This window comes from Streptomyces sp. NPDC058198 (assembly GCF_042882605.1).
GTDB lineage: Bacteria > Actinomycetota > Actinomycetes > Streptomycetales > Streptomycetaceae > Streptomyces.
Genome location: NZ_JBHVVP010000002.1, coordinates 1 through 57,671, shown reverse-complemented (window position 1 = coordinate 57,671; position 57,671 = coordinate 1). Strand labels below are relative to the sequence as shown.

Sequence of the window (57,671 nt, the reverse complement as noted above, 5' to 3'; positions counted from 1 at the left end):
GGCCTGTCGGCTCCCCACCGGACACCTGCATTCTGTCCGACCTCCGGTGCCGGAGGGACGGGAACGCCCGGTTCTCCCGCCGGAGGCCGGACGGTGACGGCGGGAACCGGTTCCAGTCGACGACGACCAGGCGGTGGGGCTGCACGAGGCGCTTGAGAAGCACCTGCCGGGCGTCGCCAAATGAGTCGGCGGTGATCCGCCGGTGTCTGGAGTCGGTGCTGCCGCTGATCGACTGCTGGGTCATCAGTGACACGGGGTCCATCGACGGCACGCAGGAGATCATCAAGGAGGTGCCGGTGGGAATCCCCGGGCAGTTGCACCAGCACCGGATGCCCTGCTGGGCAGCGAAGGAGGGCACGACCGGTCGATCCGCACCTTCTACCTCCTCGGCAATCCCACCACCGACTTCTCCGCGGATCTGACCTGGCTGGCCGGAGAGATCGCCGCGAGCCGCCTCGATCCGGGCATCAGCTGGCGCGACCCGTGGACTCGCCACTCCGAGGCAGTACAGCTTCTGCTCGGCCACCGCCTCCATGGCAAAGCCGTCCTCGATCTTGAGTAACCGGACGGGTCTGACACCGTCTCAACCTCCGTCGGCGCCCTGCGACGTTGACGGAGGGTTAGTTACTAGAAGACAAACTCAGTGCTCCTGGACTCTTGCCCCGTCAACATTGCCGGAGGGCCCGTCCGCTTACAGAGTTGAGAAGCACGCAGAGCGGGGACGCACCGCCGAGCCCTCCGATGGCAGCTTCGGCACCTTTCGGCATCGTGGCGCGCGTCCTAACTTCTAGCTCATGCCGTGGATGACGCTGGCCAGTGCCGTAGTCGGTGCCTTGATCGCGACCGCTTCCGCCGCCATTCTCAACCGCAGCCGCTTCCGCCGCGAGCAGGACGACCGCCTCATCGGCCTACGCCAGATCCTGTACGGCGACTACCTCACGTGCCTTTCCCAGGCCCGCAACGCCTTTCGCGGCCTGGCCCGAAACCAGGACCTGGATCCCGTTGAACGGGAACGCTCCGCCCGCGACAGCTTCGCCCCGTGCTACGGCATGCGCTATCAGATGTCGATCACGGCCGCATCGGACGTCTTCGCCGCCTCCGAGGACGCGTTCCGCCGCCTTCGTCTCGTCTCCCTGATGAAGGGCGTCGAGCTCAGCACGGCCTCACTGATGAGCGAAGTCATCGCAGACGTGACAGGCGCAGGGCCAGAGCGGATCGCGGTCGTATCCGGCCCCAATCTCGCGGGCGAGATCATCCGCTGACAGCCCGCTGCCGACGTCGTGGCATGCGCGGACATGAACGTCGCCGAACGGCTCCAAGCCGCCTGCCACACCCCCTACTTCCGCCCCTACACCACCACCGACGTCGTCGGCTGCGAACTCGGCGGCGCGGTCAAAAACGTCATCGCCCTGGCCGTAGGCATCGCCGACGGACACGGCCTCGGCAGCAACACTCAGGCCGCGCTCATCACCCGGGGCCTGGCCAAGACCACCCGCCTCGCCCAGGCAATGGGCGCCAACGCCCAGACACTCGCCGGACTCGCCGGCATGGGCGACCTCGTCGCCACCTGCTCCTCACCCCTGTCCCGCAACCACACCTTCGGCGCCAACCTCGGCCGCGGCCTGACCGTCGGCGAAACCACCGCGGTAACCAAACAGACAGCCGAAACGGTGATAAAAAACCGCCCCCGACCTGTTTTCACAGGTCAGGGGCGGTTCTCGATGGCGGTAGCGGAGGGATTTGAACCCTCGGTGAGTTTCCCCACACTCGCTTTCGAGGCGAGCTCCTTCGGCCGCTCGGACACGCTACCGGGAGAGAGCTTAGCCCACGGTGGGCCGTGCTCCGAAATCGATATCGCGGTGTGGCGAGGGGAGGGGGGTCGGAGGGGGGTCCGGGGAGTGCAGAAGGGGGTGTCGGGGGTGGTCAGCGGTCGCGGAAGAAGGTGGTCAGGAGTGCGGAGCACTCCTCGGCCAGTACGCCGTGGATCACCTCGGGCCGGTGGTTGAGCCGGCGGTCGCGTATGACGTCCCAGAGTGAGCCGGCCGCGCCGGCCTTCTCGTCGAGGGCGCCGAACACCACGCGGTCCACCCGGGACTGCACGATCGCGCCCGCGCACATCGTGCACGGCTCCAGGGTCACCACCAGCGTGCAGCCCGGCAGCCGCCAGGAGCCGAGCGTCCCGGCGGCCCTGCGGATCGCCAGGATCTCCGCATGGGCCGTCGGGTCGCCCGTCGCCTCGCGTTCGTTGTGGCCCACGGCGAGCACCGTGCCGTCCTGGGACAGCACGACGGCGCCGACCGGCACATCACCGGACCGGGCCGCCCGTGCCGCCTCGTCGAGGGCGAGGAGCATGGAGGCCCGCCACGGATCGCGTACCGGGTCGGGCACCGTGTCGTGCCGGGTCACCCGTGCCCCTCCCGGCAAGGTTTGCCCCGTCGCGCAAACATTCCCGGTCGCGGCACTAGCGGACGGTCTCCAGTACTTCGGCGGCTCCCAGAGCCTCTGCGATCTCGGCCATCGCATCGGTCTCCAGCGCCAGCAGATCGGCCTCGGGCAGGCCGAGGTCGGCGAGAATCTCACGGTCGCCGACGGCTCCCGAGAGCACGGTCTCCCCGTCGATCACGGGGCTGTCCTCGTCCTCCTCGTCGTTCTCGTCCGGTTCGCCGTCCTCGGTACCGTCGAGGTCCAGCGTGTCCAAGTCGTCGGCCGGGTCGTCGTCCTCCCCGCCGAGCAGTTCATCAATGAGGATCTCCCCGTACGAGGAGCGTGCGGCCGCGGCCGCGTCGGAGACGTAGATACGAGGGTCCTCCTCGCCCTCCACGCGGAGGATGCCGAACCAGGCATCCTCCTGCTCGATGAAGAGGAGAACTGTGTCCTCGTCCACCGAGGCGTCGCGGGCCAGGTCGGTCAGGTCCGACAAGGTCTCCACATCGTCGAGCTCTGTATCGCTCGCTTCCCACCCGTCTTCGGTGCGCGCGAGCAGTGCGGCGAAGTACACCGTGACTCTCCCACTGGTCAGAGGTGTGACGAACCGGCGGTGCGCTGCTCTGCCCCGCCTACTCGGAATCGTGGCAGAAACGAGCGCTTCGCGAGAGGTCTTCCACCGTTGCGTCGGGGGCCCATTTTATTAGGCGCCTGTTCGGCCCCACGCGTCGGATGCCCTCTGTGCGGCCCCGGGACCGGGCGAACGGCCGCTTACGGGCCCGGTATGCGGCCCCGCACATGGCCCGCGTCCGGCGGGCGTACGGTCCGCATATGGCCCACGCGCGGCCCGCGCGTCGTCCGCCCCGTGTCTCGGGAGCCGCTACCAGCGGAAGGTCCGCATCCGCATCTGCTGGCGCATCCGCGCGGCGCGGGCCTGCCGCGGCTTCACGCGCTCGCGCAGGGCCTTGGCCTCGTTCAGCTCCCGCAGGAACTGCGCGCGCCGCCGACGGCGCTCCGCTTCGCTCTCCGGGGCCGCGTCCGGGCCTATCTCCGTGTCCGTGTCCGTGCCCTCGGCCCTGGTCTGGTCGCGGTCCTGATCCTGCCCCTGCTGATACCGGTCCGGCATCGACGCCTCACCACCCCAAGGCTGGGTCCGTAACTCCGCGGCTTCACCGGGGAGACCCCTTCTCACCTTCCCTCCGTAACGGTGGTTGATGCCGACGCCTTGGTGGCAGCGCGTGGAGCCTTGGCCCCCGGTTACTGTGGGCGCCATGCGGATTCATGTCGTCGACCACCCGCTGGTGGCGCACAAACTCACCACGCTGCGCGATCGGCGCACCGATTCTCCGACCTTCCGGCGCCTCGCCGACGAGCTGGTCACCCTCCTCGCGTACGAGGCCACCAGGGATGTGCGGACCGAACAGGTCGACATCACCACCCCGGTGACGTCGACGACGGGGGTGAAACTCTCCTACCCGCGCCCGCTGGTGGTCCCGATCCTCCGGGCCGGCCTCGGCATGCTCGACGGCATGGTGCGGCTGCTGCCGACCGCCGAGGTGGGCTTCCTCGGGATGATCCGTAACGAGGAGACGCTCCAGGCGTCCACGTACGCGAATCGCATGCCGGAGGACCTGTCGGGCCGCCAGGTGTACGTCCTGGACCCGATGCTGGCGACCGGCGGCACGCTGGTCGCGGCGATCAGGGAGCTCATCAAGCGCGGCGCGGACGATGTCACGGCGGTGGTGCTGCTCGCGGCGCCGGAGGGCGTCGAGGTGATGGAGCGTGAGCTGGCGGGCGCGCCGGTGACGGTGGTCACCGCGGCGGTCGACGAGCGGCTCAACGAGCACGGCTACATCGTCCCGGGCCTCGGCGACGCGGGTGACCGTATGTACGGAACCGCGTCCATCTGAGACGAAGGCGAGTGCCCGCCTCCCCCTGCCCCGCTTGGGGAGGGGAGAGGCGGCACCCGCCGGTGGGCCCGCGCCGGCCCGTCTCCACGACTGCCGGCGAGTGAGCCGAAGGGCGGCACAAAGCGCCCGGAGGCGAACCGAGCCCTCAAATAAGAGCGCGCCTTAGGGGTTCTTCGGGGAGGCCAGGTCCCCGCAGGCCTTGGACGTGGAACTGGCGAGCGTGGCCAGCGCCTGGTCGGCGTCCGCCTGGACGGTCAGCGCCTTGAAGGCCGAGCCGATGATCAGATCGACGTCCGCGGTCTCGCGGGTGTCGGTCTTCGACGTGGCCCCCTTCAGCTGGGTGCCGAGGACGCTGAAAGGACCGTCCGAGGTCATCGTGGCGCCCAGCAGTATTCCGGCGCCCGGGACCTTCTTGTCGTACGCGGCAGGGGCGTTACCGACCTTGCCGATGAGGAAGCCGCGTTTCTTCAGTTCGTCGGCGGTGGTTTGGGCGAGACCGCCTCGCGGGGTCGCGTTGTAGACGTTGACCGTGATCTGGCCGGGCTTGGGCAGCGACCTCGCGGGCGCCTTGGAGGGCTTGCAGTCGGGTTTCAGGCCGGCGGCGGTGTTCTTCTTGCCGTCGCCCGTGAAGACGTCGATGAGCTGCAAGGTCCCCCAGCCGGCCAGGCCGAGGGCAACAACGGCGGCGACAGCCGCGAGCACGATCCTGCGGCGATGACGGGGGCGGCGCATTCGCGGGTATTTGCCACCCGTGATGCGGTACTTTCCGCCCATGCCGGGGGGAGTCAGCATGCTCATGGCCGCAGCGTAGTGCGCGCTGGTAATGATTCCTACTAAATGATCAACTGATTGATCCGTCCGTGGTGGGAAAGGCCCCGAAAGGCTCAGTGTTCACCCGTACGGTCCCGGTCAGCGCCGGTCAGCCACGGTCAGCGCCGGTCAGCCACGGTCCAACTCCAGCACGCGCGCGTGCAGCACCTGGCGTTGCTGGAGCGCGGCGCGGACGGCGCGGTGCAGCCCGTCCTCCAGATAGAGATCGCCCTGCCACTTCACGACATGCGCGAAGAGGTCTCCGTAAAAGGTGGAGTCCTCGGCGAGCAGCGTCTCCAGGTCCAGTTGACCCTTCGTGGTCACGAGCTGATCGAGGCGGACCGGGCGCGGCGCGACATCCGCCCACTGCCGGGTGCTTTCCCGGCCGTGGTCGGGATAGGGCCGCCCGTTACCGATGCGCTTGAAGATCACACGGAAAGCCTACCGGGCGAGCGGCTCCGGGCGCAGCCATGGCGCCGGAGTGTAAAAGCGTCATTGGGCGTCAAAGCGGGAGTGAAGCAAGAGCGGAAGCCCATCGTCCGGTGAGCCCGCCGCCGAGATCGTCCTCGGCGGCGGATTCGCCGGCCCCGCGCGCGAACCGCTGATTCGCTCGAAAGGGGCTGTGTTCGGTAGGGCGCGTCGCGTGGTTACGCGTCGCGTGGTTACGCGGCGGGCTGGTGGCCGCGGGCGGGAACGCCGCTGCCGCTGTCGCCGCGCGCGGTACGCGCCGCCACGGCCGGCTTCGAGAGCGAGCCGAGGTCATGGGCGTAGGTGCCCACGGCGTTGGCGATCACGTCGATGTTGACGTTGAAGGCCTTCATATCGATGTTGGAGAGGTCGTCGCAGGCCGAGTGGTAGCACTTGTCGTACGCGACACCGGCCTCGCCGCCGAACTTCGCTGCCTGGGCCTCGGTCTTGATGCCCTCGGCGCCGGTGAAGGTGCCGCCGGAGGGGATGCCCGCGTCGATGAACGGCCCGTAGTCGGAGCGGCCGTCGAAGTCCGTGCCCTCGTGGGGGGACTTCTTGCCGTCGAGGAAGTCGGTGATGCCCTTCTCCAGCTGGGCGGAGCCCTCGGGCCCCGGTCCCGCTCCCTCGCCGTCCGAGTCGTCACCGTCGTAGACGAACTGGGCGGCGTTGGGCGAGCCGATCATGTCGAAGTTGAGATACAGCGCGATGCTTGCGCGCTGCTTCGGGGTGAGGTCGGCGACGTACGCCTCGGCGCCGAGCAGCCCCAGCTCCTCCGCCGACCACCAGGCGAAGCGCACCTTGTTGGTGGGCTTCTCGTGGGTCTTGGCGAGGTCGAGAGCCACCTCCAGCAGACCGGCGGAGCCCGAGCCGTTGTCGTTGATGCCGGGGCCTTCGGTGACCGAGTCGAGGTGGGCGCCGAGCATCACGGTGCTCTCGGCCTTGCCGCCCTCGGTCTCGGCGATCACATTGCGGGTGGTGCGCTCCTCCTGGAGCTGACGGACCTCCAGGGAGACCGTCACGGCGCCCTTGCCGGCCTCTGCGACGAGCGCCTGGCCCTCGGCCTGGGTGATTCCGCCCGTGGGGATCACACCGGCGTCGGGACCGCCGAGCGTGCCGTTGAGCGCGCCCTCGGTGTTGTTGTAGACGATCGCGGCGACCGCGCCGGCGGCCCCCGCTTCCTTCTGCTTCGTGGCGAAGTCGCAGCCGCCGCGCTGGATCAGCGCGATCTTGCCGGTGAAGGCGCCGGCGGCGTAGTCGGTGGGCTCGCAGCCCGTGGTCGCGTCGACCGGGACGACGGCGAGGGCCGCCGTGACACCGCCCACCGGGGTGGACTTGGTGTACGACATGGCCGCGATCGAGACATCGCGCGGCGTCGGCGCGGTGACCGAGAGCTTCTCGGCGAGCGTCTCGATGTAGGTGATGCCGAAGGTGTCGTACGAGACGCGGTAGCCGGCCTTCTTGAGCTGGCTGTACACGTAGGCGGCGGAGGCGTCGTGGCCGAGCGTCCCGGCGGCCCGGTGGCCGTCGGCGGAATCCGCGATGGCCTGGAACATCTTCAGATGCCGGTAGGCGTCCTTGGCGGAGGCCTCACGCACCAGCTCGCGGGAGAGCTTCGCCGCGTCCTTGGCCGGGTCGTGCGGTCGCGCGGACGCGGGGGAGACGGACAGCAGAAGAGGGGCGGCGAGCGCGGTCGCGGCCGCCACAGCCAGGAATCTGCGGGGAGTTGCGTTCACAGGGGTTGGGGTCCTTCCGGTGCGAACGAATGTGAGGGAAAGCTAGCGACCGGCGTGCCCTGTGGGAACAGGTGTGCCACAGGTCACGGACGCGTATCGGCAGATCAGCCGCAGATCGGCCGCGTACCGGCCGACGCCAGCCCGTGGACCGCCCCTCGTGCTCAGCCCTTCCCCGCGGGCTTTCCGGCCTTCGCCGCGCGCTTCGCCTCCTGCTTGAACGCCCGGACCTTGGCCAGCGATTCGGGCCCGGTGATGTCCGCCGCCGAGCGGTACGACCCCTCGTCGCCGTACGCGCCCGCGGCCGCCCGCCAGCCCGTGGGGCTTACCCCGAACTGCTTGCCCAGCAGCGCCAGGAAGATCTGGGACTTCTGCTTCCCGAAGCCGGGCAGCGCGTTCAGCCGCGCCAGCACCTCGGCGCCGGTGGCGACGTCACGCCAGACGGCGCCGGGATCGCCCTCGTAGTGCTCGACCAGGTACTGGCAGAGCTGTTGCACACGCTTGGCCATGGACCCCGGATAGCGGTGCACGGCGGGCTTGTCCGAGAGCAGCGCCACGAAGGCGTCGGGGTCGTACAGGGCGATCTCCCGTGCGTCGAGATCGTCCCCGCCCATGCGTACGGCGATGGTGTACGGGCCTGAGAACGCCCACTCCATCGGGACCTGCTGGTCCAGCAGCATGCCGACGAGCGCGGCCAGCGGGCTGCGGCCGAGCAGTTCGTCGGCCTCGGGCTGCTGTGCGAGCCGAATTGTGGTGCTCATTAAGCGATGATCGCCCCGGCTCCGGCGCATCGCATGTACGCCACGCGCTGGCGGTGTGTTCATATGACTATTTTGGGGCGCGGATGGCGGAACCGGACGAGGGGTAGATCTGGGCCTACCGGGTGACACGGCAGGGGGGCGGTACGCGATGCCGGCATTCCTGACCGGCTCATTCCGGCGCAGGGGAAATCTTCCGGAACCTTCGGGAAAGGCCGCGCGCCCGTGACACAGCCCTTTGAACTGCCGGATTTCTACATGGCCTATCCGGCCCGACTCAACCCCCACCTGGAAGAGGCCAGGGAGCATTCCAAGAAGTGGGCCAGGGACATGGGCATGCTGGAAGGCTCGGGGGTCTGGGAGGAGCACGACCTCGATTCACACGACTACGCCCTGCTCTGCTCGTACACCCATCCGGATTGCGACGGCCTGGCGTTGTCGCTGGTCACCGACTGGTACGTGTGGGTGTTCTTCTTCGACGACCACTTCCTGGAGGTCTTCAAACGGCCCCAGGACCGGGAGGGCGGCAAGGCGTATCTGGACCGGCTCGCGGCCTTCATGCCGATGGACCTGTCCGCCGGATTCCCGGAGCCGACCAATCCCGTCGAGGCGGGTCTCGCCGATCTCTGGGCCCGTACGGTCCCCAGCATGTCCATGGGGTGGCGCGAGCGGTTCGCGGAGAGCACCGAGAATCTGCTCAACGAGTCCGACTGGGAGCTCGCGAACATCAACGCGGAGCGCATCGCGAACCCCGTCGAGTACATCGAAATGCGGCGCAAGGTCGGCGGAGCGCCCTGGTCGGCCGGTCTCATCGAATATGCCGCGAGCGCCGAGGTCCCCGCGGAGATCGCCGATTCCCGCCCGCTGCGGGTCCTCAAGGACACGTTCTCCGACGGAGTCCATCTGCGCAACGACCTGTTCTCGTACCAGCGGGAGATCGAGGAGGAGGGCGAGCTGAGCAATGGCGTGCTCGTCCTGGAGACCTTCCTCGGCTGTACGACGCAGGAGGCGGCGGACGCCGTCAACGACCTGATCACCTCGCGCATCCAGCAGTTCGAGAACACCGCGCTGACGGAACTGGGCCCGCTCTTCGCCGAGAAGGGCCTCGACCCGCAGTCGTGCGCCGACACCCTCGCCTATGTGAAGGGGCTCCAGGACTGGCAGTCGGGCGGCCACGAGTGGCACATGCGCTCCAGCCGCTATATGAACGGCGCGGGGTCCGAGTCCGATGACCCGTCCGGTACGTCGTTCTCGATGACCCCGGTCGGTCTCGGCACGGCCGCCGCCGATATCGCGAAGACGATCGGCGTGGGCGCCCCCGCGCGGGCGCGCAGCCACAGCCATGTCCCGTTCCAGCGCGTCGGTCCCTCCCTGCTGCCCGAGTTCCACATGCCGTTCGAGCTCACCCTGAGCCCGCATCTGGATCACTCTCGGGAGCATGTTGTCGAGTGGGCGCACCGGATGGGGATTCTGCGGGCGCAGCCGGGTATCCCGGGCTCCGACGTCTGGGACGAGGAGCGGATCAGGCGGATCGACCTGCCGCTCTGCTCGGCCGGCATCCATCCGGACGCCACGCCCGAGGGGCTCGATCTGACCTCGGACTGGCTGGCCTGGGGGACGTACGGCGACGACTACTTCCCGGTCGTCTACGGCAGTACCCGCGATCTGGCGGGTGCGAAGGCGTGCAACGAACGGCTCTCGCTGTTCATGCCGGTCGAGACCTCCGAGACGCCGGTGCCGGCGACCGCGCTGGAACGGGGCCTGGCCGATCTGTGGGCCCGTACGGCGGGCCCGATGGAGCAGGCGGGCCGCCGCACCTTCCGTAAGTCCGTCGAGGACATGACCGCCAGCTGGCTGTGGGAGCTGGCCAACCAGGCGCAGAACCGCATCCCCGACCCTGTCGACTACATGGAGATGCGCCGGCAGACCTTCGGCTCGGACATGACGATGAGTCTGTCCCGGCTGAGCCACGGCCGGGAGGTGCCGCCGGAGATCTACCGCAGCGGTCCGATGAAATCCCTGGAGAACGCGGCGCAGGACTACGCCTGTCTGCTGAACGACGTCTTCTCGTACCAGAAGGAGATCGAGTTCGAGGGCGAGGTCCACAACGGTGTGCTCGTCGTGCAGAACTTCTTCAACTGCGACTATCCGACCGGCCTCGCCATCATCGACGACCTCATGAACTCGCGGATGCGCCAGTTCCAGCATGTCGCCGCCAACGAACTGCCCGTCCTGTACGACGACTTCGATCTGGACGAGGACGCCCGCGGGGTGCTCGACGGCTATGTGAAGGAGCTGGAGCACTGGCTCTCCGGCATTCTGAACTGGCATGAGGGCTGCCATCGCTACAAGGAGTCCGATCTGATCCAGGACCGGTCGGGCATCACCCGCTGGCTGGCGCCCGTGCCGAGCGGGCTCGGCACCTCGGCGGCGCGGCTGGTGCTGCCGGGGCCCGGATCCGTACCGGACATGGCGCGGTAGCCCGGCCGGGCCACGGACGGAGGAACCAGCGGTGAGCCGATCGCAGTCCCACCCGGTGGCGGACGACGGACAGTGGGCGACGGAGCGGTGGGTAATCCAATGGTGAGCGCTTGGGAGAAGTTCGGCTACGGGCCGTGGGACAACACCGAGACCGTGCCGAAGGAGTCACCGGCCGACGTCGTCCGCGCCCGTATGGGCCTGCCGGGCACCTTGCGTCCGGTGCCGGGCGAGGGTGTCGTACAGCGTCCGGTGTTCGACCCCGCGGCGGCGCATCACGCGAGGGGAATGAGGCTGAGCGAGCCGCGTTTCGCGGACGCGCGCAGGGAAGCCGCCTGGTTCGCCGGCCGGCGCCAGGCGCTGGACCACGCCCTGGCGGCCGTCGCGGGTTCCCGGTGGACCGAGCACCTGGCGCTGCGCGGGAGCCGGCTGCTGACGTCATGGTTCGGGGACGCGGCCCGCGATCCGGGCGACCTGGATTTCGTCGTCGTCCCCGACACCTGGGAACTCACCGACCCCCGTACGGACACGATGCTCAACGACCTCGCGAGCACCGCCGAGGCGCTGTCGCGCGCCGGTGGCCCGGTCCGTATCGACGCGGCGGGCGCGCTCAGCGACGAGATCTGGACGTACGACCGGGTGCCGGGCCGTCGGCTGGTCCTGCCCTGGACCGCCGTGGACCCGGCAGGGCCGGATGCGGTCCCTCCGTCGACGGCTACGGCGGAGGCGCTCGGCGGCACGGTCCAGCTCGACTTCGTCTTCAACGAGCCCCTGCCCGCGCCCCCGGCCATGACCGCGGTCGCCCCGCTCCGCGGCGGAGCGGACCTGGTGCTCAACGCGGCGACGCGCGAACTGTCGCTCGCCTGGAAGATCCTCTGGCTGGTCTCGGACGTCCACCCCGAGGCCAAGGACCTCTACGACGCGATCCTGCTCGCCGAGACCACGGACCTCTCGGAGGACCTGCTGCACCGGGTGTTCCGGATGGGGAGTGACACGTACTACCACCAGCACCCGGTCGGTCTGGACGACCTCGCCCAGGTGGAGGCCGACTGGTTCGAGTTCGGCAAGGACTACCCCGACTTCCCGGGCAACGGCGCCGACCAGCTCGCCCGGCTCCTCATCGCCGTCGCCCCCACGTTCGTCCCGAGCGCCGACAGCCCCTACGAGTGCCTCGCCGACTGGCTCGCACCACGAACGGAAGCCCATCGCACCGTGCTGGCCGAGTCGGGCATGGACGCCGTCCAGTCCCACCTTGTCGACTGCCGGTCCCCGGCCGTGGTGGCGCTCGTGATCACCCGCGAACTCCTCGGACGCGCCGCGTGCGACCTGTCCCGCGCGGCGGACCTCGTGGCGGCCTTCAGGACCGGCGCCCCGGTCGTCGTCGACCGGGCGCGTTTCCTCGGCGATCCGCACACCGCAGCGGAGTGGCTCGCGCGCGGTGGCTCTCACTCAGAGGCTCTCGCCCGGCGGAAGTAGCGCCGCGGAAATACAATCGAGGGGAAGCCTTCGTATGAGCGGCTGGGACCGGGACCACGCAGGGATCAAGGATCCGGCCAGGTCAGCAGCGCATAGTGGGCCCTCAGGCGTATGCCGCGGCGAGGAAGCCCTCGTGGCGGTCCATGAACGGACGTCCCTCGGAGCGGTCCATGACCTGGCGTCGTCCTGCGGAGCCGGCGAGTTCCGACGAGCTGCTGACCACACTTGGACGACTCACCGCCCAAGCGCGGCAAGGGGCCGAGTTGCAGCAGGCCCGGGTCGAGCTGGCCGAGGCGTTGCAGCGCGAGATGCTGCCGGCCGTACTGCCGGCCCTGCCGGGGCTGCGGAGCGCGGCGCGCTATTCGCCCGCCCGGGACGGCCTGGACATCGGTGGTGACTGGTACGACGGTTTCGTGCTGCCCGACGGCGCGCTCGGGTTCTCCGTGGGCGATGTGCAGGGCCACGACGTCGAGGCGGCCGCGTTCATGGGGCAGATCCGTATCGGGATGCGGGCCGTGGCCACCGCCACCCCCGACCCGGGCGAGGTGCTGCGGCGGGCCAACGATCTGCTGCTGTCGGTGGACTCCAGCCTCTTCGCGACCTGCACCTATCTGCGTTTCGACCCCGTCGCCTGGGAGCTGCAGGCAGCCCGGGCCGGCCATGTCGCCGCGATCTGGGCCACGGTCGACGGGCGGTACGGCATCGCCGAGGACCCGGGCGGTCTGCCGCTGGGCATCCTGCCGGTGGAGGTGTACCCGGTGACGCGGCACCGGCTGACGACGGCGGGAGCGTTCGTGCTGGTCACGGACGGGGTGGTCGAGGGGCCGTCTTTCCCGATCGAGGAGGGACTCGCGCGGGTGGCCCGGCTGGTCCGTGACGGCGCCGCCGCCGCACCCGAGGAGCTGGCCGCCGAGGTGATGAAGGTGGCCGAGTTCACCGGGCACGAGGACGACTCCGCCGTCCTCGTGCTGTGCCACGACGCGGCGCCGTACGGGAACGAGTGACGCGAGGGTCCTGGCAGCGTGTCATGGCCCGGCCGGGCGGGTGACGCTGTCTGATTGCTGGTGTGGTGCGTACCGAGGAAACCCGACGTCTCTCCGTGGCTGCTCTCCGGATCCTCGCTGTCGCCGCCCTCTACTACGGGGGCGCACAGCTCGGCCTGCTGCGGGAGGTGACCGTCGAGAGCGCGGTCGTCACACCTCTCTGGCCGTCCACGGGCATCGCCCTGACCTGCCTGCTCTACATGGGCATCGGGGTGTGGCCCGGTATCGCTCTCGGCGCCCTTCTCAACATCGTGACGATCGGCCCGATCTACTCGACCGACCCGGGGATCATCGCGGCCAGCACGCTCGCACCGGTCTGCGCCTGTCTGATGCTCCGGCGGGTGGGCTTCCGCACCGAGGTGGACCGGCTGCGGGACGGGCTGGCGCTGGTGTTCCTCGGTGCCATGGGAGGGATGCTGATCAGCGCGACCATCGGAACGTGGATGCTGGTGCTCAGCGGCCGGCTGCATCTGGACGACTTCTGGCCGGTCTGGTCGGCGTGGTGGACGGGTGACGCCATGGGGGTGCTCGTGGTCACACCGGTGCTGCTCGTCCTTCGCAAGATCCGGCTGCCCCGGGACACCCACCGGTGGGCCGAGATGTTTGCCCTGGTGATCGGCGCCGCCGTCATCACACCGCTGGCCACCAGGAGCCCTCTTGCCCTGCTCTTCCTCGTCTTCCCGTTGATCATCTGGGCGGCCCTGCGCTTCCAGCTCGCCGGGAGCGCGCCGTGCGCGCTGTTCGCGTCCGTCCTGACGATCCTGGCGGCGACCGACGGAGTGGGACCGTTCGCCCACCACACCCTCATCGAGGTCGTGGTCACGCTGCAGCTCTTCAACGGGTCCGTGGCGCTGACCGCGTTGCTGCTGTCGGCCATCGTCACCGAGAAGCGCAACATCCGTCTGAAGATCGATCAGGTGTGCAACGACCTGGCCGAGGTGGTGGCCCACCTCGCGCCGGGGGCGGCGGGGAACCGGTTGCCGCCGGACAGGACCTAGGTCCTTCACGGTCCTGCATGATCCATGTCCGGGCCGGTCCTGCGGACGTACAAGACGGACCTTAAGGTGTGCGGTTATCAGCTCCTGTGATGATGCGACATGTGAGGAGCGATGCTGACAAGAGGGGGGACGCGCGTACATGCCGCACACCTGGAGCCGAAGACCGCGAAGAGCCGTACTCGCCATGCTGACCGGGACGGTGGTGGCAGCCTCCGTGCTGCTCATACCCGGCGGCAGCTGGGCGGCCGACGGTACGGCCCCCGCCGCGACGGCCGGAACGGTCGAGTCCGCGCCAACGGCCGGTGACGCCCGAGCGGCCGGTGACGCGACAACGGCCGGTGACGCGACAACGGCCAGGCTCGCCACCGGCGAGCGGCTCGAACTCCTGGACGGCGGCGCCGCCTCGGGTCCTGACTTCCAGGTCGTCCCCGCGCAGGGCAAGCCCCTCGGGCGCTACGCCTACACGTCCACGGACGGCAGCCTGCGGGTGCGGCCGGTGGACCAGCGGCAGCCCGTGGCCGCGACGGAGATCGCCACGGGCGACCGGAGCGCCCGGACGCTCAACGCGACGAAGGCCGCCGCTGTGACGAAGGCCGCCGCCGCTACGTACCCGGTGAAGCTCACCATCACCAACGCGGACGTCACGAGCAAGATGTTCTGGGTGTGGGACCGCAAGACCTGGGCGGCCTACGCCGTCACGGACGCGGCAGGCGCGAGCGCGAGCGTGAATCTGCCGCCGGGCGACTACTTCGCCGTAGGGCTGCACAGCGACTGGGAGCAGCCGAGCTACCTCCTCACCAAGACCTTCACGGTGGCCGCCAAGAGCCTGACGGTGTCGTTCGACCAGAGCGCGGCCAAGGAGACCGCGATCAAGGTCGACGACACGACCGCGAGCCGCTACAGCTCCGCCGTATGGATCTCGCTCCCGGGAGGTGACCTCGCCGGCTTCGCGGGAAGCGGATCGGCCGCGGTGTACGTGACTCCCTTCTCCGTCCCCGGAACCGCGCTCCGCATCCATGACGTGCTGGCGAAGAAGGGCACCTCGGCCAGTGTGCCGAGCCCGTACCGGTACGACCTGACGCACGCGTTCCAGAACACGGTTCCCGCCTCGCCCGTGGCCCAGGTGCGCACGGCGAGCCTGGCCAAGACGGTCACGTCCGTACGCGCCCCGGGCAACGGCACCTTGGGCGAACTGCTCTCCGTGCCGAACCTCGGGGAATGGACCGGTGTGTACCTCGGCTCCTCGGTCCCGGTCCCCGGAACCGTCACCGAGTACGCGACGCCGGGCGTCTCGTACTCGCGGATCCTGCACTACGGCAGCTACGACCACTCTCTGACGCTCAAGGACAGGACCCTGGCCGCGGGCACATCGGCGGGGGAGACGCTCGGCGCGGCCCCGTTCGCGCCGAGCCCGCGCGACGGCGGAGGCTCGTCCCGGCAGTCCACGAAGATGTGGCTGTACGAGCCCATGGCCTTCACCGACAGCGACGGCAACGCGGGGATCGACGACCGGTCCAAGACGTCGTACCTGCTCACCTCCCAGGGGCAGACCCTCGCCTCGGGCGCCGACATGACGCCGTATCAGCAGCTGTCCGCCACCGTCCCGAGCGGGCGGGCGACATACGAGCTCGACCAGACCGTCTCCCGCAGGGTGCCGTACGCCCGGCTCTCCACGCAGGTGCGGAGCGAGTGGACGTTCAGCTCCTCGAGCCAGAGCGGCTCGGGTGAACTGCCGCTGATCGACCTCGACTTCGCGACGTCGGGACTCGACGCCAGGAACACCGCCGGAGCGGGCCCGGTCCGTATCGGCGCGACGGCCGCCACCCGGCACTCCGAGGCGGCGGACACCCTCACCGGCCTCGAATACTCGACGGACGACGGGGCGCACTGGACCGCGCTGCCCCTCTCCGGTTCCGGCGAGAGCGCCTCGGCCGAGCTGACCGTTCCGTCGTCGGTCTCCTTCGTCTCGCTGCGCGCGACGGCCGTGAACGACCAGGGCGGGAGCCTGCGGCGTACGATCACGCGCGCCTTCGCGGGCGCGACACCCCGCGGAGACGAAACGGCCGGCGCGACCAAGATCTCCAATGTGCTGGTCAACGGCGGCAAGCCCGTCGTCTTCGACACGGCCGGCTCGCAGGTGATCCCGGCGCAGTTCACCGCCACCGACCCGGCCGGCATCGCCGGTGGCGATCTGTACCTCTACCACCGCTCGTACACCACGCCCGACGGTGTCCTCATCAGCCCCTGGCCGGCCGCCTGTACGAAGGTGAACGCCACCACCTCGGCCTGCAGGACCGACTTCGTCGTGGATGTACGGCGTGACCTGGGCCTGAGCGGGCTGGCGGGCGTGTGGAAGGTGGCCGCCTGGGCGCAGTCCGCCGACGGGCGGAGCTTCACCGACCTGCACGCCGCGCAGAACGCCTCGATCCTGCGTTTCGCCAAGCTGACGGTCAACGCCTCGCCCGAGCCGGTCACGAAGGGGAAGACCATCACCGTCACGGGCAAACTGACCCGGAGCAGCTGGCAGGCGTCCGCGTACGACGGGTACGCGAGCCAGTCGGTGAAGCTGCAGTTCCGGAAGGCCAACTCCACCACTTACACCACCGTCAAGACGATCAAGACCGACGCGTCCAGCAATCTGAAGACGACGGTCACCGCCTCCGTGGACGGCTACTGGCGCTACAGCTTCGCGGGCACCGCCACGACGAGTCCGGTGACCACCGCCGGCGATTACGTCGACGTGAAGTAGCGCGCCCGGTACCTCAAGGATCCACACAGTCGGCCGCCGGTCCCCAGGACCGGCGGCCGACGCCGCGTCACGCCGCGTCACTTCCGGGGCCGGATCAGGGGCCGGTTCAGCGCGGCAGGCGGGCCGCGCGCATGTGGAGGTAGTGGGTCTCCGGGATGCTGAGCGTGCGCCGGGCCGCCAACTGGTAGGCGGCGCGGGCGCCTTCGACATCCCCTGCCTTCTCCAGCAGGTGGGCGCGTACGGCATCGAGCCGGTGGTGGCCCGCCAAGCGCTCCTCCAGCGTGGCGACTTCGGCCAGCCCGGCCCGGGGGCCGTGCACCATGGCGACCGCCACCGCCCTGCCGAGTTCGGCCATGGGATCGGGGGCGCGGCGTACGAGGATGTCGTACAGCGCGAGGATCTGCGGCCAGTCGGTGTCCTCGGCCCGCGCCGCCTCGTCGTGCAGCGCCGCGATGGCCGCCTGCAACTGGTAGGCGCCGGCGGGCCCCTGGGACAGGGCCTCCTCGACCAGGGCGGTGCCTTCGGTGATGGCCCGCCGGTCCCAGCGCGTACGGTCCTGCTCGTCGAGCGGGATCAGTTCCCCGTACGGTCCTGTGCGCGCCGCGCTGCGGGCGTCGGTGAGCAGCATCAGCGCCAACAGCCCGGTCACCGCTCCCTCCTGGGGCAGCAGCCGGCGTACGGCCCGGGTCAGCCGGATCGCCTCGCGGGCGAGATCGGCGCGGTGCAGATCGCTGCCGGAGGTCGCCGTATAGCCCTCGTTGAAGATCAGGTAGAGCACCTGGAGCACGGCGGCGAGCCGCTGGAAGCGGTCCCCAGGGCCCGGCTGCCGGAAGGGCACACCCCTGACCTTCTGCTTGGCCCTGCTGATCCGCTGCGCCATCGTCGCCTCGGGCACGAGATGCGCGCGGGCGATCTCGGCCGTGGTCAGACCGCCGACGGCCCGCAGGGTGAGCGCGATCTGTGCGGCCGGGGTCAGCCCGGGGTGGCAGCACAGGAAGAGCAGGGTGAGGGTGTCGTCCTCGGACGGCGCGCGGCTCTCACCGGGCGGTGGCGCCGTGAAGGCGTCGCGCGGTGTGAGCGCGGCGGCCGTCTCCTCGCGTCCGCGCCGCGCCTCGTCGCCGCGCAGCTGGTCCATGAGGCGACGGGAGGCGACCCTGATCAGCCAGCCGCGCGGATTGTCGGGCAGGCCGGTCTCCGGCCACTGCCGCACGGCGGCGAGCAGCGCCTCCTGTACGGAGTCCTCGGCCGCGCCGAAGTGCCCGTACCGGCGTACCAGCGCGCCGAGGACCTGCGGCGCGTGCAGGCGCAGCAGGTCCTCGATGCCGGTCGTGCGTCTCACACATCGCCTCCGCCGGCGCCCTGGATGGGGCGGATGACCACCGGGTAGGCGGGGGTGCCCTCGGGCCCCGGGCACTGCGCAAGGCGCGCGGCGATCTCGGTGACCCGCTCCAGACTCTCGCAGTCCACCACCCAGTACCCGGCGAGCAGTTCCTTGGTCTCGCCGTAGGGACCGTCCGAAATCACCGGCCGGCCGTCGTCGCCCGCGCTCACGAAGCGGGCTTCCGCGGGCTCGGTCAGTCCGTTCCCGTCCACGAGCTCACCGGACTCGGCGAGGTCGTTCGCGATCTCCCCCATGAAGGCGAACATCGCCTGCAGGTCCTTCTCGCTCCAGGCCGGACAGTGCGCGGAGCCCTTGCCGCGCATCGCCTCGTAGTCGGCCTGAGAGCCCTGCACCATCACCAGATACTTCATGATTCTTGCTCCTCGGCCGCGCCGTCGCCCCTCGTGGGCAACTCTCACAGGGGACGTCGGAGCGGGCGACGGGTTCTCGACACCGCGCGGAAGATTTTTTTGGAATCTTTTCGCGGGGCCGGGCCGCAGGTCAGGCGGAGTGGCCGGGCTCGGGGGTCAGGGCACTTGCTGTTCGGTCCAGATGCACTTGCCGGTGGCGGTGTAGCGCGTACCCCAGCGCTGGGAGAGCGCGGCGACCAGCTGCAGTCCGCGGCCGCCCTCGTCGGTGTCCGAGGCATGGCGGATACGGGGCGTGGTCAGACTGCCGTCCGAGACCTCGCAGATCAGCCCCTCACCGAGCAGCAGACGCAGCCCGATGGGGCCCTTGCCGTACCGGATGGCGTTCCCGACCAGCTCGCTGACCAGCAGCTCGGCGGTCATGGTGAGGGTGTCGAGATCCCAGCGGGTCAACTGCTCCCGGACATGGTCGCGTGCCTCGCCCGCGGCGATCGGCCCGTCCGAGAGCCGCCAGGTTGCGATGTCGCAGGGGGCGGTCGCGTGGGTACGGGCGATGAGCAGCGCGGCGTCGTCCGTGAGCTGCTTCTCCGGCAGCAGCGCGGCCAGTACGTCGTCGCACAGCCGCTCCAGTGACTCGCTCTCGCCCCGGGCGATGTCGCGCCGTGCGGCCTTGGTCCCGGCGGCGTGAACGCCGGTGCCCGCGGCGTGAACGCCGGGACCGGTGCCCGCGTCGGCCAGCGTGCTCGCCAGCTGCTCCATACCGCGGTCGATGTCCCGGGTGGCGGATTCGACCAGCCCGTCGGTGTAGAGGACGAGCAGGCTGCCTTCGGGCAGGCTGACCTCGACGGTCTCGAACGGCGGTCGGGCGGCGCCCAGCGGGGGATCGGGCGAGTGGTCGAGGAACTGGACGGTGCCCCCGGGATGCAGGATGGCCGGCGGGGGATGCCCGGCGCGGGCGAAGGTGCAGGTGGAGGTGGCGGGGTCGTACACGGCGTACAGGCAGGTGGCGAAGAAGTCGTCCCCGAGGTCGTTCACCACGTCATTGAGGCGGGTGAGCAGTTCGGCGGGCGGGAACTCCAGATCGGCCAGCGTGTGCACGGCGGTGCGCAGCCGCCCCATGGTGGCGGCCTCGGACAGGCCGTGCCCCATCACATCGCCGATGACCAGCGCCACCCGGGCGCCGGACAGGGGGATCACGTCGTACCAGTCGCCGCCGACGTCGATGCCCTCGCTGGCGGGCAGATAGCGCGCGGCGGCGGTGACGGCGTGCAGCGTCGGCAGGGCGTGCGGCAGCAGGCCCCGCTGGAGCTCCTGTGCCCGGGTGTGCTCCGTGTCGTACAGCCGGGCGCGCTCGATGGCCTGCGCCATCAGCCCGCTGAGCGCGGTGAGCAGCGCCCGCTCCTCCCCGATGAGATGGCGCGACTCGTTGAAGGAGATGACGCAGCAGCCGATGCCGCGGCCGGAGACGATCAGGGGCAGGAAGGCCCAGGCGCGCTTCTCGGCCTCGGCGGGGCGCTCGGCCGACTCGGGATAGAGCTCGACGTACTCCTCGACCGAGGAGATGAAGGCCGGTTTCCTGCTGCGGAAGGCATCCTCGACCGCGCCGACGGCGCCCACCGCAGAGCCGTCGATGCTGTCGAGAAACGCCTGCGGATACCCGACGGCCCCGGCGACTCGTATCGTCTCGTCCTGGATGAGCTGGACGACGAGGCCGGTGGCGCCGAACGGCTGCATGACCCGTTCGGCGGCGGCGTTCACCACGTCGTGCATCGTCAGGGCCTCCGCGAGCGCGTTGGTCAGCTCGGTGATCCGGGCGTTGCGCTCGGCCGCGGCGTGTTCCGCGGCGGTGCGCTCGGCCTCCCGCGACCGGGTCTGGGTGACATCGGCGGCGTACACCGTCAGTCCGTCGGGCACCGGGACCAGGCGCATGTGGTACCAGTGCTGGTTGGTGGGCCACCGCACGTCGAACCCGACCGGGGTGCCGCTCTCGGCGGCCTCCCGGTAGCGCGTCTCCAGGCCCAGTTCCACGACATCGACGCTGACGGCCGCGAAGGCGTCCCACAGGACCCGGCCGAGCAGCGTGTGGGAGGCGCCGAGCAGCCGCTCCGCCTCGACGTTGACGAAGGTGATGCGCCAGTCCCTGCCGACCGCGAAGAACGCGTCGCTCATGTGGCGTAGCGCGCGGCTCACCGAATCCCGGGCGATACGGCTCTCGGTCGTGTCCCACAGCGTGCCGACCATGCGGGACGGTTCACCGTCCTGGCCGAGCAGAACGCGGCCACGCGCGTTGACCCAGCCCGTGGTTCCGTCCGGCCGGCAGATCCGGTACTCCACGCTGAACACTCTGCGGTTGCGGATCGCCTGCTCGACCTCGACCAGCACCCACGGCAGGTCATCGGGCTGGACCAGGCTGGTCCAGGTCTCGAAGCGCTGCTTCGGTGAGCTCGGGTCCATGCCGAGGAGGGTGAGGGTCGGCTCGTCCCAGATCTGCTCGCCGGTGGCCAGCTCCCACTCCCACGAACCCACCCTGACCGCCTGCAGCGCCTGCCGCAGCGGGGTGGCCGGCGGCTGTTCCCACAGTGGGGTGTCGGGCGGCTGCTCCCACAGCTGACCGGCGTCCGCCGCCCGCGGCGTCACCGAGTGTTCGCGCAGACGGAGGGCGGCCCAGGCGGCGAGCGCCTCGACGGTCGCCCGCTGCCGTGGTGTGGGCTCGTCGCCGTCGACCGCCAGCACGGACAGGGCGCCCGCCACGCCGCCCGGGGTGAGGAGCGGGACGGCCAGCAGGCCGCTGCCGGCCGGCAGCGCGGAGCCGCGCTCCCGGTGCGCGGCTCCGTACGGGAGGTGCCCGGGGGCGACCCCGGGCACCGTGTCTCCGCCGTCCGTATCATCCCGGGCGTCTGGACCGTCTGGACCGTCCGGGTCGTCCTGGCTGACTGGACCGGGCTCGCGGTCCGTACGGTCCCCGCCGTCATGGCCGTCCGTACCGCCCCCACCGTCATGGGCGGGCACCCAGACCGTCGTGCCGTCGGTCACCGCGCGGGCCGGGGCGGTGGGTCCGGTCTCCTCGATCTCTTCCCAGTCCTGGGCGACCGTACGGACCAGACCATGCGCCGCCATCAGCAGCAGGCCCCGCCCGCCGGGCCCCCGCAGATGCACCATCCCGCCCAGCCCGCCCACCTCTGTCACCGCGTGGTCGAGCGCGAAGCCCAGGAGATCGGCTCCCCCCAGCTCGTCACCCGCCTTGGTGATCATGTTCAGCCGCGCGGCAGAGGCGGCATCCATGTCCCTGGGGACCTGCTCCGCCATTCGCCCACCTCCCGCCGCGCACGCGTACGACAGGGCTGCCTCGGATGCCCCTTACAGCCCCTACTTCCCCTTTAGAGTCTATTTGAAGCAATCGTGACGTGAACGGCTCACCCGATGGAACACAGCTCCTTGGTCAGCGGCTCGGTGTCGCCCGCCGCCCTTGCGCACAGCACGGTCCGCTTGTAGTCACCGCTGCCCGGGTTCGCGACCCGCACCAGGGAGACCGCGTACCCCTTGGGGCGCTCGTCGGAGAACGGCACGGTGAAGTTGATGCGCCCTGTCGCGAGTGACGTCACGTCCATCATCCGGAGGTTCGCCCACGCCTCCGCCCGGCCGCGCGGCTTTCCGTCGCGGGTGGCCGCCCGGTACAGCACTTCCGTCGCGTCATGCGTGAGCGCCGTCTGCCCGTCGGCCAGTTCCTCTGACTTGTACGTCGCCCGGGGGCTCAGGCCGAGGTCCTCGCTCGCCTTCTTGGGGAGGTTGGCCAGGCGGTCGTAGAAGACCGAGCGGTCCGCGGACTTCTCCAGCGCGGTCAGGGTGAGGTGATAGAGCGTGACGTTGGCCGCGACCAGGCTGCGCTTGGTCGCGAAGCCCGCCCTGGACAGGTCGTCGCCGGCCAGCACCGCGATCTGCTCCCGGTTGCAGGCGGGAGTGGAGATGATGCCGTTCATCAGCGGCGTGACGTCCTCGGACCGGCCCGCGAAGTACAAGGCCAGCGGTACGTCTCCCCGGCAGATGTCCGCGATCTGACTGTCGAGCACGGGCTTGCCGTTCTCGAGGCCGTAGTCCGGCAGCACCTCCACCCGGTAGCCGGCGGCTGTCAGCATCCGCGTGCCGTACTCCTTCTGCTCCACGGTGTAGCGATCGTGGCTCTCCCCGGGGTCGCGGGCGAGGACGACAGCACGCTCCTTCTCGGGCGTCGTCGTCAACTGCTGAGCGATGAGGGCGAGTTGTTCGCTCTGCCACTTGTCGGTCGCGGCAAGGCCGAAGAAGTTGGGGTACTGGGCGAGGTACGTCCCGGAGTTGGTGCCGGAGACCACCGGCAGTTCGGCCTCACGGAACATGTCCTGGACCTTGTCGCTGTCGGTCATGTCCCGGCCCATGCCGACCACGCCGACGATCGACTTGTCCCTGCGCGCGAGGTCGACGATGTGTTTGGCCATGATCTGCTGGCTGTACATGTCCTTGCCGCCGTTGGCCACCAGAATCCTGAGCTTGACCGGGGACTGCTCGTTGCGTGTCACCTGCGCGAGGTAGGCGCCGCGCAGTTCTTCGGCGCCCTTGACCAGTTCCCCGGTGGTGCCGCTCAGTGGACCCGCGTAGACAATCGTGACGTAGTCGCTGTCGCCGATCTCTTCGTTGGCCTTCTTTATGAGGGCCTGCACCTTCGGCGCGACGGGGAAGGTGACCGTGCCGGTGGCGACGCCCACGCACTCGGCGTTCTCGCCGCCCCCGAACGGGACGCGCTCGGAGTCACGGTTTATGCCGCTCAGGCCGCCCACGCAGTATTCCTTGCCCAGTTCGGCGTCGCGGAGTACGACGCCCACTCCCGCGGCGCCCAGCAGCAGGGTGAGGGCCGGCAGGGACCAGAGCCAGGTCCACCGCGGCCTTCCGGCGGAGAGTCCCGGACGGCGGAGACTGCCCACCCCCAGGTCCGGCTGGTGCAGCAGCCTGTCGGGCAGCGGCATCCTCAGTACCCAGGGCAGGGTGCTCCCCTCGAGACTCGGGGACTGGCTCACACGTCGGGCCCGGTTCCAGGCGGCGTACCAGTCAGGGAGCTCCGCGGCCGACCTGGGAAGGGAACCACCCGCCGAACGCCGGGCGGTGACGCTGCGCTGCAGATTCTCGATGTCCGGCTGCCGGACGGCCGCGATCACCAGCATCGGGTCGAGTTCGCTGCGGATACTGCGGATGTCGCTGATCGCCTTGATCAGTTCGATGCGGCCGTTGTCCATGTCGGCCCGGGGCAGGATCAGCACCGGCGGCGTCGGGCGCTTGCGGCCGCGCAGGTCCGGCGCCCAGGCGGAGTGGGCGTCGCGCAGGTCTTCCCGTAAGGCGTGCACACGGAGCTGAAGGTGCCTGCGCTGCGCGTCCTCGTTCAGCCCGGTCGGCTCCGCGTTGTCCATCAGGCCGCCGTCCCGGATGTCCCGGACGACGGCGCCGAGACGCTGACGGACCGAGCCGGGCGGCCAGAGGTGGAGGACCCGCCAGGTACGGCCTTCACTGCGCTCCGCCCTCGGGCCCTGGTTGAGGTAGGTCGTACCGAGAAACCAGCGGATCTCACGGCGCAGCCCGAGGAAGACGGGCGCCTTGCCTGGCAGGGCGCTCAGGGTGCCCACCGCGGCCAGCAGGGCCGCGGCGAACGCCAGGGTGATGTACCAGGGCCGGTTGGCGATCAGCACGGCGACGACCGCGATCAGCAGCGCGGGCAGCGTCTTGGACGCGTCCTTGGCCGCTTCGGCCAGCCGCTCGGCCCAGTGAGTGCCACTGGGCCGCCAGCCCCTGCTGTTCAGCTCCTTCAGCAACGCCGCCGCATCGGCCCGGCCGTCCTGCTCCTTGACCACATCCTCGATGGTCGAGAGGAGCTTGCTGCGCGGAAACGTGTAGCTGCCGTACTGGCGGCTGCCGCCCTTCCACGGCTCGTCTTCGAGGCACGACCCCTGCCCGCTCCCGGGGACCTTGCCACCGAGTTCCTGCACGATGCGCAGAGCACGGACCCGGGGCCCGAGACCGCTGTCCTGAGGCGAGGGTTTCACCAGAGCGACCGGCACGCCTCGTGCTTCGAGCTCCTCACCGAGTTCGGAGAGGATGCCCTCGACATGGTCGTCCGCGCTGTCCGTGCCGGACTCGGCGTGCAGAACGAACTCGGGCAGCGCCATGGGACTTCGTCGGCGGAACCCCTGGAAGAGCGCGTCGAGCATCTCGATCAGGTGCGGTGTGGTCGCGTACTGCCGTCGGATGCCGGAATCTGCGTTCGTCACCGAACAAGCCTCCCCCTGGCCGAGTTCAGGACTAAGAACGTGAGGGGTTGAGTCTGCCGTACCACAACGTGAGACAGAAGACATTATCGGAACTGTGACAGTGCCGGAACGCGCCCCGTGCGCCTGCCTGTCCGCCGGATCGCACGCCCCCAGGCTTGCGGTATGACTTATTTGGGATGAGTTTCCGGTCCGTCGCGGATGAGCAGATCGGGGTCGGCGAGAATATCCGCGCGGACCGAGGAGTTCATCCGTGGACAGCACAGCTCATCCCGACCCCCTCTCCCCGCTCCGGCGCGGCCTGAGCGAGTGGCGCATGGCCCTCGTGGCGTGGCGGCTGCTGGTTCTGCAGGTCTCCCACCCGGTGGTCGCGGCCGGGACGGCGGAGCACTCCACGTACCGCGCCCACCCCTGGCGCAGGATCGAACACACGATGGGCAGCGGACAGCGGCTGGTCTGCGCCGACCGGGACACGCTGCGGCGCGAGGTCGCCCGGCTGAACCGCGCGCACAAGCGCATCACCGGCACCGATGAACACGGCCGCGCGTACTCGGCCCGGGATCCGGCCACGCAGGCCTGGGTCCTGATCACCCTGTACGAGGCGATCGTGGCCATGAGGGAGCTGTCGGGCGATCCGTACACCCCCCGGGAGCTGGCGGAGCTCTACGCGGAGTACCGGCCGATCTGCGAGGCGTTCGGGCTGCCGGAGGGCTTTCTGCCGAGCACCGCGGCCGAGGTGCCCGCGTACATCGACTCGGTCGTACGGGAGCGGCTGGAGTTCGGTGAGCAGGCGCGCTACCTGCTGTACGACATGCTCCGCGAGGCCCCGCGGCCCCGGCGGCCGCGCTACCTCGGCCCGGTGTGGCCGCTGCTGCGGCTGCTGATCGCCGTGGTGGTGACGTCGTTGACCCTCGCGGATCTGCCGCCCGCCTACCGCGAGCGATTCGGGCTCTCCGGAAAACGCCGCCACGCATGGCTCTCCTGGGCGCTGCACCACGGGCTGCGCCGACTGGCGACCCGGCTGCCGGACCGCTGGCGCTACCGGTCGCGGCCGGCTCCGGACCGTTCAGCTCCGGTTTCGTCGGCTCCGCCCGCGGAGCGCGCTGACATTCCGGCTCCACGTCACGCGGCCCGGCCGGGTCGGTGGCGGCGCGACGCACGCGGGCCCAAGCTGGGCCGGTTCTTCAGCCAGGTCCTCGACCAGACCGGCGACGGCTTCGTCGGCGCCCAGGACCTGCGGGCGATGGCCCACAACGTCTGCTGGCAACTCGAACTGAACGAGAGCGGGGAGGCCGAGGTCTACGCGGCCTTCGACGTCTGGTGGGAACAGCTCCGCCGGGCCATGGAGACGGACGGAGACGGGCGGATCAGCAAGGCGGAGTTCGTGGCGGCCACCATGGCCCACTGCGACCACGATCCGGATTACCTGGCGCGGGGCCTGCACATAGCCGTACGCGCGGTCTTCCACGCGGCCGACACCGACGGGAGCGGTGTCCTGGACGCGGACGAGTACCGCGCCGTCTTCGGCCCCCGTCTGCACCCGGCCGAGCTGTCACACGGCTTCCGGCAGCTCGACCAGGACGGCGACGGCGGCATCACGGAGGAGGAGTTCGTCCGAGGATTCACCGAGTTCTTCACCGCGCGCACCGACCTGGCCGCAGGCAGCCAACTACTCGGCCACCCCTGAGCCCACCCCCGAGCTCACCCGTCACCGCGACTCCGGATTCACACCTTCACCTGTGGTGAGGGAGCGGACGACGGCGTGCGGCGTGCCGTGAGCCGCTCGAAGGGGGACAGGTGAGCGACGACGTTTCCGTGGAACCGGTCCACGGCATCGTCGATGCTGCGGATGAATCCGGATTCGGCGCTGCCCCGGGTCGATCCCATGCCTTTGAACAACGACATCCGGAAGCCCGTGATGTGAGCGCCGTCCTTGGGAAGCATGTCCGCCGGCTCGGGGCGCAGTTTCTCGAGTGTGCCGCGCGGGCCGTTGCCTCCCTCGACGAGGGTTTCGACGTGTAGATCCGCCGGTGCCTGGGCCAGGAGCCGGGCCAGGCGTTTGGCCGAGGTGAGGGGGTAACTGCCTTCGGGGGCCGGGATCTCGATGGAGACACGGATTCTGCTGGTCCGCAAATCCGCGACGATCGCGAGGACGCCGGGCGTCCCGTCGATGCGCAGCTCGGCGCTCAGGCGGCCTTCCTCGCACAGTCGGTCCGTGAGCAGGGCTCGCCGGGAGTGCGGGTCCGTGCCGCGTCTGGCGCGTTGTACAGGCAGGACCTTCTGCCCGAGTTCACCGCCCAGCCGAAGGCAGACCTGGCGGATCAGCCGCTCCCAGCTCTCGACAACCTCGGTGGCGCGCTGGTCGCCCTTGCAGAGAGTCTCCGTGTCGATGCCGTTGCGCACGGGCACCCAGGCAGGACCCATGTTCTGAAAGCCGTGACAGCCGGAGTTCTCGTGCTGGAGATAGTGCAGCAGTTCCTGCAGGAGCCAGGCATGGGCGGTATTGCCCACACCCTCGTGGCGGATCAGCATCTGCGCCTGGTGTGCGACCTCGGCCCAGGACAAGTGCCACAGGGCGACCTTGTGCTTGCGCCGTCCGTCCGTCTTGACGGCCACCAGGGGACTGCCCTCGAGAGCCACGTCGTTGGAGAGGGTGATGACCGTCTCGTACCCGCGCCGAGCTGCGATGTCCATGTAGCTCTGGACCTGATCGGGCTTGAGCGGATTTCCATTGGTCTTTGTCTCGACCAGGGCAGTCCACAGTTTGCCCGCCCGCTCCACACGGATCACACCGTCGGGTCGCTTCGGGTTTTCTCCGTGGGGCAGGGGGACTTCGGTGAAGGTCTGCATGCGTCCGGCCGGTGCGCCGAAGGGGGCGGTGAGCCGGCGCCCGAATTCCGGTACCTCCGCCATCACCGAGAGCAGTACGGAGGTGGCGCGCACCTCCCGTTCCTTGTCGCTCTTGAGCGACGGTACGGGGAAGAGCCGCGCAGGCTTCCAACCGTCGTTCTCGGCGAGGGACTTCTTCGCCACGGCGGCCAGCGTGACCTTCTTCTTGGCGGTACGGGGGCGACGGGCGCGCGCCGGCGGCGGTTCGGCTTCGACCGGCTGCGGGCCGCGTGCGCCCTGCGTGGGCAGGGCCACCGCCGGCTCCACCGATGGAGGCGCGACTTCGGCTGCGAGCGCCGATTGCGCCACCGCTACCGGTTCCGTTGCGGCGGCATCATCGCTCTCGTCGTCCACGTCGATGCCGAAGTCCGTGGCCAGGCCGGCCAGCCCGCAGTCGTAGCCCTGCCCGATCGCCCGGAATTTCCATTCCTCGCCCCGGCGGTACAGCTCGCCGAAGATGAACGCGGTCTCCACGCTCGCGTCCGCGATGGAGAACCCGAGCAGCGTCTCGCCCACTCGGTCACTGACTGTGACCAGTAGGTCGTCCAACTCGCCGAAGGGAGAGCCGCTGTCCCGGCTGGCCGCGACCACGACGCGCTCGACATCCTGGGGCACGGCGGTCAGATCAAGACTGATGCGGTCTTCGCTTCCACTGCCGGTCGGATTCTTCCCCAACAGCTGCACACTGCCGTCGGCTGCCGCGGGGTTGTTGTAGAAGAAGAAGTCGGCGTCGCTGCGCACCTTGCCGTTGCCGTCCAGCAGCAACACGGACACATCCGCGTCCCCGTCTCCGGCCGCGCTGCTCCAGCACAGGCTGACGATCACGGAATCCGCGGCATCGCTCAGCGATGCCAGGCCGACATTGGAACCCTTGGCCATCTGATGCATACGGCCCCCTCCCAGACGCGCGGCTACGGGAGCGGGCCCAGGTAGCCGCGAACATGCCTTTCTGTGACGCAACGGATACGTGATGCGCACCTGTCGAACGGTAGCGTTCCCGGCACCCAGGTGAGGAGGAGTTGTGAAGATTGGTGCGGTTGAAGAGGAGAAGACCCGGACAGCGTCCCCGGTGGGACCGGCCGGTGAGGACCGAACGGGGGCCCGGAAGTATCCCGGCTTCTTTTTCACGAGGTCGGCGGTGAAGCCGTACGCGCCGAGGTCGGTGAGGTCTACGACGTGCCGCCGCTGCCCTTACCCGCGATCCGCTCCGCGGCACGCAGCCCACTCAGAATGGCCTCGTCCATGTTGATGTACCGGTACGTCGCCAGTCGGCCGGCCGCGTAGACCGGGTTCCTCGAGCGGCCCACGAGCCGGCGTTCGAGGCTGTCCTGTATCCGCCGGTTCTCACCCGCCGAGTCGAGCACCGGGTAGTGCTTGGCGGGCGCGCCGGGGAACTCCCGCATCACGACCGTTCCCGGCCGGTCGTGCAACTCGCTGAGCGCCCACTTCGTCTCGATCGACCTGGTCCACGCGAGTGTGTCGGCGGGTTCGTTGACGACCATCGCCCGCTGCGCCAGGGTGGTTTCCGGCAGGTACGTCGGCTCGAGTCGTACTCCCCGCCAAGGGAGAGCTCCGGGCTCGTCGAAGAAGTCGTCCAACGCGGACGTGACGATCACCGGCCGGCCACCCCGCGCTATCGCAGGCAAGTCCTGCACCGTCACGGTGCAGCCGAGGTGCACCACCGCGGGACCGAGCAGGGCCTCGACGAGTTCCCCGTAGCCCCGGCGCGGCCATCCCTGGTACGGGTCGCGGAACAGATGGACGTTTCCGTCGTTGCGAAGCTCGACGCGCCCCTTCGCGACGGACGCCGACAGCGTGTGCGGATCCCGTCCCCACTGCTTCCGGGTGTACCCACGGACGCTCTCCTCGTACAGCGTAGGGCCGAGCAGGGAGACACAGTAGGTCTCGAAGTTGGTGGGGTCCGCGGTGGCCGGCCGGAGCGCCAGTTCCCACGTGATGTCGGTGAAGTCGGGCAGGCCGCGCAGTTCGTCCTCCTGCGGCGGCCAGGAGATGACGTGCCCGCGTATCCGAGTGAGCACCCGATGCCGGTACGGCACGAACTCGACGGCCTGTGACACGATCCGCCACACGCGCCGGTCGTACGTGTGGAAGATGTGCGCCCCATGCGGTTCGTACGGGATTCCCCGGATCCATTCGGTGCGCACATGGCCGCCCACGACGGCCGCTTTCTCGTAGACCTCGACCTGGAATCCCCTGCGCGTCAGCAGCCACGCGGCCGCGGCGCCGGACAGCCCGGCCCCGACGACCGCTACCGTGTCAGCCATCCGCGGGGTCAGCTGTGGAACGTATTGGTCTGTACGTTCCCGCCGCGGTGATTGACCTGTATGCCCTGTGAGTTGTGGACACGGACGACGTACCGCCCATCCGCGGCGCCTTCCGGATCGAGCAGCGACATGAGCTGCCCCGCGGTCTCCAGCACGGCCGGGTCGCCGAGCGAACCGGTTTCCCGCAGCGACTCCACGAGCAGTTCCTGCCAGGTCTGCGGGTCCTCGGCGTAACCCTCGAGCGCCGTCTCCGCCTCGCGATGGCCTCTGAACCGGGTGGTTATCAGGTCGCGCAGCCGCGTGTACACATCCAGTACCGCCGCACCCGCCGTGTCCTGCAATCCCTGGGTGGCGCCGGCCGCGAGCGCCCCTACAACGAGTGAAGCCGCTTCCAGTTCCATCCCTACCGCCTCACTCGTCACTCATCGATGAGCCGCTGTTACGACATGCTATCGAGGTGGGTCAGGTTGATAAAGCGTGCCGTCCGGTGACGCCTTGTGCCCGGAGTGGACCGAGGGGTAGCGTTGCTGGCCCCCAACGCACCGAATGCCAGACATGCCAGAGATCGATCACCTGTGGTTCAGGCAAGCTACGTCAAGGTCTTGACGACATGACATCCGGTTCGAGCGCGGCCCACTCGGGCAACACCGAGGCTCTCGCTCTGGCGGCGGACATCGCCCAGGGCGCCCAGCTGAACAGTTCCAGCGGAAACACTCAGATCAACTTCCACGGGGTTCCGCAGTCCGCGAATCCCTGGCCCATTGTCATCGGCAATCTCCCGGCCCTCGCCTCGGCGTTTCAATCCCGCCCGGAGGTACGCGGTGCGCTGCTCGCTACGCGGGCCCCGGCGCCCGGCGTGGTGCCGACCCATGTACTGGTCGGGGGCGGTGGGACGGGCAAGACCCAGCTCGCCGCGTCGATCGCGTACCGGGCGCTGGACGCACAGGACGACCGCAGAGACCTGGTCATCTGGGTGACCGCCGTGTCTCGCGGAACGATCCAGTTGACCTACGCGGAGGCCGCGCGGCGGTTGGCGATTCCGGGTACGACCGGCGACGATGTCGTACGTGACGCCGATGTCCTGCTGTCCTGGCTGACCGCCGGGACGAAATCGTGGCTGGTCGTCCTCGACGACATCGCGGATGTGCACGACGTGAACGACCTCTGGCCGCGCGGTTCCGGGGGCAAAGGGCATGTGGTCGCGACGACCCGGCGTAAGGATCCCGCACTGACTGGCGGAGGCAGAGCTGTGGTGGACGTGCGGACCTTCACCCCGGCGGAATCAACGGCCTACCTGACCGAGCGGCTCTCCTCCGCCGGCTTCGGGCACCTGCTCGACGGTTCCGTCGCGGATCTCGCCGAGGCGCTCGGCCATCTGCCGCTGGCCCTGTCGCACGCCGCCGCCTACCTCATCCGGAAACAGCGGGTCACGTGCGGCGGCTACCTCGCCCGCTATGTGGAACAGTCCACCTCGCTTGCCGAGTTGCTGCCCGGGTGGGCCGACGCGGAGGCGTACGGGCGGCCGGTCACCGTCACGCTCACGCTCGGCCTGGAGGCCGCCGACGCACTGCCTCCCGAGGGCGCTGCCCGGGCCGTGCTTCAGGTGGCGGCGATGCTGGATCCGGCGGGCCATCCGGTGCAGCTCTGGGACACCCCCTCGATCGCCGAATTCGTGGCGCGGCTCGCTCGGCCGGGCACCACCGCTCGCGCCATCTCGGCGGAGCACATCTGGGACGCCTGCCTGGCGCTGCACTCGTACGGCCTGTTGCACATCGACTCGTCGAGCGGTCACCGGGCGGTCAATGTCCACGCGATCACGGCCCGGGCGGTACGGGAGACCATCGGCCCCGGCGATCTCTCGTACGTGGCCGAGGCGGCGGCGGACGCGCTGACCGAGATGTGGCCGGCCCACAACCACCTCGACGCCGGCCTGGTCGCGATACTGCGGGCCAATGTCGACGCGCTGGCGCGCTGTGCGGCGGACCAGTTATGGGCGTCGGGCCGGTACCGCCTCCTGTACCGGGCCGGTGACAGCCTTTTCGATGCCGGCCTGCAAGTCGCAGCGGTGGAGTACTGGCGGCAGATGGCCGGATCGGCCGTACGTTTCCTCGGGGCGGGACATCCCGACGCACTGGGCGCGCGAGCCAGGATCGGTCGTGCGCAGGGACACGCCGGGGATCCCGCCGCGGCCGTGTGCACGCTGCGACAGGTCGCGACGGAGCAGACCGAGCTGTTGGGCGCGGACCATCCGAGCACCCTCGCCAGCCTGCAGGACCTGGCACGCTGGCGGGGCCACGGAGGCGATGCGAGCGGTGCGCTCGCCGCGACACAGGAGGTTCTCGCCGCGCGGCGCAGGGTGCTCGGCCCGCTGCACCCGGACACACTGGCGAGCCGCGCGACGCTGGCACGCTGGCGCGGCGAGACCGGTAACGCGGCCGGTGCCGCGGCAGGGCTGGAGGAGGTTTTCGAGGACATGCTCACCGTGCTGGGCGCGGACCATTCGGCCACGCTCAAGGCCCGTAACAACCTCGGCTACTGGCGTGGTGAAGCGGGCGACGCGGCCGGCGCTGCCCAGGCACTGGAGGCACTCCTCGAGGACCGGGTCCGGGTACTCGGCCCGGATCACCCGGACACCCTCAACACCCGTAACAACATGGCTTACTGGCGCGGTGAGGCGGGTGACAGCGTCGGTGCGGCGCGCGCGCTCGCACAGCTTGTCGTGGACCGCGTGAGGATCTTGGGCGCCGATCACCCCCACACCCTCGCCACCAGGAGCAACCTGGCGTACTGGCGGGGCAAGGCCGGTGATGTGGCCTCCGCCGCCGCCGAGTTCCGAGACCTGCTGCGGGATCGGATCAAGGTGCTCGGGCAGGATCATCCGGATACGCTCGACACCCGGGCGAATCTCGCCCGGTGGGGTGGTGAGGCGGGCTGGCCGGTCGATACGGCGTCCGCGTTCGAGGCCCTGCTCGTCGATCGGCTCCGCGTCCTGGGGCCCGACCATCCGGACACCCTCACCACGCGGCACGAGGTGGCCCGGTGGCGCGGGCACGGAGGAGCTCCCGAGGCCGCGGTACGGGGCCTGACCGAGATGCTGTCCGACCGCGTCCGGATACTCGGTCCCGATCATCCAGACACCATGGCGACCCGGCACGAACTCGCCCGCTGGCAGGGCGAGGCGGGTGACGCGGAGGCGGCGGTGGCGGGGCTGGCCGCCGTACTGGCGGATCGGTTGCGCGTCCTCGGCACCGAACACCCGCACACATTGGTCAGCTGCGCCGAGCTCGGTCGGTGGCGGGCGGTGACAGGCGACATCGCGGGAGCGATCGTGGCGGTGGACAGCGCGCTGAACGGCCGACTGCGGGTGCTGGGAGCCGACCATCCCGATACCCGGGCCGCCCGTCGGGAACTCGACCGCCTGAGGCAGGAGGAGCGGGGGCGGTAGCGAGCCGTACCCGCTACGCGAGCCGCGCGAGCAGCTTGTTGAACAGCACGGTGCCGGACAGATACAGCGCCGTGGTCTCCTCCTCCGCCGACGCGTGGTGGGGCAACATCGCCGAGAAGTGCAGCGCCGCCTGATAGAGGGACTGAAGATAGAGACGCTCATCGCAGTGCTCCGCCATGAGCGCCGCGAGCCCGGCGTATCCGGCCGTGCTGTCCGCGGCGAACTCGTACTCCCCGTCGGCCGGCCGGCGCAGGACGTACCGGCCCGCCATGATGGCTCCGTAGTCGCCCTCGATGGACTGGACGAGTTTGCCGTAGTCATAGGTGACCGGCAGCAATGCCCCGCCCCGCGGATCAACCACCTCGGTCGAAGAGCCGCCGATGAGGATGTTGCCGCAGTGCAGATCCCCGAAGGTCATACCGACCTGTCGGGGCGTCAGGTATTCCAGAATCGGCTTCGCGTCGGCCGTCCGGCTCCAGCAGTGCGCCGGACCGTGCAGCGACTCGCCGTTCACCGTCACGAACCGCGCGTCCATCAGCCGTCGTAGGTAGGGAAACGCCAGGGCCTGGGTGCGGCGTTGGTCGTACCGTCGCGTCACGAGAAGGTGCATCTGGGCGGACGTGGCGGAACGCTTCGTACGCTCGAACAGCTCGGCCTCGCCGCGAAGCGCGCGGACAATGTGGCGTCCAAGTTCATGGGCCGGCGCGCCGGCGAGCGCGGCGTCGTCAACCGTCGATCCGTCACCGAAGTATTTCAGCAGCACAAAAGAGAAGTTCTTTCCGATGTGGCTCCCGACGAACAACTCTCTGGGCAGGCTGATCCGTGCCGTGTCGCGATACCACTGGATCTCGTCCCGCAGCGTCTGCCCCTGTCCGAATTCGACCTTCAGTACGTAGGTGGCGCCGCCCGCGCTGAAGTAATAGAGGGCGGTTGGCGTGTTGTGCGATGTCACGGTCGACAAGAGTCGGTGACCGAGCATCGCGGTCACCGACGATTCCGTTGCCGCAGCGGGTTCGTCCGCGTGGTGTCGTAGTCCTGTTGATACGGCCGACAATTCGCCGCAGTAGCGGAGCAGACTTGTCACCCCCCGATCTGGCATCGGTCACGCGGCCGAGTGGTCTCGGTCGCTGGCACTACCGGGCGGCAATGCTCTGCACAAGGTCGACGAGGTCGACACCGGCGCGGGCGGCGGACAGTTGCTGGGCCAGATCGGCCGCGGCGTTCCGGTAGCTCGGCTCATCCAGGATCCGACGTACGCTCTGCCGCAATCCCTCCGCTGTGATGTGCGGTGACCAGTGGCCCGCCAGCGGTGCCGACGGATGGACGGTCCTGTCCACCCGCCACTCGAGCGGCCGGCGGTAGGCGGGAAACAGGATTCCCGATCCTTGCCGCTCCACCTGCACGCCCCAAGCGGCTTCCGACGAGGTCCAGGGGAGGCAGAGCACCGGTACGGACCGTTCCACCGCGTGGACGAGGGTGGTTCCGCCGTGCGTGATCACGAGGTCCGCCCGGCCGAGCAGTTCCAGATATCGCTGGGGCGGGACCATCCCGAGGAATGAGTCGCCGGTTGAGTCGCCGGTGTTGAAGCAGCGGGCGTACCGTGCGCCGCCGAGTATCGCGAAGTCCATGGTGCGTTCGGTGCCCACCAACTCGGCGAGCGCCTCGGGATAGGGGGAAGGCGGGCGGTTGTTGCCTTCGGCCAGGTAGGAGACGACGAGTGGTCGGCGGCGCGGAGGGCGGTCCTGCTCGGACGGCGGGTTCATCACGGGGCCCACGTAAACGTCGGTGTCGCGTCGCCGTAACGGATCCAGCGCGGGACAGCTCGGCACCAGGTTGAGCTCTCCCTCGAACGTTTCCCGTTCGTCCTCATAGGGCCGCAGGCCCCAAAGACTACGGCTGTGGTTGAAACTTCCGACACACTCCGGCAGCGGGCGCTCGCCCAACTCGTCCTGCTTCCAGGCGCCGAGCGTCGGGCCGGAGCAGAGCCCGTGTGCCATCGCTATGGAAATCAACGGTACGTGTGCCGCCTCGGCGGCGATCCGGATCGTGTCGTGGTAGTCATTCACTATCGCGTGCGGCCTGAACGCCCTTATTACCTCAAGGATCCGCTGTGTGTTGGCCACGATGAATTCGTGGTCATCGAATCCGAGGGCGAGCCGTCGTTGAGCGTGCCGGAACGCATGCGAATAGACGGGTGGCACGGGCCGTACCGGCTGCGGCCGCGCGGGCCGGTTCTCCACCGTCCGGATCTGTGCGGTGGGGGCGAGTTGGCGGGCGCGCTCGGCCTTTGAGCTGCTCGCGATGATCATGCAGCGGTGGCCACGATCTTCGAGAAGCGATGTCAGATAGGCAACGCGGGCCAGATGACCTTCTCCGCCGTCCCAAAAGGACAGGAGTATCCGCACAACACGCCCCCCGTGGCTGTAACCGCCGATAATCTCCCTGAATCTAGCCCAGAACGTGCGCACTCATGAAGAGGGCCGTCGGATTCTTGCGTATGAGGCCCTCGCGGTCCTCACGGCGTGGGGCCGCAGGGCCGGCTGACGGCGGCCGCTGGGCGGCGGGGCGGCACGCGGTGGTCAGGCCGCTACGTCTCCGACCAGGTGGTCCCCCGGGATGCCGGCTTTGTCGGGGCTGTAGTACTCCTTGATTCCGGTGGCCCAGACCGCCCGCGCGATCCGATCCGAATCCGTGGGACCGAAAGCGTCGAACAGGACGTGAATGTTGGCGAGTTGGAAGCCGATGGCCGTCATGAGCGCGACGAAGACGGGCCGCTGGACGACCCCGTCGCCATCCAGGTCGCCCAGGGCGGAGAGCGCCTCGGCGAACTCGGAGATCGCCTCGTCGAAGCGCTCCGGAGAAAGGACACAGGCCGTGTACTCGTCGAAGCTGACCCTGCCGCCGTGGTCGGCGTCCAGCTCGCTGACCAAGGTCGTCCAGTACGTCTGAAAGGCGGCCAGCATGGTGCTCTTCGCGCCGTCGTCGGCGTCGGGTACCGCCTGGATCACGCGCTTCGCCATGGCCTCGAAATCCTCGGCCTCAAGATATCCGTTGCCGTTGACGTCGAAGAGAGTGAAGACGAGTTCAACCCGGTCGAGTGCTTCCGTCCGCATGGTGAGTCACCTTTCGATCAACGGATTTCTTCTTGCTGTCTCAGAATCCGGGAAACAGCGCGTTTCACTATGTGGGGCGGTGGGCGGCGCATCCGGAAAAATTATGAGTGTTCATCAGGAAGAGTGAACACTGCTGTTCCGTGGTGTGAGTTGCTCCCGAGGCGCAGCGCTGCGAAAGGTGATGGGTGCGCTACATGGCGAAGACCGCTTCGGTAGTGCGGCACAGCGCTTGTACCGCGCGGCGCAGCGACTGCCAGGAAGCCAGCCAGAGTACGACCCCGATGGGCGCGGCGGGCCACCACCACGCGCCGAGGACCGTGAACGCGGCGCTCCACGCGAGGGCCTCGCACGCCGCGTCGTAAGCGTCGCGAGCGTCGCTCAGCGCGACGCGGGAGGTGTCCGGTACCGCGAGCAGCAACGCGGTCCATTCGCTCGCGATGTCGACACCCGTCTCCGCTTCGACGTGCGCCTCGGCAGCGCGGAACTGATCGCCCGACCAGGTGGGGGAGCCGGGCCTGGACGATCCCGTACGGGCCCTGCGCGCGTCGAGCCGGTCGGCGCGGAGCTCCCTTCCGGCGGCGCGTGCCCGGACGGCTTCCCTTCCGATCTCGTCGGGATGCGCCCAGCGCCGTACCCGCAACGCGGTCAGCCGCCGGCCCAGCGGCATCAGCCACCAGGGCCAGGCCCCCGACGCCAGCGCGCCGATCGCGCCCGCGGCGAAGGGCACCGCGAACGCGGCTCCCACCACCGCCACCGCGAGGAGCACGAGCGACGCGGCGCCGTCGGCGGACATGCCGCCGCTCAGCCGCAGCGCGGCGGCGATCCGCTCGCGGGCGAGTCCGAGGTCGTTCCAGTGGCGCTGGCCGAGCTGCCCGCCGCCCACGGTCGCGACCACGACGAACAGCGCGGCGGGCAGCAACCGCCGCAGGAACCACCCGTCGGGGATGCGCTTCTGGAGTTCGGCGAGCAGTCCCACTGTCCTCAGCCGTCCACCAGGCGCATCGGCCGTGCGGCCAGGGCACACGTCGGCGCTTCCGTGGCCGTCCCGCCCTCGTGCAGGTCCACCCGGGCACAGCGGCCCGTGGGGCAGACCCAGCCGACCGACTGCGGCGTGGGTGCGGACGGCCAGTCGCCCACGCCCATCGTGGAGCGCAGGCCGAGCCCGCCGGGGATCCCGGCGCTCTCGGCCGCGTTGTGCAACGCACGCACCGCGTCCCGCCATACATCGGCGGAAGGATCGGTGTCCCGGACGACCGCGAAGGAAGCGTCCCAGCGGTCCGGGCCGATCAGTTCGCGTACCGCGTCGACGTTGCGGCACAGGTACTCGACGGCATCCTCGTAAACCCTGCGCGCCTTCGCCCCGTCCCCCACCGCAGACTCCCTGAAAGCCCGGAAAAGCACTGCTACTTGACGTGCAATCAGACTACGTTAATGAACGATGACTGAGCTTCATGACCGAGTTGTCACACGTCTCGTAGCCGCTCAGAACGCCCGGGATCCCGCGCCGCTGCGCGGGGAGGACGCGGTGGGCGACGCGCTGGCCCTGCTGCGCGAGGCCGCGCCGTCGCCCGAGGGAGCGATCGATCTCGGCTCGGTCAGCGCTGTCTGCTGGACCTTCTGGCTCCGACACCAGGGCCCGGAGGATCCGGACGCGCAGCGCAACGTGACGATCATGGTGAGCACCCTCGGATTCCTGTGCCCGCGCCTGTCCGCGGACGCACAGCTTCCCGGGCCCTTGCGGGACGCCTTCGATCCCGCCGATCCGGCGCACGACGCGCGGTTCGCGTACCTCGTGAGCTCGGCGTACGGCGAAGCCGTCCTCAACTCGCCGGATGGCGGCCCGGACAGCGCGCCGGACGACTTGCTGGTCAACGCTCCGGCTGGCGCACCGGACAACTCGCTGGTCGACGTACCGGAGCTCGGGGAACCCGACCGGCTGACCGCGCTCGACCGCGCGCTCGCCTGGTCCGCCACCGCACACCAATACCTGCCGGAGGACCACGAGGGGTTCGTCGAGCTGGCGCTCCACACCCTCGGGCTCAACACGATGCGTTTCCAGCTCGCGGCGGATCCGGACGCGCTCGCCGCCGCGGCCCGGCACGCGGGAGCGGTGTGCGAGCGGCTGCCCTCCGTCGGGCTGAGTTCCCTCGGCCCGGCAGGCGCCGAGGCGGCAGCGCTCGCCCTCAGGACCGTGCTGGACGCGGCGAGGCTGCTCGGTGAGCCCGCGCTCGACGAGGTCGAGCGGCTGGTCGCGGCGGCCCCGGACGAGGCGCTCACCCCGGAGGCCGCCGAGGGGCTGAGCTTCCTGCGCGCGCTGCACGCCGAACCCTTCTCCTGGCCGGGGGAACGGGACCTGCGCGTCGGCTCGCTCATCGCCGACGCGGGGGTGAGCGAGCACGACGCGAGCCGGATCGCCTGCGGCGTACGGCGGCTGCGCGCGGCGCTCGCCCACACCCCCGCGGGCCATCCGGCCCGTCCCCTCGTCACTGCCGCGCTGGGCAGGGCGCTCGATGCCTTCGCCCGGGAGCGTGGCGACGACGAGGCGGCACGGGAGGCGGCACGGGAGGCGGCACGGGAGGCGGCACGCGAGGCGGCCGAACTCCTCGCCATGGTCGACGTGACGGGCACGATGAGCGACACCGGCGAGGAACTCCTCGCCGAACTCCTCGCCGCCGTAAGAGAGGTCAAGGAGCTGAGGCCGGGCGACGATCCGCACCGCGTCCAGAACGCCGGGCTGTCGCTCGGCCGCGTGATCGAGCAGCTCAAGGAGCGCACCACGCGGAACGGTGAGCCCTCACCCGTTCCGGACATCGAGATCGAAATTCTCTACATAACCACCGCGCTCGGAAACCCCGACGCGATCTCCGATCAGCGGATCTCCCGGTACCGCGCCGCACTGGCCGCCCTGCCCGCCGACCAGCCGCACCGTCACGGCTATGTCGCTGTGCTGGCCGCTCTCACGGGAGCGCGGGCGCAGGCTCTGCAAGAGACCGAACCCGCCAGGGCGGCTCAACTCGCCGCGGAGGCACGGTCGCTGACCGACGAGGCGGCGGCCGAGGCCCCGGCCGACTTCCTGCCGCTCGGCCTGCTGCGCCGCGGTCGTTTCGACGTCGCACTGCCTGTCGCCCTGTCGACGATCGGCACCGACCTACCGGACGGTGCGGCGGACGCGCGCGCGGCGGACCTGCGCACCATGGCGCCCGGACATCCTCTGATGGGCGCGCTGGCGGACATCGTCGACAGCGTGTCTGACACGGCGGACGGAGAACTGGCCAAGCTGGGCTACCTCTTGTCCCGCCTCGACGACATCCGTCTCGATGACCCGGAACACCTCGCCTCCGACATCGCGGTCCTGCGGGAACTGCTCGCGGAGATCGGGGAGGACGACCCTTTCGTGCGGGCGCCGGTGGCAGGAACGCTCGGCAGTGCCCTCTCGGCCCTCGGCGCCGGACAGAGCGATCCCGCGACCTTGGGCGAGGCCCTCGACGAGGCCGTCCCGCTGCTGCGCTACGCGCGCTCGCACGCGTCCGATTTACCCGGAGAGCTCGATCAGGTCCTCGCCTTCGCGCTCACGTTCCAGTCGATCGGGAGCTTCGACGCGGAAATGGCGCGAGAGGCGTCGGCGCTGCTCGCCTCGGCGGCCACCGAAGGGGCACCCGCCGACATCAACCTGGCGGTGCTGTCGGCTCGTACCGAATTCTTCAACGCCGTACAGAACTATCTGTTCGGCCACGAACCGGGCCAGCTCGTGCGCGCCCGCGAGATCGCGTGGCGGCTCAAGGAGCTCACCGCTGAACCCTCCGCCGAGGCCGGGGAACGTCTGCCGGGGCTCGACGTGATGGGCGACGCCCTGCTCGACCTGGTCGAGAGCATCGGGCCCGGCGGCGGTCCGAAGCCCGACCTCACCGACGACCAGGTCGATCAGTGCCGTAGAACGTTCGAGGCGTGTTCCGCCGACCACCCGATGCGGATCTTCACCGCCTCCACGCTCCTGCGGATGCTCACCCAGCGCGCCGTCGTGGTGCGCGGCGCCGACCCGGAGCACGGGGCACGTCTCGTGGCCGAGGCCGACGAGGTGCTCCGCGCCGTCGAGGAGGAGGCACCCGCGAGCTGGGCCGACACGATGCGCACCTTCATCGGTGCCATCGATCAGGGACGCCTGCCTCCGATCCTCCCGTCGGAACGGCCGGACGAGGCCCCGCTCTCCCCGTCGGACCAGCCGCCCGAGGCCCCACTCCGGGCCCCTGCGAACGCCATGGAGGCCATGCTCGCAGTTCTCCGGACCCAGCCGTTCGGCGCCGCCGACGACGCCGCGTGGAGTGGCCCCATGATCCCGGTGTGGATGCGGGCGCACGGCGAACTCGGGGCAGCGGCAGGTGCGTTGGGGAGGGGCCAACCAGTCGATCTGGCCCTGTCCCACCTCGAAGCGGCAGTCGAGGCCATGGCGGACATCACCGACCGCGGCAGCGACCAGCAGTCCGCCGAGCACGGCCTGACGTCGTTCGAGGGGGACATCCGCTCGATCATCGAGCTGGTCCTCCTGCGGGCCCTCGGCCGCGAGGCCGCCGCCTGGGCGCGCGACCTCAGGGACGAACTCGCGGCGGCCCTGCGGGAACAGCGCCCGCCGGCCGCCCTGCCCACGCCGGAGAGCCTCTTCCGCATCGTCGCGGGGCCCGACGTCGACCGCGCCACCGAGCTGCTCGAGCGTGGCCGCGGGCTGCTGCTGTCCCGGCGGATCGAGGCCCGTACCGATCTCAGCGGACTGCGGTCGGAGCACCCCGCACTGGCTGACGAGTTCGAGCGGCTGACCGACCAGCTCACCGCGGAGCCGGACCTGCCCGACCCGGCCCCCAGCGGGCACGCCGAGTGGTCCCGACTCGCCCGGCTCCGCGCGTCGCGGGAACTCGACGAGCTGGTGGAGCGCATCCGCACCCGGCCGGGGTTCGACGGCTTCCTGCGTCCGCTCTCCGTCGAGCAGTTACGCGCGCTCGCGGCCGACGGCCCGATCGTCGTGCTCAACCACGCGCGACGCCACTGCCACGCCCTCGTCGTGACGGCCCGGTCGATCACCGCCCTTCGCCTCGAAGCCGAGTCGGACGAGGTCACGGATGTGGCGCGGCGGCTGCGTGACGCTGTCGACGCCATCAACGCGCACGGTGCGTCGAGACCGTCCCCGGCACAGCTCATCGCCGCCGGGGCCACGCTCCGCGAGACGCTGGCGTGGACCTGGCACAAGATCGTGTGCCCGGTCCTGGAACTCGTAGGGTCGCGCGATCCCGTTCCTGATGTTCGTGGTGTATCTAATGTTCCTGGTGTTCCGGACGAAGGCGCGTGGCCGCGGATCTGGTGGGTGCCCACGGGTTCCTTCAACGCCCTGCCGCTGCACGCGGCCCAGTGCACGCTGCCCGACTGCGAACTCGACGGCTGCGGCGCCGCGCTCGACGCCGTGGTGTCGTCGTACGTCCCCGGGTTCCGGACCCTGGCGTACGCCCGCACCCGGGCCGAACACCGCGATACCGCCGACAACGGCAGCGCCCTGCTGGTCGCCTCGCCCGAGGACGAGTTGCCCGGCGTCGCGGCGGCGGCCGGCTACGCGGCCGGACTGCTCGGCGCGCGCGAGCCGCTGGTCGGCGCCGCCGCGACCCGCGAGGCAGTGCTCGCCGCGCTCGGCAGCACCCCGTGGGTGCACTTCGGCTGCCACGCGGCCACCGACCCGACGGAACCCTCCGGCTCTCTGCTCCACCTGCCGAGCGGCGAGCCGCTGTCCGTCCTTGAGATCTGCCGGACGCAGCCGCGATCAGCACGGCTCGCCTTCCTCGCCGCCTGCGGCACCGCGCGCACGTCCGAGCGGCTCTCGGATGAGGCCATCCACATCACCAGCGCCTTCCTTCTCGCCGGCTTCCCCACCGCGGTCGGCACGCTCTGGGAGATCGACAGCACCCACGCGGACCACGTCACCCGGGACTTCTACCGCAGCATGACGACCACCGGCGCCGGCACGTCCGCATACGCCCTGCACCACACCGTCCGAGAACTACGCCGCCGCATCCCCGACCGCCCCCACATCTGGGCGGCCTACGTCCACGCAGGAACCTGAACGCGCCCGGTCCACCGACACAAAAAGCGACTGCGACCACGCGGTACCGCGTCACGCCCCCGTGGCGGGCGGGTGAGTGGTGCGTCCGGCGGCGCGCGACAAGGCGTTCAACCCTCGTTCGAGGCCGTCGAGTTCCTCGGCGGTGAGGTCGGCGGTCAGGCGCGTGAGGGTGGCTGCGAGGTCGGTGAGTGCGGCGTCGACGACCCGGCGGCCCTCGCCGGTCAGGGCGATCCGGAAGCTGCGGCGGTCAGCCGTGTCGAGTGTGCGCTCCACCAGCCCGGCCTTGTCGAGGCGGTCGAGCCGCTTCGTCATGCCTGCTCGCGACATCATCAGCGCGGCGGACAGCGCCGAGGGGCTCAGGGTGTACGGGGCTCCGGTGCGCCGCAGCGTCGCGAGCACGTCGAAGTCGCCCTTCCCGATGCCGTGGCGTTCGACAGTTCGTTCGCCGACCGGACTGATGACGTTCTCGGCGACGAACGACAGCCGGCCGACGATCGCCAGCGCGGACAGGTCCAGGTCCGGCCGTTCACGTAGCCAGTCCTCGGTGATTCGATCCGGCAGGTTCGCGTCGTGGTCGGTCATGGCGGGCATTCTATTTGCTCGAATATAGTTAGCTGGAGTACTGTATTCTAGCGAACTATACACTGGCGAAGTGGTCCTGGAGGCCCCCATGCGATCCGCCCTGCGAACCCTCATACGTGACGTCCGCGTCTTCGACGGCGCGCAGGCTGTCGCATGCGCTGACGTTCTCGTCGTCGGCGACCACATAGCCGAGCCGGATGGCCGTCCGGCGGATGTCGAGGTCGACGGCACGGGCAGAACGCTGCTCCCGGGGCTGATCGACGCGCATACCCACACCTTCGACGGCAGCCTCGCGCAGGCGCTGACGTTCGGGGTGACCACCGAACTGGACATGTTCTGCCTGCCGCCGAACCTGGCGCGGCAACGCACGCTGGCCGCCGCTCGCGACGACATTGCCGATCTGCGCAGCGCGGGAGTCCTCGCCACCGCACCGGGCGGCCACCCGTCGGCAGTCATAGCGGCGATTGCACCCATGCTGGAGCGTTCCGAGGATGCCGACGGGCCGTTCGAGACGATTACGCACCCCCAAGACGCCGCGGCGTTCGTCGCGGCCCGGATCGCCGAGGGCAGTGACTACCTGAAGATCGTGATCGATGAGGGCGCGACGGGCCGGGCCCCGGTCCCCACCCTCGGCCCTGACACCGTCAAAGCCCTGGCCGATGCGGCGCGAGCCGCCGGGTTGCGCACCATCGCGCACGCGGTCACCGCCAAGGAGACCGCAATCGCGCTGGATGCGGGAGTAGATGGCCTGGCCCATATCTGGGCCGACACCGCTCCGGGCGATCCAGCCGCCGACGAGCTGGCCGAACGGGTCGCAGCCCAGGGCGTGTTCGTGATCAGCGCGATCGTCAACTACGAGGTGAGCGGCAGCGGCAGCCCGGACCGGGTCGCCAACGCGAGGCACGTGGCCGGAGCGCTGCGCCGGGCAGGGGTGCCGCTGCTGGCCGGAACCGACGCCAACCCGTTCGCCCCTCTCCACGGCGACGGCCTGCACCGCGAGTTGGAACTGCTGACGCAGGCCGGCCTCTCCCCACGGGAAGCGCTGGCCGCCGGCACCAGCGTCCCCGCCCGCCATTTCGGTCTGGCCGACCGTGGCCGCATCGCCCCCGGCCTACGCGCCGACCTGCTACTGGTCGACGGCGACCCCACCCGGGACATCACCGCCACCCGCGCCATCACCAACGTCTGGCGGCGCGGCATCAGCCAGTCCCGCTGACGAGGCCGCCGGCCCGTCCTGCCCCGGAGACCAACTGGGAGGACAACGTCGAAGGCCCCCGCTGCGAGCAGCGGGGGCCTTCGACGTATTGCCCGGTGAGAGCAATGGCGGAGGATACGAGATTCGAACTCGTGAGGGGTTGCCCCCAACACGCTTTCCAAATGTTCGTCTGGAGGTTCTGGGATGTGCGTGGACGTCCTGACCTGCGGCGGAGTGTCCGCTCCAGACTCGTCCGAACAGTCTCGGACGGAGGTGAATGAGACCAGGACTGAGACCAACTTGCTCCGGCTGCCGGTGATCATTGCGAGACGGTGGGAAGCGGTCAGGTGAGTGAGGAATCCCGGCCTTGGAGCGCTTGCCCCGCGATGGCGGCGATGCGCTCGACATCCTCTCGCAGCTGGGCAAGCTCCGCGGTCTGCTGTCGTCCTGCCACGATCTCAGACAGAGCGGCGATGACAGTTTCCTGATGGTCGCCGGTGCCCAACACTTGGGCGGCACGGCGGAGCAGATCGGCATCCACGTTGACCGAGTGGCTCGACTGTGGCGCAGACGGGGTGGGCGGCTCAGGAGTCGCCCTAGCCTTGCGGCCGGGTGCGGATGGTGCCAGCTTGGGCTGGGCTGGCGGCGGGGGTTCGGGGGCAACCGTGTCGGGGCTGCCGAGTACCGTAAACACCGGCTTTCGGTAGCAAACGCCTCTGCCCGCCTTGGTCGTATAGACGACGAGCTCCATGGTGAGGTCGCAGACGGCTGGGCCGTCGACACGTTCCAGCGCGTCCAGCAGGTCAGATAGTTGTGCGGCCATCAGCCAGGAGCTCGTCATGAAGTGGAACGAGCCCAGCACAGGTGCCGCTGCCATTCGGAAGGTGATGTCGATGGACGGCATCGGGCCGCGGCCATTTTTGGCTTCCAGCCTCCTGTTCTCCAACAGAGGAGGACAGCCGCAGGGCTGGCCCTTCTTCTCCTTTGGCGACAGGAACTCCATGCCGTCGCACTCGTGGATGATGCCCTTACTGCCCCAGAGGACCATACGAGCCGCCACCGCGGCAGGCCCATTCAACAGAATGCGTACGCTCTCGCGGCTCGTCAGCACTTCGTAGGCAAGACTGCCTCCTCCCCCCTCGTTCGGTTGAGGTTCGCCACCCATCAAGCTGGCCACACGAGCGGCCACATCGGCATCGTCTGTTGTGACACGCCAGGCGTCCAGGGCTTGGGGCCGGCTCTCGGACAAACGCCCCATGTGGAAGCGTCCGGCTCGGGCGGCTGAGCTCTGCGTCATTCGCTACCTTCGGTGGAGGGGACGACAGCTGATCTTCGCCACGTACCGATGCCGCGGTGCACGCGACGTGTCACGAAGCCGGCTACAGGGCGGTGCCCCCATTGTGTCCAGCCGATAGCTTCATTCAGATGGTTCCGACCAAAGGGCATAGTTTTCGCTGGCAGTCAGCGGCTGCGGACACAGGTGGCGCGACTCGGCGGGTGGTCCCGTGCTGTGGAGTCGAGTAGACGAGCCCAACACCGAGTTCCACTGGTGGACGAACCTGCTCTATGCAGCGAAGGGCCATGACGGCCGCCTCTATGGCCCCCGTCACACCGCAACGGCTGTTCTGCTCACCCGCGGCATCCCCGAAGTGGTGCCAGGAGGCCGAGGCCCAGGTTCTAGGCGCTGACAAGGATGTCATCGCCGCGTTTACCAATGCGTGCACACCGGCTGTGGTCGGGCCCGCGATCTGGGGAAGCACGGCGACAACTAGTGACGTCGCCGGTCTATGAGGAGGGGCCGGACCTGCTCTCCGGCACCCTCATGGGCCTTTGAGTAAGTGGCAGCGCATACTGGCAAGCTGCCGCATTGAATCTTCTCTGCCACTTCCTGCCACATTGCTGTAAGGTGGCAGCACGAGGCCGGGGTGCGTGCCCTAGCTGCGAGTGGAGGGGTGTGGCCAATGGTGGTATCCGCTCCACCCGAAATGGACTGGAGGGATGAGAAGCGCGGCGGGTTGGTGCGCGCTGCGCTGTGGCTCGTCGCAGAGGTTGGTGAAGGGAAGACCTTCACTAAAGCGCAGTTGCGGGAGGCGTTCCCCAGCCTCGCGTCCATCGAGCGGCGAGTACGTGATCTTCGGGACTACGAATGGCGGATCGAGACCTTCCACACGCACCCCAACCTGGAGCCGAACGAGTTCCTCTTCGCTACGGCGGGCGTCCACGTGTGGGATCCAATGGCACGAGCTGCCCATCCACGTGCGGCTGAGTTCACGCTGCGCTCGCGTGCTGCGGAACGACACGCAATCGCCAGTCCGGGTGAGGTCTGGACCCGGCTGCAAGCGCTATCCGACAAGGAGCGTGCCCTCGTTCTCGGGTGGATGGCGATGGACCGTCGACCCAGTAGCCCAGCCGAACTCGCCTGGCGCGCTTATCGAAGCTTGCCCACGCCAAGCCGACGCGATCTCATGGCCAAGCTCGGGGAACTCGTCAGCGCTGGTTCCAGTGACGACCCGCTGACGCCGGACAGTGGCGGTAACGCTGTCTCCTGACTCAAAGTCTTCCGCCGGAACCCGTTTCACCTTCCACAGATCTTCGGGTTCCGGCGGGTGGTCCAACCCATCTGATGAGGAGAAGAACCATGTTCAGTATGCGTGTCCCTGCGGTCGGAAGCGAGCGACCGCCCAGGTTCGAGATGTTTGTGGCTGCCATCGCCGTCGGATACGCGGCGGGCTACGCCGCTGGCATGGGTAACGAGGCCCAGCAGATGCTTGGCCTCGTTACGGTCACGGTGGCTGGGTGGCTCTGGGACAGGTGGCGTCGCTGATCGCCTCAGGAGGCTGGTGATCCCTTAGGCCTCGGCCAATCAGGTTGAGGCCACGGCCAAACTGAGACCACGCACGTCGAAGGGCCCCACCACGAACGGTGGGGCCCTTCGATATCGCGCCCGGTGAGGCACTGGCGGATCGTATGTGCTTCGAACTGGTGAAAAGCTTCCCCTAACCCGCTTTCCAAGGGTTCGCCCGGCGGCCCGGGGCGGAACGGTGGCGTCCCGAACTGCGGTAGAGCGGGTGCTGAGAGGCGGTTTGGGTGGCCCGGGCGGGGCTGGATGAGGTCACAACTGAGACCAGAGATTGCCACGTTGCGCAGGATCGTGACGGACCTGGCGGGTGTGGGGCCGCATCGGCAGCGGGCCCTCGGACGGGGATCAGCCAGCGTTCTCCGCATCGTTCAGGAGCCGCATTGCGTATCCGTGTTCCTCGGGGGTTCGTGCTAGCCGCGCTAACATCCTTGCCTGGCCCGAACTCGGCCGTCAGCCGGCGGGCCTGCCAGTTCGTCCAGGTGCGCGTATGAATACCCAGCGCGCCAGCGGGAACCGCACTCGGCCGGTGCCTCTCGCCGACCATCTCGCTGTCCTGGTTTGCTCTGAAGGCGGGCCGGGGCCCTCTGGCGCGTGCGGTGTCGTGTCGGCCACGTGGTGAGTGTGACGGCGCAGTCATGCCCTAAGGGATCGATCAGCTTGGTGATCACTGGGAAGAGCGGCAGGAGCCGCTGCCATCGACGTCCAGGCGGCCAGGCCCCAGTACGGGGTGGGTCCGGTCCGAGCTGAAATCCGTCTGCGTCGTACTGACGGGCCCGGTAACGTCATGCCGCGTGACCGAGACTGGTGTTCAGCCCGATCCTGCCGACGAGCAGACGGCTCCTGAGGAAGCGGGGCGACCTTCCCTGCTGGATTGGCAGAAGCGGCTTAACGCCTCGCCGGGCTGTCGCGCCATCGCGCTCGGAGACCGAGTCAAGCGCATAGGGTACGTGTTTCAGGGCAACGTCGCGCAGTGCAAGTCCCTGGTCGCCGAACTGCAGAACCCGGTGGTATCTGGTCCCATCCTCGACGTACGCAATCCCGAGGCACACGACCGGCTTCTTTCCGAGGCTGAGCGGCTTCTGCATAACGTGCTGATGGGGATGAGCACGCGCGTCGATCAGCAGCGCTGTTTCATGGAGGAACACTTCCAAGAGGACTCGGCGCTGATGAATGAATACCGCAGCAAGGTCACCTCCATGTTTAAGGATGACGTGGAGGCTAAATTCTTGAAAGGGCTGCGCAATTACATCACCCATGCTCAACTCCCTGTAGCGCAGAGCAGGCAGACGTTCGGGCAAGAGTCCTTCGAGGTCACCTTTACTCTGTTAGTTGATCCCCTGCTCGCGTGGAGCCGTTGGAACGGTGAGCTGCGCACCTGGATCGCCGGTCAGGGTGACGCGGTTGTCATCGTTGACGTGGTTGACGCGTATGCCCAGAAGGCTGGCGAGCTCGACAAGTGGTTGTTCGAGCGAATCACTCTTAAGTATCGGGCCGATATTGATCCATATATGCGCGAGTGCGCGGAATTCGATCGTGAGGTCGCTCGCGTCTTCGGGGCATAGGTGTCGCTGTGGCGCCGCCTGGTTGGGAATCAGGTGAGTCGAATCCGCTGCTTGAATTTGCCTGCGAGAAATCCAGTGACCGAGAACCGCCGCATATCAAGGTAAGAGGGCCGCGCTCGCGGATGTAATGCAGCTTGTTGGAGTCTTGTCTCGCCGTCCGTTTCTACGGAGTCGATCAGCTCGATGACAACCAGCAAGAGCTGCGGAGGCCGCTGCCCTTGACATTCATGGTGATCGCGTCGCTCGCCGTCGCTGGGATCACGTCACCTCTCCCGGCAGTTCGATCCGGACATGGCCGACTTGCGCCCTTCTCGCGCTGCCTCGGGCTGCCCAGACTGCCGTACACGGACCTGTGGGGGAGGGGCTTCGATCGTGGCTGGGCGTAGACGGGGTACGGCTGCACGCAGGCGGCGGGCTGCGCGGCTGAAGGCGGTGGCGGCCGGCGGTGGTCTGGTGCTCGTCCTGTTGGCGGTGTTCTGGTCGACCGTGTGGCCGTACATCACGGGTGCACTGGTCCTGGGCGGCGTCGGCGCGGCGGGCTGGTGGCTGTGGCGTACGGACCGGCTCGTGCGAGGGCGGGACCATCTGTGGCGGCAGGAAGAGGCGGTGAAGGCCGGGCACCGGACACTCGCCAAGGTGGACGCGATGACCGGCACCGAGTTCGAGGACCTGGTCGCAAGCCTGTGCCGGCGGGACGGCTGCACACAGGTGCGACGGGTGGGCGGTGCGAACGACAACGGCGCTGACGTCGTCGGCCGCCTCCCGGACGGCCGGAGCGTGGTGATCCAGTGCAAGCGCTACGCGCCGACTAGCACGATCGCGAGCCGTGAACTACGCGATTTGCTGGGCGCCAAGGTGCACTTCGCGGCAGACCTGGCCGTGTTCGTCACGACCACAAGGTTTAGCCGCCCCTCAGAGAAGTTTGCCCTGCAGCACGGAATTCTTGCTGTGCACCGGGACCACCTCGGGCTGTGGAACAACGGGGCCTCTCTGCTGTCCCTGAGTGAGGTGAACGGCCAAGGGCAGGGTGACTCCCGTCACCGAGCGCGCTGGAAGCAGGCGTACGAGAAGTAGCCGGCCTCGGGCAGCGCGAGGCCGGGACACGATCCTCAGTCACTTTGGTGCAGTACGCCTCCGAGCCGCGTAGGTAGAGCACGGCTGCACCGCCGTGCTCGCCGTCATCCAGAACCCCTCGGCCAGGGGCTACCTGATCGCCACCATGTACGCCGGACAGGCAGCGGAGACCGTGGGTTTCACGGAGCTCGGGTTTCTGCGCTCGTCATCGTCGTCGGCCCGGATGCCGGGCCTGGCCGCTGCAACGTCTCGCCGGCGTCTCCTAGGCTGAAGAGAAGTGCCAGGACGGTCATGACGCCCACTGCCGCTCCGATCGCGCCCACCAGGTCTCCTCGGGTGGAGGCACCGGTATGGGTCCGCGTGGTGTGCTTGTAGACGGAGAGTCCGACGGCGCAGCCGATGACGAGGAGCATCACGGCTTCGGAGGAGATCTGTACAGTCATCGCTGGCCTGCCTCGAAGAACTGCGGCCGACTGATCTTCCCGCTCGCCGCGAGCACGCGCGCGGTTCCGCGGAGCCGGCGCAGCTGTCCCTCGACCGCGCGGGCGCTCATACCGCCCAGCAGAGCACCGATTTCGCGCTGGTTCAGTTCCGGGCGGCCCAGCATCAGCGTGCAGATGGCAGCAGCCTCCGGGGTGGCCTCGCTCAGTATCCGCCGCAGCGTGTCACGCGAGGCGACCGTATCGGCGGGGTCGTCGAACAGGCTGAGCTGACCGGGGAACACGGCGTCGGTCTCGGTGAGGTTGAGGAGCCCGTAAGCCATCATCTTCACTTCCCGGCGCCGCTTCCGGGACCAGGTCTTGAAGACGTCGCCGAAGGCCATGACGCATCCGCCCACGAAGAAGGTGAACATGCTGGCGCCTTTGTCCGGGTTCCATTCGCCGCCGCGCAGCGAGCGCTCCAGGAAGCGGGGTGCGGCCGCCGTGACGCTGTCCACGGCCAGGGCTTCGCGCACTTCTGAGGTTCGGGCGAAGATGGACAGTTCGACCTCTGAGGCGTCGAAGGCCACGTTGTAGCGGTGGCAGTGATGGGAGATGGCGCCCGTGCGCATCCATGCCGTCAGGGTGCGGATGCCGTAGGTCCACAGCTCCTGGGCGAAGACGTCGTAGCGGGGGCCGCAGAACTCCACCCGCCGCAACTCGTCGTACAGTCTTCGGTCCTGCACGAGGGTCGGGGGAGGCGGATCGTCCCCGTCCTCGAATGGGATCTTCACCTTCAGCTCGGCCTTGTCGCCACTGCTAATCATTTTGAGCAACACCAGTCCTCGCACGGTAGTTTTAAGTCTGGCGACTCATATGGATGCGAAGACTCGAGAACCCACACTTTGCTGCGACTTTTTTCTGGCGCTGCCGATAATTTCTTGGCGCTGTGCATCGGCGGTCAGCGATGGCAGGACTTGGCCCAACGCCGGTCATCGATGCCGCCGTAGTCGGATCGCCTCCGATGGGCGGCAAGCACCCGACGCTCCATCTGTCCGGCCCCAGCAAGCAGGCCAACCGGATCGCCGAACTCTTCGCCGGCACCGCTTCGCCACCCGGGCGGAAGCGAGGCTGAAGATCGCGATATGGGTCACCGGCTTCTGCCGCACCAGGCGTATCCATCGCGCGGCCGACGGGCAGCCGCCCGCCACCTTCGAGAACACCATCCGAGAAGCGCGTGGCCACACCGCTCACCAGGACCAGGCTGCATGACCGAGGTCTCTACGAAACCCGGGGGTTGACACATCCTGATCCTGCTACGGCGTGCGATGCGTGCTGGTGTTGCCGGTTTCTCCTGACCGCTGGGGCCGAGCACGTCCGATCGATTCAGTTGAGACTGGGCGGGATTCCGCTGGGGCACGTAATGAGCATGAACGGATCGATGGCGAAGTGGGCATGGTCAGTGGCCGAGGCGGAGCTGCGTGAGCCCCTTCCTCGTCGATGGATGCATTCGCAAGGGGTCGCGCGGCGCGCGGCCGAACTGACTGAACTCCTGGGCGCTGACGCGGACCTGCTGGCCTCTGCCGCCGTGCTTCACGACGTGGGCTACGCACCGCGGCTGGCAGCGACAGGCTTTCATCCGCTGGATGGTGCCCGGTTCCTTCGTGACGGCCACGCTGCGGATGAGCGGCTGGTGCGGTTGGTGGCGAACCACTCGTTGGCGCTGCTGGAGGCTGAGGAGCGCGGCTTGCGGGGCGATCTGGAAGCCGAGTTTCCGCTGCTCGATGACCACAAGCTCGTGGATGCCTTGGTGTATTGCGACATGACGACGACCCCTGATGGGAAGGGCACGTCTGCCGAGGATCGGCTGGAGGAGATCATGGAGCGCTACGGTGCGGACAGCCTGGTGGCGCGATTCATCCGCCGGGCGAAGCCGGAGATCTCCGCTGCCGTGGAGCGCGTGGAGGTCGCGCTGGCGGCTCAGCCCAGGTAGGGATAGGTGCCGGCGAGGTAGTCGCCGATCTGTTGGCGCATGCTGGGGTGGATGTCGTACTGGTCCAGGTCGCTCGGCAGGACGTAACGGACCCCGTCGGCCTCGTCGTTGATCGTGGGCTCGCCGCCCACCGGGCGGCCGATGTAGGTGTTCTCGTACTGCTGGCGAATCTCACCGTCGGTGTAGGCCACGATGTGGTTCGGGTTCGTGTAGACCCCCAGGAACCCCGTGACCTCGGCGATGATTCCGGTCTCTTCCAGGCATTCCCGCACGGCGCACTGGGCCGCCGTCTCGCCGATGTCCTGGGCTCCTCCGGGCAGGGCCCACTGGCCGGTGTCCCGGCGGCGTTGGAGCAGTATGGCGCCGTCGTCGTCGACGACGAGCAGGTTATTGGCGGGGATGAGCGTGTTCGCCTTGGGGGCCTTGGGGTCGTTGTAGTACTCAGTCCTGCCCATGTGGCGAGGGTTCCTCCTGGTCTGGTGTCCAGGGCCGTGCGGTGGCCCAGACAGCTTCGAAACTCTGAGCGTAGTTGTCGAACCAGCCCGCCGTGTCTGCTCTGCGGAGATGGAGGAGGGGGTTGGCGCTGGCCGGCTGGCCCCAGACGTGCGGGTTGATCAGAAGGTCATCGTCGTACCGGAACATGGAGGTGTAGAGCGTAGTGTCGTGCAGTCTCACCTCGCATCCGGCCTCGGACAACAGGGGGCGATAGTAGGTCAGGGAGGCGCGGATCTTGGCGGCGAGTGTGTCGCCGATTCCCTCTTCGTGGCCACGGATTGCTGCAGCCCGGCCCTTCGAGTCGCCGAAGCAGAGCCGCACTCGCACCCCGCTCGACGCACGCTCGGCGAGCATCTTGGCCACGTGCGGGTTGGACTGAGCGAAGAAGGTGCCGGAGAAGACGAGGACGCTGATCTGCTCCTGGGCGCCGTTGAGCAGCGACAGCCATGTGTCGCGCGGGACGCTCGCCCGGTTCTGGTAGGTCCCGACCAGTTCCTGCCCTGAACCTTCGAGTTGCTGCGGCGTGGTCGGCGCTGGTGCGGGCCAGAGGAACAGTTCCTCGACCCGTAAGTGCTTGGCGACGCGGAAGCGGTGGCGAGGATGGGGAACGCGCCCGCCGAGCCACCGACCGACGGTCTTGGGGTCCACCTCACAGACTTCGGCGAGTGATTCGGGTGGGATGCCGCGCTGGGCGAGCACGGAGTGCAATCGCTCGTTCACAGACGCCATACAAGCCGAGACCGGTCAGGAGCGGCAAGGACGTTTCGGGACGTTCCACAGAAGGAGGGGGCCATGACCGCTGTATTTACGCTGGATGCATGGAGCTCATCGTCCTGTGGGACATCGACCACACTCTCATCGAGAACTCAGGGGTCAGCAAGGAGATCTACGCCGCCGCCTTCACGGCCCTGGCGGGAAGGGCGCCCGCGGGGCCGGCGCGGACGGAAGGGCGTACGGACCGGCTGATCATGCGCGACATGTTCGAGCGGAACGGCCTGGCCGAGCCGGACTGGCCAGCGGTCGAGAAGGCTCTCGCCGACGCCGGGGAGGCCCGTCTCCACGCCCTCAGCCAGCGGGGAACAGCCCTGCCCGGTGTGCGGGAAGTCCTGAAGGAGGTCTCCGTGCGCAGCAGTTGGGTGTCGTCGGTACTCACCGGAAATATCGCGGACAACGCCCGCGTGAAGGTCGCGGCCTTCGGCCTTGATCCCCTCCTCGACCTGCCGGTCGGCGCCTATGGGGCCGACGCCCTTAAGCGCCCCGACCTGGTCGCTGTCGCCCGGGAGCGTGCCCAGCGGCTGCGAGGCGCCCCGGATGGAGTGCCCGTCGTGCTCGTCGGAGACACCCCGAGAGACGTGGAGGCCGCACTCTCCACAGGCTCCGAGATCATCGCGGTCGCCTCCGGCGTCCACAGCACCGAAGAGCTGGCAGCCGCCGGTGCCCGTACGGTCCTGCCCGATCTGACGGACACCGGCCGTGTACTCGGGATTCTGGAGGCGCTCTCCGCACGCTGAAAACGTCCCAGGACGTCCTCGGAGCGTCCCGATACGCGGTGACGAGGTCCGTACCTGTCCCGCCAATATCAGGTCTCCCACCAGGCAAGCGCCTCGAAGGAGACCCTCGTGATCAGCGAAGTCACCGGGATCCGCAGGATCCGGATGCTGTACCTGCAGCTGCTCTACCGCTGCAACTTCGAATGCCTGCACTGCTTCCACGGCAAACGGCTCCAGCACGCCGACGCCTTCACCACGGACGAGGCGGTCAACCTCCTCACGCTGATGCGCGACGAGTACGGCACCGAGGCTGTCACCCTGCTGGGCGGCGAGCCGTTCGTCTACCGAGACCTCGCCCAGGTCGTCCGGTACGCCAAGCGGGACCTGGGCATGCAGGTCGAGATCTGCACCAACGGCTACCGGATCGAGCGCCGGCTGACCGAGATCGCCCCCGACCTGGACCTGCTCCGGGTGTCGCTGGAGGGCATCGGTACGACCAACGACAAGATCCGGAAGTTCGGAAGCTACCGCAGCGCCCTGAGCGCCCTCGAAATCGCCCAGCAGCTCGGCGTCCGCGCTGGCGCGACCATGACGGTCACCTCACGCAACATCGACGAGGTCCTGTCGCTCGCCCGCACACTGCAGCACTACGGGGTGGAGCAGCTGAAACTCCACTGCCTTCGGCCGGTCGGCAACGCAGCGGACCACCCCGAGCTCCTCGTCAACGACGCCACGGCCTACACCCGTCTGCGGGAGTGCCTGGCCTCGGCCGAGCTGGACATCGAGGTGATCCTCGACGAGGACCTGTCCGAGCTCGGTGCACCAGACGCGTGCCTCCCCTCCGGGGGCCCTGTGGAGATCGAGCGGATCGAGGCCGACCCGCGCGGCGCGCTCACCATGTCCTGCAAGGCTGTCGGCAAGGACTCGCACGCCTTCTGGTACGACAAGCTCGCCGATCACATCGACCACCGGCCGTCCGCCACCGACGAGCTCACGCTCGCGGTGCCGGACGTGGTGTACGGACGTGTCTGACCCGGCACCGTTCGAGAGCGTCGAAGGGCTCCGCGGCACCGGAAAATCCACCCTCGCCCCCATGCTCGCGGCCGCCCGTGGCGCGGTGCTGGTCCCGACCGTGCCGCCCACCTACCAGGCACTGCGGCAGGAGGTCGACCGGCTGGGAAACGCAGAGGCACGCATGTGCTTCTACCTTTCGGCCCTGTTCACCGCCACCGATCAGATCCAGCGGTACCTGTCCGCCGGCATCCCGGTCGTCGTCGAGAGCTACTTCGCACGCTGTCTGGCCAACCACCGCGCTTTCGGAGCCGATCTCTCCGTGTCCCTGCCGCCAGGCATCCCGCGTCCCGTCAGCTACTACCTCGTTTGCGCGGAGGACGAGCGTCAGCGCCGAATCGCCAGGCGCGACAAGCCTGTCTCGCGGTGGGACGCGCTCGCCGAGATCACCGCGGACAAGATCACCGGTGCCTACGCCTCGTTCCCGATGCACCGCGTGAACACCACCGGTCGCACCCCTGACGAGGTACTCCGAGCCGTCCTGAGCACCCACCTTCAAGGAGAGCAAGCCAGTGCAGACACCCAGCATGTGGCGGCACACCCTCACCTTCTTCCCGCAGTTCCTCGCCGCGCTGAAGGAGCGTACGGAGCCTGACTCCACGGTGACGGTCATCGGCGCGAGCGACGGCAGACTCGTCGTGCCACTGGCCGCGGCCGGCTACCGGGTCGTCGCCATCGAGCGCGACCCGCTCGCCCTCCACGGCGGCGAGGTCCAACTTCCGGGTGGCAGGACCGGTCACGCGATGGGCATGATCGAGCGGCTGAAGCAGGAAGGGCTTCACGACCGTGTCCAGGTCGTGGAGGACGACTTCCTCGCCTCCGAACCCGTCACCGCCCCCTGTGATGCCGTCTGGACGAGCTGCTCGTGGCATTACAGTGCCAACCACCACCGGCCGTTGGGCGAGTTCGTCGACCGCATGCAGCGCCTGGTCCGGCCCGGCGGTCTGTTCGGCGCGGAGTTCATGATGCCCCTCACGCAACGCCACCACGTGCTTGAGCACTACACATCCCCCGAGAAGCTGCGGCGTTACTTCATCGGGGACTGGGACGTCCTGCTCACCCTGCGGACCAACGAGTTCACCGAGCAGGCGCACGTCGGGCAGCTGCAGGACCACAACCACCGCATGGGCCTCCTCCTCGCCGCCCGTGCGTCCACCCCCTCCTAGAGCTACGGGAAGAAGGACCTATGAAGCACGAGTACGAAGCCAAGTTCCTCGCCGTCGACGTCGACGGCCTCCAGGCCAAACTGACGGCGCTCGGAGCCGTCCAGGCATTTCCGCGCACCCTCCTCACCCGGAAGATCTTCGAGAACGACGCCCTCGAAGGCGGCGCCTGGGTCCGCCTGAGGGACGAGGCCACCCGCTCCACTCTCACGCTGAAGCAGGTCACCGACTCCACGACGATCGACGGCACCACCGAGATCGAGACCGAGGTGTCCGACCTGCACGCCATGGCCGAGATCCTCCGCAACGTCGGCCTGCGTGAAGTCCGCTACCAGGAGAACTTCCGCGAGGAGTGGCGCCTGGGCGAAGTCGCCTTCGATTTCGACACCTGGCCGGACCTCCCCACCTTCGTCGAGATCGAAGGTCCCGACGAGGCATCGGTCCGCCAGGCAGCAGCCCTGCTCGACCTCGACTACACCGAGGCACGGTTCGGCAGTGTCGACGAGATCTACAAGAGCGAGGCCGGCAGGGACATCCTGGCCGAGCCCACGCTCCTCTTCGCCGACTCCGACAAGCAGGCTTCGACCAGGGCAGCTGTCCCGGGCGAGTGATCTTGGGGACGAGCTGTGTTGATAGAACTGACCGTGACGCCTCGGGTCATACCCGGCATCGCCGAGTTCGCGCGCGGCGGTCTGCCCGCCGCAGCAGACACTGACGACGGCAATACGTGGACTGACGGCTTCTGCTGACTCTACTGCGGCCAGCGATGGACCCGTGTTCTATGGATCGGCCCGGTGAGTGTGGCGGGTGCCCAGGCGGCGATGTTCACCTGCGGCCCGTGCATCCACGTCTTGCAGGAGCAGGTCTGGCAGTCCCTCCTCCTTCACGACGAACCGACTCGCCCCCCACCTGTGAGCACGGCTTCTATAACCGAGCAGCCTGAGGGACGCCGCGTTGGAAAGCATCGTGCGCGGGGCGGCATGTTCCGTCGGGAGTGAGGCCGAGAACGGACAATGGGCGCATCAGCGGCTGGGCCGGTCACCACGCGTGGTGACCGGCCC

The 57,671-nt window shown here is 69.0% G+C and carries 44 protein-coding genes, 1 tRNA gene and 1 pseudogene; 20 read left to right on the top strand and 26 right to left on the bottom strand.

What is annotated here, in order from left to right; genetic code table 11:
- Nucleotides 1-794: 794 nt before the first annotated feature.
- A pseudogene (locus ACFVWW_RS08765) lies at nt 795-1,673 on the top strand (NAD(P)H-dependent glycerol-3-phosphate dehydrogenase); the annotation flags it as partial.
- Between the two features lie 49 nt (nt 1,674-1,722).
- Here the strand turns inward: ACFVWW_RS08765 and ACFVWW_RS08760 are convergent.
- The 4 genes from ACFVWW_RS08760 to ACFVWW_RS08745 all read right to left on the bottom strand — a co-directional run bounded on the left by ACFVWW_RS08760 (nt 1,723) and on the right by ACFVWW_RS08745 (nt 3,550).
- Nucleotides 1,723-1,810, bottom strand: a tRNA-Ser gene (locus ACFVWW_RS08760).
- Nucleotides 1,811-1,923: 113 nt separating this feature from the next.
- On the bottom strand, nt 1,924-2,352 hold the full coding sequence (tadA, locus tag ACFVWW_RS08755; RefSeq protein ID WP_384178592.1) for a tRNA adenosine(34) deaminase TadA: 429 nt from the start codon (nt 2,350-2,352) through the stop codon (nt 1,924-1,926).
- A 109-nt stretch (nt 2,353-2,461) separates the two neighbouring features.
- Nucleotides 2,462-2,998, bottom strand: coding sequence for a hypothetical protein (locus tag ACFVWW_RS08750; RefSeq protein WP_384177955.1), 537 nt, complete (start codon nt 2,996-2,998; stop codon nt 2,462-2,464).
- A 306-nt stretch (nt 2,999-3,304) separates the two neighbouring features.
- Nucleotides 3,305-3,550 (bottom strand): hypothetical protein, encoded by a 246-nt coding sequence (locus tag ACFVWW_RS08745; protein WP_384334817.1) that lies wholly within the window; start codon nt 3,548-3,550, stop codon nt 3,305-3,307.
- Nucleotides 3,551-3,695: 145 nt separating this feature from the next.
- Here ACFVWW_RS08745 and upp point away from each other — a divergent pair, with 145 nt between their 5' ends.
- Nucleotides 3,696-4,334, top strand: coding sequence for a uracil phosphoribosyltransferase (upp, locus tag ACFVWW_RS08740; protein ID WP_384334814.1), 639 nt, complete (start codon nt 3,696-3,698; stop codon nt 4,332-4,334).
- Between the two features lie 162 nt (nt 4,335-4,496).
- Here the strand turns inward: upp and ACFVWW_RS08735 are convergent, their stop codons facing one another.
- From ACFVWW_RS08735 to ACFVWW_RS08720, 4 genes are all read right to left on the bottom strand, one after another.
- Complete coding sequence (locus ACFVWW_RS08735) at nt 4,497-5,132, bottom strand: LytR C-terminal domain-containing protein (RefSeq protein ID WP_384177946.1); 636 nt, start codon at nt 5,130-5,132, stop codon at nt 4,497-4,499.
- Nucleotides 5,133-5,273: 141 nt separating this feature from the next.
- Nucleotides 5,274-5,576 (bottom strand): type II toxin-antitoxin system VapB family antitoxin, encoded by a 303-nt coding sequence (locus ACFVWW_RS08730; protein WP_041987019.1) that lies wholly within the window; start codon nt 5,574-5,576, stop codon nt 5,274-5,276.
- Nucleotides 5,577-5,806: 230 nt separating this feature from the next.
- Nucleotides 5,807-7,345 carry a M28 family metallopeptidase gene (locus ACFVWW_RS08725; RefSeq protein ID WP_384177943.1) on the bottom strand — a complete coding sequence of 513 codons (1,539 nt, stop codon included), beginning with the start codon at nt 7,343-7,345 and terminating at the stop codon, nt 5,807-5,809.
- A gap of 161 nt (nt 7,346-7,506) precedes the next feature.
- Nucleotides 7,507-8,103 carry an HhH-GPD-type base excision DNA repair protein gene (locus ACFVWW_RS08720; protein WP_386876881.1) on the bottom strand — a complete coding sequence of 199 codons (597 nt, stop codon included), beginning with the start codon at nt 8,101-8,103 and terminating at the stop codon, nt 7,507-7,509.
- Between the two features lie 222 nt (nt 8,104-8,325).
- On the opposite strand from ACFVWW_RS08720, the gene ACFVWW_RS08715 reads away from it, so the two are divergent.
- From ACFVWW_RS08715 to ACFVWW_RS08695, 5 genes are all read left to right on the top strand, one after another.
- Entirely contained in the window at nt 8,326-10,581 is a 2,256-nt protein-coding gene (locus ACFVWW_RS08715) for a family 2 encapsulin nanocompartment cargo protein terpene cyclase (protein ID WP_386876879.1), read from the top strand.
- Nucleotides 10,582-10,680: 99 nt separating this feature from the next.
- On the top strand, nt 10,681-12,054 hold the full coding sequence (locus ACFVWW_RS08710; protein WP_389679398.1) for a nucleotidyl transferase AbiEii/AbiGii toxin family protein: 1,374 nt from the start codon (nt 10,681-10,683) through the stop codon (nt 12,052-12,054).
- Nucleotides 12,055-12,224: 170 nt separating this feature from the next.
- Nucleotides 12,225-13,058, top strand: a complete 834-nt coding sequence (locus ACFVWW_RS08705; protein ID WP_384177930.1) for a PP2C family protein-serine/threonine phosphatase — start codon at nt 12,225-12,227, stop codon at nt 13,056-13,058.
- A 62-nt stretch (nt 13,059-13,120) separates the two neighbouring features.
- The gene (locus ACFVWW_RS08700; protein ID WP_384177927.1) at nt 13,121-14,095 is read left to right on the top strand and encodes an MASE1 domain-containing protein; all 975 of its coding nucleotides are present in this window, start codon (nt 13,121-13,123) and stop codon (nt 14,093-14,095) included.
- Nucleotides 14,096-14,279: 184 nt separating this feature from the next.
- A complete protein-coding gene (locus ACFVWW_RS08695) occupies nt 14,280-16,844 on the top strand; it encodes a hypothetical protein (protein ID WP_386876874.1) in 2,565 nt (854 codons plus the stop codon).
- Between the two features lie 106 nt (nt 16,845-16,950).
- Here the strand turns inward: ACFVWW_RS08695 and ACFVWW_RS08690 are convergent, their stop codons facing one another.
- The 4 genes from ACFVWW_RS08690 to ACFVWW_RS08675 form a co-directional block, all read right to left on the bottom strand.
- Nucleotides 16,951-18,183 (bottom strand): RNA polymerase sigma factor, encoded by a 1,233-nt coding sequence (locus ACFVWW_RS08690; protein ID WP_386876872.1) that lies wholly within the window; start codon nt 18,181-18,183, stop codon nt 16,951-16,953.
- A complete protein-coding gene (locus ACFVWW_RS08685; RefSeq protein ID WP_384191201.1) occupies nt 18,180-18,596 on the bottom strand; it encodes a YciI family protein in 417 nt (138 codons plus the stop codon). Before ACFVWW_RS08685 ends, ACFVWW_RS08690 begins: the two co-directional genes overlap by 4 nt.
- A gap of 156 nt (nt 18,597-18,752) precedes the next feature.
- Entirely contained in the window at nt 18,753-21,899 is a 3,147-nt protein-coding gene (locus ACFVWW_RS08680; protein ID WP_386876870.1) for a SpoIIE family protein phosphatase, read from the bottom strand.
- A 107-nt stretch (nt 21,900-22,006) separates the two neighbouring features.
- On the bottom strand, nt 22,007-24,880 hold the full coding sequence (locus ACFVWW_RS08675; protein ID WP_386876868.1) for an ABC transporter substrate-binding protein: 2,874 nt from the start codon (nt 24,878-24,880) through the stop codon (nt 22,007-22,009).
- Nucleotides 24,881-25,130: 250 nt separating this feature from the next.
- Here ACFVWW_RS08675 and ACFVWW_RS08670 point away from each other — a divergent pair, with 250 nt between their 5' ends.
- Complete coding sequence (locus tag ACFVWW_RS08670; RefSeq protein ID WP_386876866.1) at nt 25,131-26,564, top strand: oxygenase MpaB family protein; 1,434 nt, start codon at nt 25,131-25,133, stop codon at nt 26,562-26,564.
- A 38-nt stretch (nt 26,565-26,602) separates the two neighbouring features.
- Here ACFVWW_RS08670 and ACFVWW_RS08665 read toward each other — a convergent pair whose 3' ends face one another.
- From ACFVWW_RS08665 to ACFVWW_RS08655, 3 genes are all read right to left on the bottom strand, one after another.
- Nucleotides 26,603-28,645: a TerD family protein gene (locus ACFVWW_RS08665; RefSeq protein WP_386877379.1), complete on the bottom strand. Its 2,043-nt coding sequence runs from the start codon at nt 28,643-28,645 to the stop codon at nt 26,603-26,605.
- 290 nt (nt 28,646-28,935) lie between these two features.
- Nucleotides 28,936-30,051 carry an FAD-dependent oxidoreductase gene (locus ACFVWW_RS08660; RefSeq protein ID WP_386876864.1) on the bottom strand — a complete coding sequence of 372 codons (1,116 nt, stop codon included), beginning with the start codon at nt 30,049-30,051 and terminating at the stop codon, nt 28,936-28,938.
- 8 nt (nt 30,052-30,059) lie between these two features.
- Nucleotides 30,060-30,452 (bottom strand): hypothetical protein, encoded by a 393-nt coding sequence (locus tag ACFVWW_RS08655; RefSeq protein ID WP_384191188.1) that lies wholly within the window; start codon nt 30,450-30,452, stop codon nt 30,060-30,062.
- A 209-nt stretch (nt 30,453-30,661) separates the two neighbouring features.
- On the opposite strand from ACFVWW_RS08655, the gene ACFVWW_RS08650 reads away from it, so the two are divergent.
- A complete protein-coding gene (locus ACFVWW_RS08650) occupies nt 30,662-33,496 on the top strand; it encodes a tetratricopeptide repeat protein (RefSeq protein ID WP_386876862.1) in 2,835 nt (944 codons plus the stop codon).
- A gap of 13 nt (nt 33,497-33,509) precedes the next feature.
- On the opposite strand, the gene ACFVWW_RS08645 is transcribed toward ACFVWW_RS08650, so the two are convergent.
- The 5 genes from ACFVWW_RS08645 to ACFVWW_RS08625 form a co-directional block, all read right to left on the bottom strand.
- Complete coding sequence (locus ACFVWW_RS08645) at nt 33,510-34,475, bottom strand: phosphotransferase (protein WP_386877378.1); 966 nt, start codon at nt 34,473-34,475, stop codon at nt 33,510-33,512.
- Nucleotides 34,476-34,629: 154 nt separating this feature from the next.
- Nucleotides 34,630-35,901, bottom strand: a complete 1,272-nt coding sequence (locus ACFVWW_RS08640; RefSeq protein WP_386876860.1) for a glycosyltransferase — start codon at nt 35,899-35,901, stop codon at nt 34,630-34,632.
- Between the two features lie 174 nt (nt 35,902-36,075).
- A complete protein-coding gene (locus tag ACFVWW_RS08635; RefSeq protein WP_386876858.1) occupies nt 36,076-36,609 on the bottom strand; it encodes an EF-hand domain-containing protein in 534 nt (177 codons plus the stop codon).
- Nucleotides 36,610-36,799: 190 nt separating this feature from the next.
- A complete protein-coding gene (locus tag ACFVWW_RS08630; RefSeq protein ID WP_386876856.1) occupies nt 36,800-37,585 on the bottom strand; it encodes a hypothetical protein in 786 nt (261 codons plus the stop codon).
- 5 nt (nt 37,586-37,590) lie between these two features.
- Nucleotides 37,591-37,980 carry a hypothetical protein gene (locus ACFVWW_RS08625; RefSeq protein WP_384191175.1) on the bottom strand — a complete coding sequence of 130 codons (390 nt, stop codon included), beginning with the start codon at nt 37,978-37,980 and terminating at the stop codon, nt 37,591-37,593.
- A 67-nt stretch (nt 37,981-38,047) separates the two neighbouring features.
- Between ACFVWW_RS08625 and ACFVWW_RS08620 the strand changes: the two genes are divergently transcribed.
- Entirely contained in the window at nt 38,048-42,706 is a 4,659-nt protein-coding gene (locus ACFVWW_RS08620; RefSeq protein WP_386876854.1) for a CHAT domain-containing protein, read from the top strand.
- Nucleotides 42,707-42,757: 51 nt separating this feature from the next.
- Here ACFVWW_RS08620 and ACFVWW_RS08615 read toward each other — a convergent pair whose 3' ends face one another.
- Complete coding sequence (locus ACFVWW_RS08615; protein ID WP_386876852.1) at nt 42,758-43,288, bottom strand: MarR family winged helix-turn-helix transcriptional regulator; 531 nt, start codon at nt 43,286-43,288, stop codon at nt 42,758-42,760.
- A gap of 88 nt (nt 43,289-43,376) precedes the next feature.
- Here ACFVWW_RS08615 and ACFVWW_RS08610 point away from each other — a divergent pair, with 88 nt between their 5' ends.
- Entirely contained in the window at nt 43,377-44,504 is a 1,128-nt protein-coding gene (locus ACFVWW_RS08610; protein ID WP_386876850.1) for an amidohydrolase family protein, read from the top strand.
- 322 nt (nt 44,505-44,826) lie between these two features.
- Here ACFVWW_RS08610 and ACFVWW_RS08605 read toward each other — a convergent pair whose 3' ends face one another.
- Entirely contained in the window at nt 44,827-45,741 is a 915-nt protein-coding gene (locus tag ACFVWW_RS08605) for a hypothetical protein (protein ID WP_386877377.1), read from the bottom strand.
- A gap of 703 nt (nt 45,742-46,444) precedes the next feature.
- Here ACFVWW_RS08605 and ACFVWW_RS08600 point away from each other — a divergent pair.
- The 3 genes from ACFVWW_RS08600 (at nt 46,445) to ACFVWW_RS08590 (ending at nt 49,979) form a co-directional block, all read left to right on the top strand.
- On the top strand, nt 46,445-47,032 hold the full coding sequence (locus tag ACFVWW_RS08600; protein WP_386876848.1) for a hypothetical protein: 588 nt from the start codon (nt 46,445-46,447) through the stop codon (nt 47,030-47,032).
- A 1,102-nt stretch (nt 47,033-48,134) separates the two neighbouring features.
- On the top strand, nt 48,135-48,905 hold the full coding sequence (locus ACFVWW_RS08595; protein WP_386876846.1) for a hypothetical protein: 771 nt from the start codon (nt 48,135-48,137) through the stop codon (nt 48,903-48,905).
- A 372-nt stretch (nt 48,906-49,277) separates the two neighbouring features.
- A complete protein-coding gene (locus ACFVWW_RS08590) occupies nt 49,278-49,979 on the top strand; it encodes a restriction endonuclease (RefSeq protein WP_386876844.1) in 702 nt (233 codons plus the stop codon).
- Between the two features lie 179 nt (nt 49,980-50,158).
- Here ACFVWW_RS08590 and ACFVWW_RS08585 read toward each other — a convergent pair whose 3' ends face one another.
- Nucleotides 50,159-50,422 (bottom strand): hypothetical protein, encoded by a 264-nt coding sequence (locus tag ACFVWW_RS08585; protein ID WP_386876842.1) that lies wholly within the window; start codon nt 50,420-50,422, stop codon nt 50,159-50,161.
- Nucleotides 50,419-51,234, bottom strand: coding sequence for a hypothetical protein (locus tag ACFVWW_RS08580; RefSeq protein WP_386876840.1), 816 nt, complete (start codon nt 51,232-51,234; stop codon nt 50,419-50,421). The genes ACFVWW_RS08585 and ACFVWW_RS08580 overlap by 4 nt, the downstream gene beginning before the upstream one ends.
- A gap of 587 nt (nt 51,235-51,821) precedes the next feature.
- Here ACFVWW_RS08580 and ACFVWW_RS08575 point away from each other — a divergent pair.
- Nucleotides 51,822-52,391: an HD domain-containing protein gene (locus tag ACFVWW_RS08575; protein WP_386876838.1), complete on the top strand. Its 570-nt coding sequence runs from the start codon at nt 51,822-51,824 to the stop codon at nt 52,389-52,391.
- On the opposite strand, the gene ACFVWW_RS08570 is transcribed toward ACFVWW_RS08575, so the two are convergent.
- Complete coding sequence (locus ACFVWW_RS08570; protein ID WP_364581320.1) at nt 52,379-52,846, bottom strand: NUDIX domain-containing protein; 468 nt, start codon at nt 52,844-52,846, stop codon at nt 52,379-52,381. The two genes, ACFVWW_RS08575 and ACFVWW_RS08570, sit on opposite strands and share 13 nt — an antisense overlap.
- On the bottom strand, nt 52,833-53,606 hold the full coding sequence (locus tag ACFVWW_RS08565) for an XRE family transcriptional regulator (RefSeq protein ID WP_364581322.1): 774 nt from the start codon (nt 53,604-53,606) through the stop codon (nt 52,833-52,835). The genes ACFVWW_RS08570 and ACFVWW_RS08565 overlap by 14 nt, the downstream gene beginning before the upstream one ends.
- Nucleotides 53,607-53,704: 98 nt before the next feature.
- Here ACFVWW_RS08565 and ACFVWW_RS08560 point away from each other — a divergent pair, with 98 nt between their 5' ends.
- The 5 genes from ACFVWW_RS08560 to ACFVWW_RS08540 all read left to right on the top strand — a co-directional run bounded on the left by ACFVWW_RS08560 (nt 53,705) and on the right by ACFVWW_RS08540 (nt 57,221).
- The gene (locus ACFVWW_RS08560) at nt 53,705-54,397 is read left to right on the top strand and encodes an HAD family hydrolase (RefSeq protein WP_386876836.1); all 693 of its coding nucleotides are present in this window, start codon (nt 53,705-53,707) and stop codon (nt 54,395-54,397) included.
- A 108-nt stretch (nt 54,398-54,505) separates the two neighbouring features.
- Nucleotides 54,506-55,408 carry a radical SAM protein gene (locus tag ACFVWW_RS08555; protein WP_384191144.1) on the top strand — a complete coding sequence of 301 codons (903 nt, stop codon included), beginning with the start codon at nt 54,506-54,508 and terminating at the stop codon, nt 55,406-55,408.
- Nucleotides 55,401-56,042 (top strand): hypothetical protein, encoded by a 642-nt coding sequence (locus ACFVWW_RS08550; RefSeq protein ID WP_386876833.1) that lies wholly within the window; start codon nt 55,401-55,403, stop codon nt 56,040-56,042. Before ACFVWW_RS08555 ends, ACFVWW_RS08550 begins: the two co-directional genes overlap by 8 nt.
- Nucleotides 55,960-56,613, top strand: coding sequence for a class I SAM-dependent methyltransferase (locus tag ACFVWW_RS08545; protein WP_386876832.1), 654 nt, complete (start codon nt 55,960-55,962; stop codon nt 56,611-56,613). Before ACFVWW_RS08550 ends, ACFVWW_RS08545 begins: the two co-directional genes overlap by 83 nt.
- Before the next feature lie 20 nt (nt 56,614-56,633).
- On the top strand, nt 56,634-57,221 hold the full coding sequence (locus tag ACFVWW_RS08540) for a class IV adenylate cyclase (RefSeq protein ID WP_362960071.1): 588 nt from the start codon (nt 56,634-56,636) through the stop codon (nt 57,219-57,221).
- Nucleotides 57,222-57,671 lie beyond the last annotated feature (450 nt).

Excerpts from the sequence above, each read along its gene's own strand:
- tadA (WP_384178592.1), bottom strand. The coding sequence starts at position 2,352 with ATGCTCCTCGCCCTCGACGAGGCGGCACGGGCGGCCCGGTCCGGTGAT.
- ACFVWW_RS08745 (WP_384334817.1), bottom strand. The coding sequence starts at position 3,550 with ATGCCGGACCGGTATCAGCAGGGGCAGGATCAGGACCGCGACCAGACC.
- upp (WP_384334814.1), top strand. The coding sequence starts at position 3,696 with ATGCGGATTCATGTCGTCGACCACCCGCTGGTGGCGCACAAACTCACC.
- ACFVWW_RS08735 (WP_384177946.1), bottom strand. The coding sequence starts at position 5,132 with ATGAGCATGCTGACTCCCCCCGGCATGGGCGGAAAGTACCGCATCACG.
- ACFVWW_RS08720 (WP_386876881.1), bottom strand. The coding sequence starts at position 8,103 with ATGAGCACCACAATTCGGCTCGCACAGCAGCCCGAGGCCGACGAACTG.
- ACFVWW_RS08710 (WP_389679398.1), top strand. The coding sequence starts at position 10,681 with ATGGTGAGCGCTTGGGAGAAGTTCGGCTACGGGCCGTGGGACAACACC.
- ACFVWW_RS08705 (WP_384177930.1), top strand. The coding sequence starts at position 12,225 with ATGACCTGGCGTCGTCCTGCGGAGCCGGCGAGTTCCGACGAGCTGCTG.
- ACFVWW_RS08695 (WP_386876874.1), top strand. The coding sequence starts at position 14,280 with ATGCTGACCGGGACGGTGGTGGCAGCCTCCGTGCTGCTCATACCCGGC.
- ACFVWW_RS08685 (WP_384191201.1), bottom strand. The coding sequence starts at position 18,596 with ATGAAGTATCTGGTGATGGTGCAGGGCTCTCAGGCCGACTACGAGGCG.
- ACFVWW_RS08680 (WP_386876870.1), bottom strand. The coding sequence starts at position 21,899 with ATGGCGGAGCAGGTCCCCAGGGACATGGATGCCGCCTCTGCCGCGCGG.
- ACFVWW_RS08665 (WP_386877379.1), bottom strand. The coding sequence starts at position 28,645 with ATGGCCAAGGGTTCCAATGTCGGCCTGGCATCGCTGAGCGATGCCGCG.
- ACFVWW_RS08660 (WP_386876864.1), bottom strand. The coding sequence starts at position 30,051 with ATGGCTGACACGGTAGCGGTCGTCGGGGCCGGGCTGTCCGGCGCCGCG.
- ACFVWW_RS08655 (WP_384191188.1), bottom strand. The coding sequence starts at position 30,452 with ATGGAACTGGAAGCGGCTTCACTCGTTGTAGGGGCGCTCGCGGCCGGC.
- ACFVWW_RS08650 (WP_386876862.1), top strand. The coding sequence starts at position 30,662 with ATGACATCCGGTTCGAGCGCGGCCCACTCGGGCAACACCGAGGCTCTC.
- ACFVWW_RS08645 (WP_386877378.1), bottom strand. The coding sequence starts at position 34,475 with ATGCTCGGTCACCGACTCTTGTCGACCGTGACATCGCACAACACGCCA.
- ACFVWW_RS08635 (WP_386876858.1), bottom strand. The coding sequence starts at position 36,609 with ATGCGGACGGAAGCACTCGACCGGGTTGAACTCGTCTTCACTCTCTTC.
- ACFVWW_RS08620 (WP_386876854.1), top strand. The coding sequence starts at position 38,048 with ATGACTGAGCTTCATGACCGAGTTGTCACACGTCTCGTAGCCGCTCAG.
- ACFVWW_RS08615 (WP_386876852.1), bottom strand. The coding sequence starts at position 43,288 with ATGACCGACCACGACGCGAACCTGCCGGATCGAATCACCGAGGACTGG.
- ACFVWW_RS08610 (WP_386876850.1), top strand. The coding sequence starts at position 43,377 with ATGCGATCCGCCCTGCGAACCCTCATACGTGACGTCCGCGTCTTCGAC.
- ACFVWW_RS08605 (WP_386877377.1), bottom strand. The coding sequence starts at position 45,741 with ATGGGGCGTTTGTCCGAGAGCCGGCCCCAAGCCCTGGACGCCTGGCGT.
- ACFVWW_RS08600 (WP_386876848.1), top strand. The coding sequence starts at position 46,445 with ATGGTGGTATCCGCTCCACCCGAAATGGACTGGAGGGATGAGAAGCGC.
- ACFVWW_RS08585 (WP_386876842.1), bottom strand. The coding sequence starts at position 50,422 with ATGACTGTACAGATCTCCTCCGAAGCCGTGATGCTCCTCGTCATCGGC.
- ACFVWW_RS08575 (WP_386876838.1), top strand. The coding sequence starts at position 51,822 with ATGAGCATGAACGGATCGATGGCGAAGTGGGCATGGTCAGTGGCCGAG.
- ACFVWW_RS08570 (WP_364581320.1), bottom strand. The coding sequence starts at position 52,846 with ATGGGCAGGACTGAGTACTACAACGACCCCAAGGCCCCCAAGGCGAAC.
- ACFVWW_RS08560 (WP_386876836.1), top strand. The coding sequence starts at position 53,705 with ATGGAGCTCATCGTCCTGTGGGACATCGACCACACTCTCATCGAGAAC.
- ACFVWW_RS08540 (WP_362960071.1), top strand. The coding sequence starts at position 56,634 with ATGAAGCACGAGTACGAAGCCAAGTTCCTCGCCGTCGACGTCGACGGC.